This window comes from Sphingomonas radicis, assembly GCF_051400635.1.
Lineage (GTDB): Bacteria > Pseudomonadota > Alphaproteobacteria > Sphingomonadales > Sphingomonadaceae > Sphingomonas.
This window is the reverse complement of record NZ_JBLFFG010000004.1, coordinates 230,687-288,357: the sequence shown is the minus strand read 5'-3', so window position 1 is coordinate 288,357 and position 57,671 is coordinate 230,687. Positions and strand designations below refer to the sequence as shown.

The 57,671-nt window shown below is 65.5% G+C and carries 49 protein-coding genes (2 of these 49 running past the window's edge); 20 read left to right on the top strand and 29 right to left on the bottom strand.

Going from position 1 to position 57,671, the window contains the following annotated elements; translation table 11 throughout:
* The 3 genes in view from ACMGDH_RS15580 to ACMGDH_RS15570 are tightly spaced (at most 52 nt apart) and all read left to right on the top strand, a layout consistent with a single transcriptional unit that may run on beyond the window.
* A protein-coding gene (locus ACMGDH_RS15580) for a FecCD family ABC transporter permease (protein WP_436828886.1) crosses the window boundary here: on the top strand, positions 1-403 show its 3' end. It extends 632 nt beyond the left edge of the window; only the last 403 of its 1,035 coding nucleotides appear in the window; its start codon lies off the left edge, out of view; the stop codon is at positions 401-403.
* A complete protein-coding gene (locus ACMGDH_RS15575) occupies positions 403-1,188 on the top strand; it encodes an ABC transporter ATP-binding protein (protein ID WP_436828885.1) in 786 nt (261 codons plus the stop codon). The genes ACMGDH_RS15580 and ACMGDH_RS15575 overlap by 1 nt, the downstream gene beginning before the upstream one ends.
* A gap of 52 nt (positions 1,189-1,240) precedes the next feature.
* The gene (locus tag ACMGDH_RS15570) at positions 1,241-2,605 is read left to right on the top strand and encodes an alkaline phosphatase PhoX (RefSeq protein WP_436828884.1); all 1,365 of its coding nucleotides are present in this window, start codon (positions 1,241-1,243) and stop codon (positions 2,603-2,605) included.
* A gap of 36 nt (positions 2,606-2,641) precedes the next feature.
* On the opposite strand, the gene sodC is transcribed toward ACMGDH_RS15570, so the two are convergent.
* Positions 2,642-3,175, bottom strand: coding sequence for a superoxide dismutase[Cu-Zn] (gene sodC / locus ACMGDH_RS15565; protein ID WP_436828883.1), 534 nt, complete (start codon positions 3,173-3,175; stop codon positions 2,642-2,644).
* Between the two features lie 64 nt (positions 3,176-3,239).
* Positions 3,240-4,538 (bottom strand): helix-turn-helix transcriptional regulator, encoded by a 1,299-nt coding sequence (locus ACMGDH_RS15560; protein WP_436828882.1) that lies wholly within the window; start codon positions 4,536-4,538, stop codon positions 3,240-3,242.
* A 147-nt stretch (positions 4,539-4,685) separates the two neighbouring features.
* Here ACMGDH_RS15560 and ACMGDH_RS15555 point away from each other — a divergent pair, with 147 nt between their 5' ends.
* Both ACMGDH_RS15555 and ACMGDH_RS15550 read left to right on the top strand, forming a co-directional pair.
* Positions 4,686-5,462 (top strand): winged helix-turn-helix domain-containing protein, encoded by a 777-nt coding sequence (locus ACMGDH_RS15555; RefSeq protein WP_436828881.1) that lies wholly within the window; start codon positions 4,686-4,688, stop codon positions 5,460-5,462.
* Between the two features lie 234 nt (positions 5,463-5,696).
* Entirely contained in the window at positions 5,697-6,311 is a 615-nt protein-coding gene (locus ACMGDH_RS15550) for a glutathione S-transferase family protein (RefSeq protein ID WP_436828880.1), read from the top strand.
* A gap of 252 nt (positions 6,312-6,563) precedes the next feature.
* Here ACMGDH_RS15550 and ACMGDH_RS15545 read toward each other — a convergent pair whose 3' ends face one another.
* The 3 genes from ACMGDH_RS15545 to ACMGDH_RS15535 form a co-directional block, all read right to left on the bottom strand.
* A complete protein-coding gene (locus tag ACMGDH_RS15545) occupies positions 6,564-7,049 on the bottom strand; it encodes a Ros/MucR family transcriptional regulator (protein ID WP_436828879.1) in 486 nt (161 codons plus the stop codon).
* Between the two features lie 228 nt (positions 7,050-7,277).
* Positions 7,278-7,811, bottom strand: a complete 534-nt coding sequence (locus ACMGDH_RS15540) for an aromatic-ring hydroxylase C-terminal domain-containing protein (RefSeq protein ID WP_436828878.1) — start codon at positions 7,809-7,811, stop codon at positions 7,278-7,280.
* Positions 7,812-7,960: 149 nt separating this feature from the next.
* Positions 7,961-8,530 (bottom strand): S1/P1 nuclease, encoded by a 570-nt coding sequence (locus ACMGDH_RS15535; protein WP_436828907.1) that lies wholly within the window; start codon positions 8,528-8,530, stop codon positions 7,961-7,963.
* Here ACMGDH_RS15535 and ACMGDH_RS15530 point away from each other — a divergent pair.
* The gene (locus ACMGDH_RS15530; RefSeq protein WP_436828877.1) at positions 8,519-8,908 is read left to right on the top strand and encodes a type 2 periplasmic-binding domain-containing protein; all 390 of its coding nucleotides are present in this window, start codon (positions 8,519-8,521) and stop codon (positions 8,906-8,908) included. The genes ACMGDH_RS15535 and ACMGDH_RS15530 overlap by 12 nt on opposite strands.
* Before the next feature lie 382 nt (positions 8,909-9,290).
* Here ACMGDH_RS15530 and ACMGDH_RS15525 read toward each other — a convergent pair whose 3' ends face one another.
* Entirely contained in the window at positions 9,291-10,154 is an 864-nt protein-coding gene (locus ACMGDH_RS15525; RefSeq protein WP_436828876.1) for a hypothetical protein, read from the bottom strand.
* An 89-nt stretch (positions 10,155-10,243) separates the two neighbouring features.
* The gene (locus tag ACMGDH_RS15520) at positions 10,244-11,524 is read right to left on the bottom strand and encodes a S8 family serine peptidase (RefSeq protein ID WP_436828875.1); all 1,281 of its coding nucleotides are present in this window, start codon (positions 11,522-11,524) and stop codon (positions 10,244-10,246) included.
* A gap of 115 nt (positions 11,525-11,639) precedes the next feature.
* Here ACMGDH_RS15520 and ACMGDH_RS15515 point away from each other — a divergent pair, with 115 nt between their 5' ends.
* From ACMGDH_RS15515 to ACMGDH_RS15505, 3 genes are read left to right on the top strand one after another with little or no spacing between them, the layout of a single operon-like run.
* Positions 11,640-12,110, top strand: coding sequence for an RNA polymerase sigma factor (locus tag ACMGDH_RS15515; RefSeq protein WP_436828906.1), 471 nt, complete (start codon positions 11,640-11,642; stop codon positions 12,108-12,110).
* Positions 12,107-12,835 (top strand): hypothetical protein, encoded by a 729-nt coding sequence (locus tag ACMGDH_RS15510; protein ID WP_436828874.1) that lies wholly within the window; start codon positions 12,107-12,109, stop codon positions 12,833-12,835. Before ACMGDH_RS15515 ends, ACMGDH_RS15510 begins: the two co-directional genes overlap by 4 nt.
* A 59-nt stretch (positions 12,836-12,894) precedes the next feature.
* Positions 12,895-13,704 carry a transporter gene (locus ACMGDH_RS15505; protein WP_436828873.1) on the top strand — a complete coding sequence of 270 codons (810 nt, stop codon included), beginning with the start codon at positions 12,895-12,897 and terminating at the stop codon, positions 13,702-13,704.
* 461 nt (positions 13,705-14,165) lie between these two features.
* Here ACMGDH_RS15505 and ACMGDH_RS15500 read toward each other — a convergent pair whose 3' ends face one another.
* Positions 14,166-14,780 carry a hypothetical protein gene (locus ACMGDH_RS15500; protein ID WP_436828872.1) on the bottom strand — a complete coding sequence of 205 codons (615 nt, stop codon included), beginning with the start codon at positions 14,778-14,780 and terminating at the stop codon, positions 14,166-14,168.
* 244 nt (positions 14,781-15,024) lie between these two features.
* On the opposite strand from ACMGDH_RS15500, the gene ACMGDH_RS15495 reads away from it, so the two are divergent.
* From ACMGDH_RS15495 to ACMGDH_RS15470, 6 genes are all read left to right on the top strand, one after another.
* Entirely contained in the window at positions 15,025-15,843 is an 819-nt protein-coding gene (locus ACMGDH_RS15495) for a hypothetical protein (protein ID WP_436828871.1), read from the top strand.
* A gap of 74 nt (positions 15,844-15,917) precedes the next feature.
* On the top strand, positions 15,918-16,367 hold the full coding sequence (locus ACMGDH_RS15490) for a hypothetical protein (protein WP_436828870.1): 450 nt from the start codon (positions 15,918-15,920) through the stop codon (positions 16,365-16,367).
* A gap of 71 nt (positions 16,368-16,438) precedes the next feature.
* Positions 16,439-18,028: a tetratricopeptide repeat-containing sulfotransferase family protein gene (locus tag ACMGDH_RS15485; RefSeq protein ID WP_436828869.1), complete on the top strand. Its 1,590-nt coding sequence runs from the start codon at positions 16,439-16,441 to the stop codon at positions 18,026-18,028.
* Positions 18,000-19,355 (top strand): HlyD family secretion protein, encoded by a 1,356-nt coding sequence (locus tag ACMGDH_RS15480; protein ID WP_436828868.1) that lies wholly within the window; start codon positions 18,000-18,002, stop codon positions 19,353-19,355. Before ACMGDH_RS15485 ends, ACMGDH_RS15480 begins: the two co-directional genes overlap by 29 nt.
* 9 nt (positions 19,356-19,364) lie before the next feature.
* Complete coding sequence (locus ACMGDH_RS15475; RefSeq protein WP_436828867.1) at positions 19,365-21,590, top strand: peptidase domain-containing ABC transporter; 2,226 nt, start codon at positions 19,365-19,367, stop codon at positions 21,588-21,590.
* 92 nt (positions 21,591-21,682) lie between these two features.
* Complete coding sequence (locus ACMGDH_RS15470; protein WP_436828866.1) at positions 21,683-22,342, top strand: Fic family protein; 660 nt, start codon at positions 21,683-21,685, stop codon at positions 22,340-22,342.
* Positions 22,343-22,440: 98 nt separating this feature from the next.
* Here the strand turns inward: ACMGDH_RS15470 and ACMGDH_RS15465 are convergent, their stop codons facing one another.
* Positions 22,441-22,953: a DUF6932 family protein gene (locus ACMGDH_RS15465; RefSeq protein ID WP_436828865.1), complete on the bottom strand. Its 513-nt coding sequence runs from the start codon at positions 22,951-22,953 to the stop codon at positions 22,441-22,443.
* A gap of 485 nt (positions 22,954-23,438) precedes the next feature.
* Here ACMGDH_RS15465 and ACMGDH_RS15460 point away from each other — a divergent pair, with 485 nt between their 5' ends.
* The gene (locus ACMGDH_RS15460) at positions 23,439-23,861 is read left to right on the top strand and encodes a VOC family protein (RefSeq protein WP_436828864.1); all 423 of its coding nucleotides are present in this window, start codon (positions 23,439-23,441) and stop codon (positions 23,859-23,861) included.
* Between the two features lie 137 nt (positions 23,862-23,998).
* Here ACMGDH_RS15460 and ACMGDH_RS15455 read toward each other — a convergent pair whose 3' ends face one another.
* From ACMGDH_RS15455 to ACMGDH_RS15440, 4 genes are all read right to left on the bottom strand, one after another.
* Positions 23,999-24,400 carry a response regulator gene (locus tag ACMGDH_RS15455; protein WP_436828863.1) on the bottom strand — a complete coding sequence of 134 codons (402 nt, stop codon included), beginning with the start codon at positions 24,398-24,400 and terminating at the stop codon, positions 23,999-24,001.
* Complete coding sequence (locus ACMGDH_RS15450; protein WP_436828862.1) at positions 24,397-25,428, bottom strand: sensor histidine kinase; 1,032 nt, start codon at positions 25,426-25,428, stop codon at positions 24,397-24,399. The genes ACMGDH_RS15455 and ACMGDH_RS15450 overlap by 4 nt, the downstream gene beginning before the upstream one ends.
* Before the next feature lie 6 nt (positions 25,429-25,434).
* Complete coding sequence (locus ACMGDH_RS15445; RefSeq protein WP_436828861.1) at positions 25,435-26,850, bottom strand: DUF7125 family protein; 1,416 nt, start codon at positions 26,848-26,850, stop codon at positions 25,435-25,437.
* Positions 26,851-27,624: 774 nt separating this feature from the next.
* On the bottom strand, positions 27,625-27,777 hold the full coding sequence (locus ACMGDH_RS15440; protein WP_436828860.1) for a hypothetical protein: 153 nt from the start codon (positions 27,775-27,777) through the stop codon (positions 27,625-27,627).
* Positions 27,778-28,114: 337 nt separating this feature from the next.
* Here ACMGDH_RS15440 and ACMGDH_RS15435 point away from each other — a divergent pair, with 337 nt between their 5' ends.
* Complete coding sequence (locus ACMGDH_RS15435; protein WP_436828859.1) at positions 28,115-31,129, top strand: TonB-dependent receptor; 3,015 nt, start codon at positions 28,115-28,117, stop codon at positions 31,127-31,129.
* A gap of 31 nt (positions 31,130-31,160) precedes the next feature.
* Here the strand turns inward: ACMGDH_RS15435 and ACMGDH_RS15430 are convergent, their stop codons facing one another.
* On the bottom strand, positions 31,161-31,328 hold the full coding sequence (locus ACMGDH_RS15430; protein WP_436828858.1) for a hypothetical protein: 168 nt from the start codon (positions 31,326-31,328) through the stop codon (positions 31,161-31,163).
* Here ACMGDH_RS15430 and ACMGDH_RS15425 point away from each other — a divergent pair.
* Together ACMGDH_RS15425 and ACMGDH_RS15420 are read left to right on the top strand one after the other, a co-directional pair.
* Entirely contained in the window at positions 31,321-31,845 is a 525-nt protein-coding gene (locus tag ACMGDH_RS15425) for a DUF6250 domain-containing protein (RefSeq protein ID WP_436828905.1), read from the top strand. The genes ACMGDH_RS15430 and ACMGDH_RS15425 overlap by 8 nt on opposite strands.
* Positions 31,846-31,859: 14 nt before the next feature.
* Entirely contained in the window at positions 31,860-34,550 is a 2,691-nt protein-coding gene (locus tag ACMGDH_RS15420) for an exo-rhamnogalacturonan lyase family protein (protein ID WP_436828857.1), read from the top strand.
* Positions 34,551-34,870: 320 nt separating this feature from the next.
* Here the strand turns inward: ACMGDH_RS15420 and ACMGDH_RS15415 are convergent, their stop codons facing one another.
* The 3 genes from ACMGDH_RS15415 to ACMGDH_RS15405 form a co-directional block, all read right to left on the bottom strand.
* Positions 34,871-35,170: a hypothetical protein gene (locus tag ACMGDH_RS15415; protein ID WP_436828856.1), complete on the bottom strand. Its 300-nt coding sequence runs from the start codon at positions 35,168-35,170 to the stop codon at positions 34,871-34,873.
* A 115-nt stretch (positions 35,171-35,285) separates the two neighbouring features.
* Positions 35,286-36,251 (bottom strand): glycoside hydrolase family protein, encoded by a 966-nt coding sequence (locus ACMGDH_RS15410; protein WP_436828855.1) that lies wholly within the window; start codon positions 36,249-36,251, stop codon positions 35,286-35,288.
* Complete coding sequence (locus tag ACMGDH_RS15405; protein ID WP_436828854.1) at positions 36,251-37,774, bottom strand: MFS transporter; 1,524 nt, start codon at positions 37,772-37,774, stop codon at positions 36,251-36,253. Before ACMGDH_RS15405 ends, ACMGDH_RS15410 begins: the two co-directional genes overlap by 1 nt.
* Positions 37,775-37,874: 100 nt before the next feature.
* Between ACMGDH_RS15405 and ACMGDH_RS15400 the strand changes: the two genes are divergently transcribed.
* The gene (locus ACMGDH_RS15400) at positions 37,875-39,182 is read left to right on the top strand and encodes an oligogalacturonate lyase family protein (protein ID WP_436828853.1); all 1,308 of its coding nucleotides are present in this window, start codon (positions 37,875-37,877) and stop codon (positions 39,180-39,182) included.
* A 168-nt stretch (positions 39,183-39,350) separates the two neighbouring features.
* Here ACMGDH_RS15400 and bglB read toward each other — a convergent pair whose 3' ends face one another.
* The 12 genes from bglB to ACMGDH_RS15340 form a co-directional block, all read right to left on the bottom strand.
* Entirely contained in the window at positions 39,351-40,463 is a 1,113-nt protein-coding gene (gene bglB / locus ACMGDH_RS15395) for a beta-galactosidase BglB (protein WP_436828852.1), read from the bottom strand.
* 35 nt (positions 40,464-40,498) lie between these two features.
* Complete coding sequence (locus tag ACMGDH_RS15390) at positions 40,499-41,701, bottom strand: glycosyl hydrolase 53 family protein (protein WP_436828851.1); 1,203 nt, start codon at positions 41,699-41,701, stop codon at positions 40,499-40,501.
* Positions 41,701-42,648, bottom strand: coding sequence for an alpha/beta hydrolase (locus ACMGDH_RS15385; protein ID WP_436828850.1), 948 nt, complete (start codon positions 42,646-42,648; stop codon positions 41,701-41,703). The genes ACMGDH_RS15390 and ACMGDH_RS15385 overlap by 1 nt, the downstream gene beginning before the upstream one ends.
* Positions 42,645-45,689: a beta-galactosidase gene (locus tag ACMGDH_RS15380; protein WP_436828849.1), complete on the bottom strand. Its 3,045-nt coding sequence runs from the start codon at positions 45,687-45,689 to the stop codon at positions 42,645-42,647. Before ACMGDH_RS15380 ends, ACMGDH_RS15385 begins: the two co-directional genes overlap by 4 nt.
* Before the next feature lie 56 nt (positions 45,690-45,745).
* Complete coding sequence (locus ACMGDH_RS15375; RefSeq protein WP_436828848.1) at positions 45,746-46,063, bottom strand: L-rhamnose mutarotase; 318 nt, start codon at positions 46,061-46,063, stop codon at positions 45,746-45,748.
* 67 nt (positions 46,064-46,130) lie between these two features.
* Positions 46,131-47,591 carry a rhamnogalacturonidase gene (locus ACMGDH_RS15370; protein ID WP_436828847.1) on the bottom strand — a complete coding sequence of 487 codons (1,461 nt, stop codon included), beginning with the start codon at positions 47,589-47,591 and terminating at the stop codon, positions 46,131-46,133.
* Positions 47,591-48,775 carry a rhamnogalacturonan acetylesterase gene (locus ACMGDH_RS15365; protein ID WP_436828846.1) on the bottom strand — a complete coding sequence of 395 codons (1,185 nt, stop codon included), beginning with the start codon at positions 48,773-48,775 and terminating at the stop codon, positions 47,591-47,593. The genes ACMGDH_RS15370 and ACMGDH_RS15365 overlap by 1 nt, the downstream gene beginning before the upstream one ends.
* 211 nt (positions 48,776-48,986) lie before the next feature.
* Positions 48,987-50,867, bottom strand: a complete 1,881-nt coding sequence (locus tag ACMGDH_RS15360; protein ID WP_436828845.1) for a rhamnogalacturonan lyase — start codon at positions 50,865-50,867, stop codon at positions 48,987-48,989.
* 268 nt (positions 50,868-51,135) lie between these two features.
* Complete coding sequence (locus ACMGDH_RS15355) at positions 51,136-52,671, bottom strand: alpha-N-arabinofuranosidase (RefSeq protein WP_436828844.1); 1,536 nt, start codon at positions 52,669-52,671, stop codon at positions 51,136-51,138.
* A 63-nt stretch (positions 52,672-52,734) separates the two neighbouring features.
* Positions 52,735-55,740, bottom strand: coding sequence for a TonB-dependent receptor (locus ACMGDH_RS15350; RefSeq protein WP_436828843.1), 3,006 nt, complete (start codon positions 55,738-55,740; stop codon positions 52,735-52,737).
* A 145-nt stretch (positions 55,741-55,885) separates the two neighbouring features.
* Entirely contained in the window at positions 55,886-56,497 is a 612-nt protein-coding gene (locus tag ACMGDH_RS15345) for a LutC/YkgG family protein (protein ID WP_436828842.1), read from the bottom strand.
* Positions 56,494-57,671: the 3' portion of a LutB/LldF family L-lactate oxidation iron-sulfur protein gene (locus tag ACMGDH_RS15340; protein WP_436828841.1), read on the bottom strand. The gene runs 214 nt beyond the window's last position; only the last 1,178 of its 1,392 coding nucleotides appear in the window; its start codon lies off the right edge, out of view; it ends in the stop codon at positions 56,494-56,496. Before ACMGDH_RS15340 ends, ACMGDH_RS15345 begins: the two co-directional genes overlap by 4 nt.

Here is a 57,671-nt window from a genome sequence, read left to right as displayed (position 1 = left end):
CGGGATTGCGCTGGCGCTGTTCAATGCCAAGCCCCTCACGACGCTCCTGCTTGGCGAGACCTATGCCAAGAGCCTCGGCACCGATGTGACCTGGCTCAGGCGCCTCACGCTCGCCGCGGTGGTGCTGCTGGTGGCGCCGGTCACCGCCTATTGCGGGCCGGTGACGTTCATCGGCCTGATCGTTCCGCATTTCGCGCGGGCGATCGCCGGCACCGCCCGCATCCTGCCGCTCCTCCCGCTCGCGGCGCTCGCCGGCGCGCTGTTGGCGCTGACTGCCGATCTAGTCGTTCATGCGCCGTGGGAGCAGCACTTCCTCCATCTGAACGCCGTGCTCGCGCTGGTGGGCGCGCCGGTGGTGATCGCGCTCTTGGTCTTCTCCAAATCGATGCGGGGACAGCGCTGATGCTGAAGCTCGACAGGCTGTCGGTCGGCTATGGCGCGCCGCGCGGGCCGGTTCTTTCAGGTCTCGATATTGCGGTGCCGCCGGGTGCCTTTGTCTGCGTTCTGGGACGTAACGGCGCCGGCAAATCGACGCTCATGCGCACCATCTCCGGCTTGCAGGACGCGCTGGCAGGCGCCGCGCTGCTCGAGGGCGATGATATCGCGCGCATGCGGCCGCAGACGCGGGCACGCCGGATCGCAGTGGTGCTCACCGAGCGGCCCGGCAGCCCCGGCCTGACGGTTGACGATGTCGTGTCGCTCGGCCGCCAGCCCTTCACCGGATGGCAGGGACATCTGACCGCGGACGACAGCGAGCGTGTGAAACAGGCGCTCGACCTTGCCGGCGCTGCCGCTTTCTCGGGGAGGCTGTTCGACGATCTGTCCGACGGCGAGCGGCAACGTGTGATGATCGCCCGCGCCATCGCACAAGCGCCCAAATTGATGATCCTCGACGAGATCACCGCATTTCTCGACTTGCCCGGCCGGGTGGAAGTCATGACACTGCTGCGCCAATATTCGCGTTCCAGCGGCGCCGTCATCCTGCTTTCGAGCCACGATCTCGATCTCTCGCTCCAGCTTGCGGACAGCGTATGGCTGCTCGATGGACAAGGCGGACTTGCGGTAGGGACGCCGGATGCACTGATCGCCGGTGGTCATATCGGCCGCGCGTTCGATACCGACGCCGTGCGCTTTTCACCGGAACGCGCCCGGTTTGAACTGGTCGAGCCGCATGCGAGAGGTACGTAACGGTGATGACCCATTGATGGGGCAACCGGCTGCAGGCAACGGAGTATGAGCAATGTTGGACCGTAGGCAGTTTGCGCTGGGGCTCACCGGCACTGCGTTCGCCGGCCTGCTCGGTGCCTGCACCGCGATGCGCCACGGCGCGACCGGCCCGGCACCACGCGCCTATGGCGCGCTCGAGCCGGATCCTGCAGGTTTTCTCGATCTGCCCCGGGGCTTCAACTACCGGGTGATCTCCTCGTTCGGCGACCGGATGGACGATGGTTTTGTCGTCCCCGACCGAGCCGACGGCATGGGCTGCTTTGCGCTGGGCGGCAACCGTGTCGCGCTTGTTCGCAATCATGAACTGCAGGCGCGTCACTTCGACACAGGGCCGATCCGCCGCGTGGCGTCCGAGCAACTCGCCGCCTATGACCGCAACGCGCGCGGGGATGCGCTGCCCGGCGGCACGACGACGATCGTGTATGATCTTGCCGCCGGCAAAATCGAACGGCAGCATCTGAGCCTTGTCGGTACGATCCGCAATTGCGCAGGCGGCATGACGCCGTGGGGAAGCTGGCTCACCTGCGAGGAAGACGTGACCCGCGCCGGGAACGGCGTGGCGCGCGACCATGGCTGGGTGTTCGAGGTGCCGGCGGGCGTGCGCGGACTCGTCGAGCCGGTGCCGCTCACCGCGATGGGCCGCTTCAACCACGAAGCGGCCGCGGTCGATCCACGCACCGGCATCGTCTATCTGACCGAGGATCGCGACGACAGCCTGCTCTACCGCTTCCTGCCCGAGGAGAAGGGTGCGCTCGCACGCGGCGGGCGACTGCAGGCGCTGGCGCTTGTCGAGCCCGCCCTCATCGACAGCCGAAACTGGAACGGTGTTGCCTTGCCCCAGGGACAGTGGGCTGCAACGCGTTGGGTCGATCTCGACGCGGTCGAAAGCCCCGATGACGACCTGCGCCAGCGCGGCGCGGCCAAGGGCGCGCTGCTGTTCGCGCGCGGCGAGGGCATCCATTATGGCGATGGCGAGCTTTATTTCTGTTGCACGTCGGGCGGTGCGGCCAAGCTCGGACAGGTGATGCGCTACCGGCCGTCACGCTTCGAGGGACAGGCGCAGGAACGAAGCGAGCCGGGCCGGCTTCAGAACTTCGTCGAGTCGGCCGATCCTTCGCACCTCAACTTCGGTGACAATCTCACCGTTGCGCCCAACGGTCATCTGATTGTCTGCGAGGACCAGTATACCGACATGGTCGATAACCATCTGCGCGGCGTGACGCCCGATGGGCAGCTCTACCCGTTCGCCCGGCTGCGCGCGCAGACCGAGCTCGCCGGCGCCTGCTTCTCGCCCGACGGCTCGACCCTGTTCGTCAATGCCTACAGCCCCGGCAAAACGCTCGCGATCACCGGTCCCTGGTCGGCCTTCGGCGCCTGAAGCAGAGGCTGTGGCGACTGATCCACGCCTTCCGTTCTAGGGAACAACTGCGCAGGCAATCCTCTCGCCGGCACCCCCGATCGGCTGGGTCTTATAGTCGTCGGGATTGGCATGGATCACCAGCGCCGAGCCATCCGCATCCCTGAGTGCTGGCCTACCGCCCTGGCCATCAGCGGAAACCAAAGTCGAATAGAGCTCGACCGTCGCGCTGCCGTCCGCGCCGACATGGATGTTGGGCAGATCGCCGGCGTCGTTCGCGTCCTCGACGAGGAAGCCGTGCACGATCGGCTTTTGCGAATGGACATGGCCGCCCGCGCCCTTGAAGGCGGTATCGCCGCAATCCGCCTTCTCATGAAAATGCATGCCGTGCCAGCCGGGCGGCAGGCCTTTGGCTTCGATGCGGAGCAGCACCCCCTTGGGCGCGTCGGTAATCGCAATCATCCCCAATTCCCGGCCTGCACCGTCGTAAAGGACGCCGGAGCGGCGTTCGGCCGCATCCACCGCAGCCGCGATCACCATCGCTGCGGTTGCCGTGGTCAGTATCAGAAGGTCGGTCATCCTGATTGCCATCACTAGCTCCTTTCGTTTGGTTGGTCTCATTGGCTGGACTGCATTGCGCATCCCCCAGCGGCCTTCACATTTTCCGGCAGTCACGCCATTGACGTGGCGCGGCACCCATTCGTCGTTGGAAAGCGGCCGCGAACTTGCTCGCATTGGCATAGCCGACCGCCAGCGCCGCTCGTGTCACAGGCTCGCCCGCCTCGAGCAGAAGCGCCGCACGCTCCATCCGTCGTGCGGTAAGGTAGGCGAAGGGCGTGGAACCGGTCGCCTGCCTGAACGCGCGCGTGAAGGCGCTGGCCTCGTAATTGGCGGCGGCCGCCATCTGCGCAATCGAGAGATCACCGGCGAGCTGCGCCTCAATGAGTTCGAAGACGCGCCCCAGCCTTGCGCGGTCGAGCTTGTGCGGTCTTCCGCGCGCCCGCGCGCCGGCCAGCGCCGCGATCCTGCCGAGGATCAATTCGACGCCATGCTCGAAGAATAGCGTCGAGCAGCCATGCAGCTCCGCCGCATGGCGCAAGCGCTCAACCGCGCAGTGCGACTGTTCTGGAGCAAGACCTACGAAGGAACTTCGATTGCCGACCTGAGGTGATGCCAGCAGGTCTCCGACCAACCAAAGCGCCGCGGCCATGCACAGGCTGATCGAGGCGCCCTCCCAGCGAAGCCACTGTGTCGGATGCGTGAACGCTCCGGGCAGCCAGGCGAACAGAACGAAGCACAAATACATCAATGCACCAAGCCGCGTCGCCGGGACCGCAAATCGATTCGCGATCAGGCCAAGGCCTACTGCAGCATGCCCTACGCCCGTCGCGACCGCCCAGAACATCTGGCCGCCAGGCATCCACTCGGGTACCATATTCGCGGTCTGCACTCGGGCAACGAAATGCGCGAGACCGAAGATGAGCGAGCAGACGCCAAAGGTAATCCGGGCGATCGTCGCTCCGGCCGGTCCGCCCCCGCGCACCCGCTGCAGGATAACCCACGCACCCACGACAACCGCCAGCTGCTCCGCGAGCCCCATCACGGCATTCGTGTTGAAGGGAGGGCCGATCAGAAGCCTCAGATAACATGCCCCGTACATGGCGAATATCAGGAGCACGAGCATCGCCGCGCGGCTGACGGTGCGTGCCATCAGCAATCCTGATCCGCCCACCACCAGCAAGCCAGCAATGAGGTAAGCGAGCGGCTGTCGCAACGGCAGGTTCTCAGGCACAGGCTGCCAGAAGTCGTGAAAATCGCCCTGCAGGAAGCACGCGATTCCGTACAGAATGGTCGCCACTCCCAGGAACGCAGTACCCAGATCGGCGTCATCCAGCCGCCGCAGCATCGTTTGCACCTGCATCGAACCTTGTCCTTTTTCGCTCGCCAGCGCCAATCCGGGCGCGGCCTGGCGCTGGATGCGCGGGACACGCAGGGGAATGCGAATAAAGAAATGCTGAATTTGTTCTAATCGGCCTGATTGGGACCTTCGACCGGGTTTCCTGCCCCGGGGCTAAAGTGCGAGGGCAGGGCGCAAAAGGACATGCGAATCCAGATGACGAGCCACCGCATAGGAGATTGGTCGTTCGACCCGGAGGCCAACGAGTTGCGCCGCGGCGATGAACGCCGCCGGCTGGAGCATCGCGCCGCGCGGACGGTCGAACTCCTCTGCAGCCGCGCGGGCGAGGTGGTCACCCCGGACGACATACTGGCGCAGGTCTGGCAAGGCCGCGCGATCAGCGCGAACAGCGTGCCGGTGGTCATCAGCGATCTGCGTCAGGCACTGGAAGACGATGCCCGGCGGCCACGCTATATCGAGACGGTCGCCAAGCGCGGCTATCGCCTTATGGTCGAGCCACCGGCCGAAGCGCCGGTTGCGTCCGGCCCGAACCGGCTTCGCCCCATGATTGTCGTACTCGCTGCGCTGGCGCTCGTGATGGCAGCGGCGCTGGCCTGGGCTATATTCGGGCGTAGCGCAGACTCACCGGCGCTCGTCGTCAGGCCCGTCCAGAATGCCACCGGCAACCCCGCCTATCAGCCGCTCGTCAATGCCAGCAGCGCCATGCTGATGGCACAGGCGGAGCAGCTTGACGGTGTCCAGATTTTCCGCGGCGCCAGCTCTCGCAAGGATGCCATCAGGCTGGAGTCATGGCTTTTCATCTGGAATGGTCGCGTGACGCTCATGATGTCTGCTCAACAGGCCGACGGCTCAATATTATGGACAGGAATAACCACCGGCGGCGAGCGGCGCATTCCGAATGACATAGCGCGTCAGATGCACAGTCTCGGCGGACGGCTTCGACACAAAACGGCAAGATAAGGCTTTGGTGCCGGGACATGGCGGGGTGATGGAGCCGCCGCCAGTATGGGCGGAGGCGGCGGAATCCCGTTCTTGTCGATGCTTGGAGAAATTCCTGCATGTTCAGTTCCTGGTGACCGGGGTCCTGGGACCACAATCGAGCGCCCATGGACCCAATGAATTCCTCCATCTGCCGACGGCGAAGCGGCTGACCGGGGCACTCACTTATATCCTTCACCATCTCGGAGCGGCCCGATGAAGCTATTGTATCAAACGCATTCCCCGTTCGCGCGCAAAACGCTCGTTTTCGCGCACGAAGCCGGACTCGCGGATCGTATCGAGGTTGAACATCACGAAACCAGTCCTGTTCAGCCTAACCTGCTGGTATTCGCCGAAAACCCGCTGGGAAAAGTGCCGGTGCTGCTGCGAGAAGGCCTCCCGCCGATCTTCGATTCCAACGTCATCTGTGCCTATCTTGACGGCCTGCATTCGGGTCCGAAATTGATCCCGGCGGATGGGGAGGAGCGATGGCGTGCGCTTCGCCTCGAGGCGGCCGCGCACGGCATTGCCGAAGCCGGCATCGCCATTCGTTGGGAAAGCGTCCGGCGCCCGGCCGAGCTTCGCTATCCAAAGCTCCGGGAAGGCTATGCGCGCAAGCTGCTGACGGCCTATGCCTGGCTGGAGCAAGAGGTCCAACCAGGGGCGCCGGTGACAGTCGGCACCATTGCGCTCGCGACGGCCCTCGACTGGATCGAGTTTCGGGATTTGCCGTCGTTCCGCGGGCACTCGCGACTGTCCTCTTGGCTCGACGCCTTTGCCGAAAGGCCGTCCATGCGCGCCACGCCGTTATCGGGGGACACGCGCGACTAGGGGTGTTCGCTGTTGCGTTCTGATCCGCGCGCTGGCGGTTGAATTAGACGGGCTTTGGAGAACCATTTCTGACCGGGCTGCTCCACGGATATACGGTCTGACGATCCGGGGCACGACGCGTTCAGGGAGTCGGGCGCATGGCTGGAGCGGCTTCGCGGTTGCTCAACCTTGGCCGTCCCATTGCGCTGAGCAGAGCGCCAGAACCATGTCCGCGGCGCTGCCTGCCTCGCTAGGGGGGTGCAATGCGGCACTTCAGATCGATCGCCAGGGCGGGTGCGACCGGTAGGCGCCATTCATCAAGCAGCGCCTCGCGCGCTTCAGCCGCCCGCCGCGCCGGTCGGGCTTTCGGCGGAAGCCGGACGATAAAGCGCAACCACCTCCGCCGCGCGGCGAGCAACCTCGTCGCGCAGGGCCAAGGGCTCGATTACTTTGATTGGCGCGGTACTGTTCCGGCGTCATCTGAAAATGCGTTCTCAGGTAACGCTTCAACATTTTCAGCTTTTTGCCGTCTTCCAGGCAAATGATATAATCGGGTTTCACCGAAGCACGTATAGAGACCGCCGGCCGTAGCTTGACCGGTTCTTCCTGAGACGAGGTGTCGAGGGCGGACAAGGCGCTGTGGACCTGTCCGATGAGCGACGGCATGTCCGAAACCGGGACATTGTTGTTGGTGACATGTGCTGCAACGATGTCGACGGTGAGCGCTACGAGCATCTGCTTTGCATCCGTATCGGCCATGGGCCTTCCTTTGTGATTAAGCGGGATCCGTGCGCACGAACGCATTTATCAAGGTCTATCATCGATCTCCGTCCTTACTGGCGGCTGAACCAGGTTGCTCGTGCCCGAGACACGAGGTTGGAACCCCGGGGCAGTGCTTGCCCGCTCATATGTCGAACCCATCCTTCACAGCGAAACGGGGCCTGCGCTGCGCAGCACCTGTCGCCGATGCTTCTGACCGCTACCGGGTCAGCACAGATGGAGCGTGTGAGGTCCGCGTGCGACACTAAGGGCTGCGCCCTGCCGCCCCGAGCATTCGCGGAGGGAAGAACTCTCGCGAGATAAGCGCCCAGATCGGGGCGCTCCACGGAAGGTTGCGCCGACATAGCCGTCTGGCCGGATGAGAAGCGCATCGCCCTCGAGCATGCCGAGCTGATCTTCGGTGTCGCGCAGCTCGGCATCGATGCCGATCGTGACTATGCGAACGCCGTCATACGCCGCAGAGCCGGGCAGATAGGATGGCTTGGACACTAGCAAGGTCCAGTGCGGACCAGCGAAGAGGTCGAACAGGCGCCGGGGCTGACCGGCTGCACCGGTGAGGAGAGCGTCAGGCATCCTGTCGCCCGCGAGGGGCCCGGTCGCTCGGCCCGTCGCATTGTGCGACAAGGACGATCTCCGGTAGCCGATATCGAGCTGGTGCGTGTCGCGGCCGCGCCGCATGGCGCCCTGCTTTCCGTGGCCCGCAAGCAGGCGGGTCGAAAGCCCCAGCACCTCCTGCGCCACCGGTCGCCGCTCCTCCTCATAGGTGTCGAGGAGCGCATCCGGCGCACCGGCGAGGATGCCTTGTCGGCTCGTACGGCAAGCCGCGCAGGTCACTCCTTCATAATGCGCGCCAGCAAATCGCTCAGCCTGTATCCCGAAAGGGCCAGCCGTTATGTAACGGCCTGCTCGAGCTCGGTGCGATAGGCTGGAGGCGCAACCAGCGCAGCATCGGGCCTGGTGGCGCGGGGAGCGTCCGGGCGATAGGCGAGCGTCTGCGCGAGCGCAGCATAGCTTTCCTCGAGCCAGCTTCGCGCATCGTCGGCCTTCAGATATCTTTCGAACCTGGCCCGCGGATAGCTTGAAGCCAGAGCCTTCGCCCGAGCGAAAGCCGCCTCCGGTGCGCCGTTGCGGCTTACGGCGTCGTCCCACAGCCAGTGAAGCGATATCGGCTCGCTGCCTTCTGTCTCCCGCACGAACACCTTGCTGCCTGCCTGGTCGCCCTGCGGCCAGTCGGGTCCGAACCGCTCGGCAGCGTGCAGCGGCTGGTGGAGGTCGGCTGCGATGTGCAGGATCCAGGCCACGGCCGTGGCGCGCTCCGCCGGCACGGCGCGCGGATCGCCCGCCACCCGGATCGCCAGGGCCAGCGCTTCCAGGCCTGCGCCGCTCTCGCCTTGGGGCACAGGGAAGCCGCCCTCGGCGATTGGCTTGAGACGATAGTGCCAGGTCGGATGATCGTGCAGCGTGCCGCGCGCGTTGCCGGGCAGGATCGCCTATGGCACGATTTCCTGCGTGGGGCGGGCTTCGCGGGCGAGCTGCCGCCGATCGTGAGCTTCGAGACCAATCAGCTCGCTTATGAAGCGGCAGTTTCCGGGCTTGGCGTCACCTTGGCAACGCCCGTGCTCAGCGACCGTTGCCTGTCCGACGGCCGGCTGGTCGCCTGTTTGCCGATCCGCCGTGAAACCGGCTTCGGCTATGTCCTGCGTGCGGAAGCGTCGCGCGCTCGAAGCCGCTCGGCGGTGCGCGACTTCATCGCCTGGTTCAAGCCGGAGGTTGCGCGCTCGGTGGTGCAATTCGACGGCTGGCACGCCGCGATCGACTGTCGGATTGGTGAAACTTGAGAGATCGGGGCCTGCGGAAACTGGCAGCCTCGACCTGCCGCTTGCGCCACGTGCCATGCAACGTCTGAGGTCGTCCGCCAGGACTTCAGCAGGTCAACCAATCGACCTCAAACCGCCCTGTTTGTCGACCGAGCGCTCGCGAAATCGGGAAGCGCTGCTCCTGCCTGCGGCTCAACACCCGTTTCTTTCGTTCAACGAAGCTGGTGTGGCACCCGAGAAGCCGTCGTTGGCTCAACTGATACCCACCCATGGGAAGCGCAAAAAGATCACGAAATCGGTGACCATTCGACCTGCTGTCGTTCAAAATGTCGGGCAACTGAAAAGGAGGCTCCTGGTCGAGTGCCTTCCCAAAGGAAAGCACTCGAACCAACGGCGGCCCGGATCAGCCGCCCGGCTGATCCTCGGCGATCTCCCTGATCTCACCCTTTGACGCTGCAGAGACCAGCACATCGCCGGACCCGCTGAAGTTGGCTGCAGGGACAGTCGCGGTCCGCCTGCCGATCTCCATCCGCACTGCCTGCACGCGGCCGCGCGCGTCGGTGACGACGTTGCGAACGGTTCCGATCGTACGGCCCTTCAGGTCGGTCACGTTCATGCCGGGCGCGACGGCGAAGCTGCCGAGCGCATTGGCTGCGGCGGTGCCGTCCAGCGCCAGAACGCCATTGCCGATCGCGCCGTCCGCGGTTCCGCCTGCTGAGCCGCCACCGCTTGCGGAGCCTGTGGCGCCGCCGAGACCGCCGACGGCGCTCGTCGCAGAATCGCGGGTGCCTGCCGCCAGCTCGCGCGTCCGACCCGCCGCGCCGCGTACGGTATTCGCCGCGCTTCCGGCCACGCTGCGCACATCGTCGGTGCCGATCAGATCCGCGGTCGCGCTGCCGGAAGCGGAGCCGGACGCGGTGCCATTGCCATCCAGCCCTGTCGCGCCGGGCGTCCCGTCGAGCATAGTGCTCACGTCCGTTGCCGCCGAGCCGTCTGCGCCGACGCGGCCGCTGCGGCGATCGACATGCGAGCCGGCTCGGGCGCTTCCGTCCGTGCGCGTCGTCGTGGTCGCGGGCTCGCGGACGCGTTCGAGCGCGCTGCCCAGTGTCCCGGCGCCGCTACCGCCGATCGTGCCGCCAAGGCCGTCGAGCGAACCACCGCCGCCGAGCGCGCCACCCAAGCCGCCGTTTCCGCCGAGAATCTGTGCCGAAGCTGGCGCCGCGGAAAAGGCGAGTACGGCCGCCGTGGCGAGAAACAAGGTTTTCATCGGGCTTTCCTTTCGCATTGTGGGGCGCGCACGATCGGCGCGCTCCCATCGAGAACGGATGCCCCGGGCGGCTTAATCCTGGTGCGCGATCAATTTTTTAGGGTCCGGCAGTCGCCGCAGACAAGACCGCGGCCATAGACGGGATCGCTCCCTCGCTTGCCGAGGTCGTGCGCTTCCCGATCGAGCGCGCGCAGCGCGCCGGCGATCGCGGCGGCGTCGGGCGTGCCATAAACGCGTGCGAGCCGGGCAGCGACGAAGGGCACTGCGAAGGACGTCCCCCGCACGGTCACGGTGCGCCCGCCGAGGCCCGCGGCGAGCATGTCTGCACCGGGCGCGGCATAATCGAGATGGCGCGCGCGGCCGGCCTCGATGAGCGCCCGGTTTCGTGCATCGACGCCGGTCACGGCGAGCGCTTCGGGGTAGGAGGCAGGGTAGGCGGGCGACGCGGCCGGACCGTCGTTGCCGACCGCGGCCACGATCACCGTGCCTCGCGCTCGTGCCGCCGCGACCACGCGCGCGAGCAAGGAATTGGGAGGGCCGACGAGGCTCACCGCGACCACGGGCACGCGTTGCCGCACCATCCACCCGATCGCACGCGCGATCGAAGTCGCGCTGCCCCCCGCCGGGTCTCGGCCATAGACATCGGCGACGAGCAGCCGCGCTTGCGGCGCAGCGCCGCGGACCGTCGGCGCGCCCTGGATCAGCGAGGCAAGCGCTGTCGCGTGCGCATTGGGGGCGGGTCCGCCTGGCGCAAATGCTTGCTGCACCATCGGTCCCCCGATCGCCTGCTCGTCGACGCCGCCGTCGATGATGCCGATCGACGCGGTCGCCGCCGCCGTAGAAGGCCGCGCGCGGGTGGGGCCCGCGACCGGCGCGACGCCGCCGCTCGCAAAGTGCAGCGGATCGGTCGAGACGCCGCGGTCTTGGGCGATCGTGCGCATGCGCTTCAGCGCGGCGTGCAGCGACACGCCGGTCGGCACCCTAAGGCGTGCATAGCCGATCGCCAGGTCCTCGATCATCTGCTGTTCGATCAGGGTGAAGCCTGCAGCCTGCGCCCGCGCGAGTAGCGCCGCATCTGGGTCCTCGACCAGGATTTCCCCTGCGCGAACTGGGTTGCCGTCGCTATCCAGCTCAACGGCATCCGGATGCAGCCTGGCAATATTCTGGAGCCGGTCGAGCCGGTCGCGCGCGAGCGTCCGGGCGGTACGCTCGAGCTGCTGCACGAGCGGATTCTGCGTGACGGAGCTGCCGAGGTCGCGCACCAGCCCGCCGACCGGCGGCGGCAAGGAGGGAACCCTGACGATCTGGGCGCCTGCCGCGGACGGCGCCATCAGCAGCGCGACGACAAGCATCCATGAGCGTCGGTTCATCGGTTCCAGTTTAGCGCGAGCGAAGATTCGTGTCATGCAGGGATGAAACGGGGCGCCCCGCTCGTTTCATCCGGCAAAGGCGAGGAAATTCGCGAGAGTGACGTTCGAGGACGAGATGGTGGCGCTTCTGCCGCGGCTGCGGCGGTTTGCGCATGCGCTCGCCCGGTCACCGGCGGATGCCGACGATTTGTGCCAGGCGGCAGTCGAGCGCGCGATCAAGGCACGCGCATCGTGGCAGCCCGGAACGCGACTGGACAGCTGGATGTATCGCATCATGCGCAACCAATGGATCGACACCGCCCGAGCCGCCAACCGGCGCGGAGAGACCTTCGCGCCGGCTGAGCAGGGCGAAGCCGTAGGCGACGGCGGCGATCGGGCGATCGAGGCGAGTGTCGAGCTCGGTCATGTCATGCGCGCGATGGATGCGCTTCCCGAGGAGCAGCGCGAGGTGATCGCGCTCGTCCTGATCGAGGGATTCGCCTACAAGGAAGCCGCCGAGATGCTGGAGATACCCATGGGAACGCTGACCTCGCGCCTCGTGCGGGGACGCGCGGCGCTGATGGCGCAGCTGGGGGAAGCGGCATGAGCATCGATCCCGAAACGCTCGCGGCCTATATCGACGGCGAGCTCGACCCCATTGCAGCCAAGCGGGTCGAGCGCGCTGCCGAAGCGGACGCGACGCTCGCCGAGGAGATCGTGCGGCAGCGCCGGCTGCGAGAGCGGCTGCGCTCCGCTTTCGCGCCCATCGCGAACACGCCGCCGCCCGGCCCGCTGGTGGTGGTGCTTCGGGAGTCGGGAGGAGTGCGCGACATCGCCGAGGCGCGCGAAAAGCGCGGGGCCCGTGCCTTGCCGTGGTGGTTGCCGGCAGGCGGCGCCGTCGCCGCCGCGCTCCTGCTGGGGTTGGTGCTCGGTCGCGGGCTGCCGCATGCCGAAGGTCCGTTCGCGCTGCAGGGCGGATCGTTGGTGGCGCGCGGCGAGACGGCGAGAGCGCTCGATGCGCAACTCGCCTCCGCGCAGCCACAGGGAGGATCCGTCCGCATCCTGGTGACCTTCCAGCGTCCGGATGGCAGCTATTGCCGCGCTTTCGAGACCGGAAGCCAGGCGGCGATCGCCTGCCGCAGCGCGCAGGAATGGCGGGTGCAATCGCTTCGGGCAGTCGATGGGCGCGCGACCACCGAGTACCGCCAGGCCGGGTCGGCCAGTGCCGCGCTGATGGCCGAAGCCCAGGAGATGATGTCCGGAGAACCTCTGGACGATGCCGGGGAGCGCGCGGCGATCGCGTCGCGCTGGTCTTCGCCCACGATGCGGTGAAACTCCGCGCCCGGGATTAAACCGGCGGCGGCTCTCGTTCTCGTGCGGAAGCATCGAGAATGGAGAATGCCATGCACGCCTTTACGGCCGCCGCCGCCCTGCCGCTCCTTGCGTCTCCGGCCCTGGCGCAGCAAGCTCCCGAGCCGGTATCGCGCGCGCCGCGCGCCAACGGTGAGCTGACTGCGGGCATCCAGTACCAGACGGGCGAATATGGAACCGGAGAACGCGTCGAAACCACCTCGGCGGTAGCTGGAGGGCGCGTGGTTGCCGGTCGCGTGATCCTGTCCGCCTCGCTGCCCTACATGCGCATCGATGCGCCGGGTAATGTGGTGCCGGGCGGGGGAATCCTTGGCCTGCCGATCATCGTCGACCCGAGCCGCCCCGCCACTCGCGTCCGCCGCCAAGGGCTGGGCGACGTGCGGCTGGGCGCCGCATGGGTGCTCCCCCTCAAGGGGCTAGACCTCGCCGTCTATGGACAGGTGAAGCTCCCCACGGCCCGCAGCGGGCTCGGCACCGGAAAGACCGACTATGCCGTGGGTGCTGAGGCATCCAGGAGACTCGGTCACGTCGCGCCGTTCGCCAACGTCACCTACACGATGCCGAGCCGCCCTGAAGGCTATCGTCTGCGCGACACATGGGCAGGCCAGGCCGGGCTGAATGCCGCGCTGGGCGCGCGTTTGTCCGGACAAATCGCCTATGGTTATGCGCAAAGCCCAAGCGCATCGATCGCCGATGAGCAACAGCTGTCGGCGCGCTTGAGTGCGGACGTCTCTTCCAAGCTGTCGCTGTCGCTGCACGGCGGAGCGGGCTTGTCGGAAAGCGCTCCTGAAGCGGCTGCGGCCGTGCAGCTTGGTTTGCGCCTGTTCTGACCTGGCCGGGCAACTCGCCTCCCGATGCTTTCTGAGAGATTTGGGACATGAGCGGGCTGGCGCGCCAAAACGAAAATATCGCCTGAGCGCTGCTCGATCGAGGGGCCCTTGATGCCAGCACTTTTCGCACCCGGCTGCGGTCGAACTCGGCCGGATGATATCAGATCATGGCGGTCAAGCGTGATTTTCGATCGGGTAAAGCCCCGACGCAAGGCCCGTGACCAGTCACGGACGGGGACGTGCCGCTGCAGCCGGAGCCAATCTCATACAAGTCAGTGCGAAGTCTGTTTAAGGACCCACGGCTCAATAATGCCCTCGGGCTGCTCCGCCGACCGGCTACAATGCGGAGAGGGACGATCGGTTATCCGATCGGATCGCGCGTGATCCAGCTTCGTGATCGGCGCTGGTAGGATTCACCATGATATCGCCGGACGCTGGCGAGATAAGGAAAAAATACGGCGTTAGTTGTGCTCCAATTGCAGTCCGAACTCCCGAACAAGCCATTCATAATAACGCGGCATGCGCAGGAGCACGTTGCGCCGCGTACGGGGGGGGCGCATCACCTGGCCGTGCAGGACGGCACTTGCGGTCATCGCGAAGAACTCTCCGCCACCTGACATGACATAGCTGTTTACGGGCCAATATTTCTGCTCTGCAGCGCGAGTATAGGCGGCCTCCACCGTTCCGTTATTCATACTTCCTGGAAGGCGACGTGCGTGATAAAGATGCAGTAACTCATGCAGGAGGACAGGCCCTTGCCACTGCCGATCCGGTACCCGCAGGATCACGCCTTCCGGGCCACTGGCACCATGCTGGCGGATGGTTCGAGACAGGCGGATTGGCTGCGATCTGAAGAATTCAGCGATTTCAGGCTTAATCTTGAGCCGCGACACCATATGGACTTGATCCGTGACCATCTGGATCTGCGCCGGAGTAAGGCCCTCCGCGCCAGTAAGATGGAAGCCGTCGATCTGCAATGTTCCGGAGGCTTGTAGGAAGGAAACGCGCGCGGCGGCGGCTCCGATCACGCAACCCGCCACCACGATGACCACGATGCCGGTAATCGTTCGTCGCATGATTCTTCCGCCTGTGCCGTACACTCCTCGACCCCCGGGGAAGCCTCTTGTCAAGCGGCATCTATAGAATATTTCGATATTGCTCGAGGATCTACGCCCTTGCTCGATGCCGTTCAACTTTACCCCAATCTCAGCCGGAAACGGGACAATACTTTGACTTGACGTCTTTGACGCGCCGCAGGATCATTGCGTTTGTTCGTGAGTCGCTGTCGTTTAATGTCACAATTCCGCAACGGGAGGAATTATGAGACTACTTCAGCCTGAGGAGTTCGAACTGATCGCCGGGGGATCCTGGACCGATCATGGCGGCTACGGCGGTTATGGCGGCTACGGTGGTTATGGCGGCTACGGTGGTTATGGCGGCTACGGTGGTTATGGCGGCTACGGTGGTTATGGCGGCTACGGCGGTTATGGCGGCTACGGCGGTTATGGCGGCTACGGCGGTTATGGCGGCTACGGCGGCTACGGCGGTTATGGCGGCTACGGCGGTGGCGGCTATGGCGGCTATGGCGGTTACTATGGAGCAGGCTCCTACGCTTACTACGGCTACGACTATTATTCGTATTATGGCTATGACGCGTACGGCTTCTACGGGGGCGGTCAGGAACTGGATGCTCCTGCAGGTGTCCCGTACAGCGAGGATGCCGTGGATCAATTGGCGCGCGAGATTCGTGACGAGATCGTCGGCAAGTCAGATGACCATCGTCGCGAATATGGCGCGATAATCTATCGGGATTCGAGCGGTAATCTCCATCGCACCGACCTTGTCCGCGGCGAAAATGGTCAAGCTCGACTACCGGCTCCTCCTGCTGGTACCACGATCGTTGGCGTGGTGCATAACCACCCTGACGCCGGTTTCAGTGACACGGAAGATCGCCTGAACCGCGCGCCCTCCTGGAACGGCAATGACCCGAGCGACTGGCGTACGGCGGACAATTTGGTGAGCAATGGACGCGCCGATGCCGACGATCTGAGCCTGTACATCATCGATTATCGATCGGTTATGCGTGAATACGAATACTCGGACGGACGCACTACGACACCGACTGATCCAATGCGCTAATGCAGCCGTCGGGAGCCGTCATGAACAGCAGGAGAGATGAAGTGGCAAATCCAAAATATTGCTTGGGAAGTGCCATGGGAGCCAGCACGCCGCGGTGGTTCCGCCCGTTGGCTTTCGTGCTGTTCGTGGCGGGCTCGGTTGCCCCGGCCTTTGCTTCGCAAGAGGGCGAACTACCGGTCAGCGCGAGCCTGCAGGCCGGGTTCAACTGCGCGCGCGGTTCCGTTCAACTGGCCGTGCAGCATCAAGGAGAGAGCGTGCGACTGTCGAGCCTCAGCCTCGACGGCAAGCCCGCTAGCCAGGCGGCGTCGGATGGCGTCAAAAAGGCAATGAAGGGGTTCACGCGGGTGACCGGAATGAGCGCGAGGTGCGGCCGGGAAACGCCGAGCATCGTTCTGCTTCTCGAAGGTCATGCGTCAACACAAGCCGCTCGAGCCGCCAATGGTCTAGACGATGATGATGTCGGCATGCGTCTCATCTTCCAAGGCGGAGCCCTCAGGTCCGCGGACGCTTTCCCGCTCGACTGACTGCCGGAAGCGCCATCGCCATGAGTTCTAAGCCAGATGAAGACCAAGTCGTACCGGCGCAGGAGCCGGTAATGTGGAGGCGTCGGCGTGGCGGCCCCGCCCAGATTGTCTCGGAGGTGCGAAGCAAAAAGGAACTGATCGGGGCGGCCGAAGCTGCGTATCACCACCGAAATCTGGATCGAGCATGGGCCCTTGCGGAGCGCGCCGCCTCAATGGCGGACGACCCCTCCGACCATCCGCGTCTGCTCGCGTTGCGGGCGCGGCTCGCGCGGCACGAGGGGCAGGCCCTCGAGGCGTCTGCGCTCGTGGCTGCACTGGCGGAATGCGCGAGAACGGATGTTCGTGCTGCCTTTTCGTTGGCCGAGCTCGCCAACGAGCAGAACGCGAACGTCGAAGCGCTCGGGTGGCTTGAGAATGCGCTCAAGCTCAATCCAAGCCATGAGCCGAGCTTGCTTATGGCCACCCGCATCCTGCGCCAGCTCGATAAGCAGGAACGTGCCTACAAATTGTTGGAGCAGGCTTGTGCCGCCGACGCGCACTCGTTTCCGCCCCGCCTCGTGCTAGCTGAGATGCTACAGGAAGACGGCCGATTTGACGAAGCGGCGACGATGTATCGAGGGGTGCTGGCGGTCAGTCCCAGTCATCCCGCCGCACTTGCGGGCCTCTTCGCCACCCGCCGGGCCGATGATGAGGAAGACCTCCTCGCGCGCGCCCAGTTGGTCGCGGAGTCAGTTGACATCCCACCGGGACCGCGTGCCACGCTCAACTACGCCCTGGCAAAGACCTTCGACCGGAGGCGCAACTATGAGCAGGCCTTCATCCACGCTGAGGCGGCTAACGCGCTTATCCGCCGGAACCGGCCCCATGATGCCGGCGAGGACGAAAGGCGCTTGGCCTGCCTGATGGCGAATTTGCGGAAATTCGCGGATGTAGAACTCAGCCTTGAGGAAACCGCCGGCGCGCGGCCTTTGTTCATCGTCGGCATGCCGCGCTCGGGCACGACTTTGGTCGAGCAGATCCTCTCAGGCCATTCTGAGGTGACTGGCCTTGGCGAGCTTCCCTTCTGGCCGGCTGTGGCGGGGAGGTGGAAGCTGTCCGAAGACGGCTTTGACATGCCTGAAGTGGACCGCGCCAACGTGGCCGCGCAGCGTTATCGTGACTTGCTCGCTGCGCGGGGCGCCACCGAAGGCTGGGTCATCGACAAGCTTCCCGACAATTACCGGTTCGTCAGCCTGATCGCTTCTTTGCTCCCGGACGCACGTTTCATTCACTGCGTCCGCGACCCCCGCGACAATCTCGTGTCGATCTTCTTCGAACACTTCGCGCCTCATCAAACCTACACCACTGGCATCGACAGCATTGTCGCGCGCCGCCTAAACCATGACCGCATCACGGCAGAATGGCGCACTCTGTACTCCGACAAGTTTTTGACGCTCGAGTATGAGGCACTCGCCAGGGAAGGCGAGCCCGTGGTACGTCGCGTCGTCGAGTGGCTCGGCTTGTCTTGGGAGGATGCTCTGATGGACTATCAAGGGCGCGTCCGAAGCGTCCGCACACCCTCTCGCCATCAAGTCCGCGAGCCGCTCTACGACAGCTCGATCAGGCGCTGGAAGAACTACGAGCCGTGGATGCATGAAGCATTCGATGCGCTCCAATCTTGATCCGACCTGGCCAGAAGCCGTCATGCGGGATGAGCAGCAGCAAGGCGAGATCGCGCTCCCGCTTTTCCGTCCCGAAGCGATCCGGACCCCTCAGCCAGCCTATGGGCACGCCGCGCCGCTGACGCCGCCATCATGGCGCTGGATCACCTTGGGGCTGGCGATCGTGGTCATCGCGTTCATCGCGATTCTCATGTCCGCGAGCTTTGCGCGAAAGGAGACAGTCTCGGGGCGGCTGCGGCCGGCCGAAGGCGAGTTCCGGGTCATGCCGAACCGAAGCGGCACCGTCAGGAATCTATTCGTCAAAGAGGGGGCAATCGTCCACCGCGGACAACCGCTCTTCAGTATCTCCACGGAAACGATGCTGGGCAGCGGAGCGACCACTAATGCCCGACTGATGAGCGCGATTGAACTGGAGCGTGCGGCGCTTAGCGAGCGGACCCTCAATTCGAAACAGGCCGCCGAACTGAAGGTGAAGGAAAGCAGCCTCACCGAGCAGAGCCTGCGCGCCAAGGCCACGGCCCTTGGTGAACAGCGCGAAAAGGTTGAACGTCGGCTGAGGCTAGCGACGGAGTATCTCGCGGCGATTCAGCAGCTGAGCGCGAAGGGCTTCGCTCGCTTGGGAGAACTGAAGGCGAGGGAGGATGCCAAGCTCACGATCGAGCAAAGCCTAATGCAGATCGATGCGGATCGCGCCGAGTTGCTCAGTAAAGCCGATCAAGCTGCCGCTGCGGCGAAGCGCGCTTTGTGGGAAGCCCGCTCCGAGCAGAATGCGCTCCAGGAAGCTGTGAGCGCACTTTCGCAGCGGCAGGTAGAGGCTGAGCTTCAGGACAGCGTCGTCATCCGCGCTGCGCGTTCCGGGCGCATAACGGCGATCCGGGCCACTGCGGGCAAGGCCGTAGAGGCCAACCGACCGGCCATGACCATTCTCGCCTCGGCTGAGGGGCCGGGTCACGAGGGGCGAGGCGCGGACTTGGTCGCGGACCTCTATGTGCCACCCCGTGCAATCGGCTTTATCGAGCCGGGCCAGCCGGTCCGGATCATGCTAGATGCATTTCCATACCAGCAGTTTGGGACGGTCGCGGGGCGTGTCGCAGCGGTGCCGGAGGCGGCGCTCGCGCCCGAGGAATTGGATGCCATCGAAGGGAATAGTCAAGACGCGGTTTATCTCGTGACCATCGTGATCCCGGCCGATTCCATTGCGGCCTATGGCAAGCGTCATGATCTGCGCGCCGGCATGACGCTGATGGCCGACATCATCCTGGAGGAGCGCACCCTCTTCGAATGGATATTCGGACCCTTGCTGGCGGGTGGCCGGCGGCTTCTCTAAGGTACGAGAATGGCGAGTTTCGGTGAGGTTTGGCGGCTTCCGCGGAGCCAGGCACTGCCTCTGATCCTTCAGGTCGAACCTGCGGAGTGCGGCCTTGCATGCGTTTGCATGGTCGCCGGCTTCCATGGGCATGAAACCAGTCTCGCCGCCGCGCGGGTGAGCAATGCCACCACATTGCGTGGCTCGACCTTGCAGGATTTGGTGGACATCGCAGCCTCTTACCGGCTGGGCGCCCGCGCCATTCGTTGCGAAGCCGATGAACTCCACCAGCTCCAGATGCCCGCCATCCTTCACTGGGAGATGAAGCATTTCGTCGTTTTGAAGGAAGTGACCCCAAAGGGCATCATCATCCACGATCCTGCCAATGGAGCGCGGCTCGCCGACCGTAGCGAGGTCAGTCGGAGCTTCACCGGCGTGGCTCTGGAACTCACACCAACGGGCGAATTCGCCCCAGCACGCGACACCAAACGCCTTCGCCTTGGCAGCCTCGTACGGCTCGATCAAGGCGTCAAGTCCGCGTTCGGTCAGGCGGCAATCCTGTCGGCAACGATCGAATTCTTCGTCATTGCGACGCCCTTTTTCATGCAACTCGTGATCGATGAGGTCATCCTTAAAGGCGATCTAGGCCTGCTCACGATCCTAGGCCTCGCCTTCCTGCTGATCACAATGTTTCGGGCGATTGCCACCCTAATCCGGAGTCTTACCTTTCAATATATTTCGAATGCGCTGGCCTACGACATGCGCGCGCGCCTCTTCCGGCGCCTGGTGCGGCTTCCCGCCGCCTTCCTGCAGCGTCGGAACGTTGGCGATGTCCAGCAGCGTTTCGCCGCCCTTGATCCGATAAAACAGTTCCTTGGGGGCGGTGCGCTGCTCGCGATGTTTGACGGACTGTTCTCAATCGTCGTCGGTATCCTCATGATGGTCTATGCGACCGATCTGGCGCTGATCGTGTTCGGAGCGACTGTCCTCTACACAATGATCCGCCTCCTGGCGGTTCGCATCTCCCGACGGCGCGCGGGAGATGCGATGCGCGCCAAGGCGCGCGAACAGTCGAAGTTCCTTGAGACGCTGCGCGCGTTCGGAACGATCAAGAGCTTGGGGATCGAGCCACGCCGCGAGATGCTCTACCGTAACGTCGCTGGAGAAACGCTGAGCGCCGAAGCACGGCTTGGAAACATCACTTTCGGGATGCAGGCTCTGAATCAAGCCATCTTCGGCGGCGTGGGCGTCCTCGTCGTATTGATAGCCGCGCCGCAGGTCATGAGCGGGGAAATGACCGTCGGTGTGCTCACCGCATTCATCGCCTACATGACGTTGTTCACACAACGTATCGGGACTCTTATCGAACAGATCGTGGCGTATCGTCTGCTCGATGTGCAGCTCGACTTCGTCAGTGACATTGCCCTGGCCGACGAGGAAGAAGGCCTGGACGATAGCCCGCCTGTTGCCGAGCTCAGGGGAGCGGTCACTCTGCGCAATGCCCGCTTCCGCTATGCGCGACGCGATCGTGAGATCCTGGCCGGAGCCTCACTTGCGATCGAGCCGGGGGAGTTCGTCGCGATCGCGGGCGCGTCGGGCGCGGGCAAGTCGACGGTCCTCAGAATTCTGGCCGGACTCCAGGAGCTCAACTCCGGTGAGGTACGCATCGACGACATTCCGCTGCACAAGTGGGGAAAACGGGCGTTGAGGCGTCAGATCGGTGTCGTCATGCAGGACGATCAACTGCTCACCGGCTCCATCGCGGAAAATATCGCGCTGTTCGACGCCGAGTACCGCTACGAAGACCTGCTGCGTGCGGCGCAGCTGGCTTGCGTGGACGAGGATATACTTGGACTGCCGATGGGCTTTCACAGCCTTGTGGGCGATCTCGGGAGCACCTTGTCCGGCGGACAGAAGCAACGCATCATGCTGGCGCGCGCACTCTACAACAAGCCGCGGATCCTTATTCTCGATGAGGGCACCAGCCACGTCGACGTGGCGACCGAACGGCGCATCAACACCATGCTCCGGGACTTATCGATCACGCGCATCGTGGCGGCGCACCGGCCTGAGACACTGGCCGCGGCTGATCGAATCCTTCTGATCGCCAAAGGCCAGCTTCGCCCGCAGAGCGCGATCATGAATGCCGGCGAGCTCGGCGCTCGCTCTGGGGCGGGGCAGGTGGCGGCGGGATCAAGCATAATTTCCACACCGCGCGGTTGGCGCAAGCGAGACGCTCCGGGGCGCGCGAGTTGAGGTCCACGCATCCTCGCGTCGGACTGCGGCTCAAACGCCGCCCCCTCGATCCGCCCGATTTGGGTAGCCTCTCGGCCGCTCTTCGAGCGAGGTTGCAGCGTGCGGACGCGCAGCTTGATCAACTGCGGCCGCCTCCGGCCAAAACGATTCTGACAGCTCCTCAGGCGTATTTTGCCGCGCTCGAGCACGCACTTTCAGACAACTATCGAATGTTGAATCCGCGAAAGCGGACCCAACTGCGATCCCCTGTTGAACATATGGTGCTGGCCCGACATTTCGGTGCGCTGCGTGGGCAGGCACCGTTTGTGCCAACGCTGATAGGGATCGCCTCTGAAGCGACGTCGAGCGAAGCTACGGTTCGAACCGGGCCACAATGGCTTGGCGGCGACTGCCTCGGTAACCGTATTCAGCTCCCGGATAGCGACATGATCGCCCAGCAGCTCGACAAATGCGACAAGCTCGTACGTGAGACGGCTTCGGTCAGCCCGCTCTTTGCAGCAATAGTGACGCTTGCCTTGCTGGTCAATTGTCACCCTTTCATCGACGGCAACGGGCGTGTCGGACGCATCTTGTTCAATGCGTGTCTGCGCATAGGCGGCCTTGGCGTCGACGAATATATCCCCTTCTACGAGGCGGCGGAGCGGTCGCGGGGAGGATATGAGATTTCGCTGCGCACTGCCGAGATTAGAGGGGAGTGGGAGCCACTTTTCGATTGGGGCGCATCTCTGATCGAATTGTGCGCCGGATGGTAGCTCTGCCGCTACGCGTCTGCGGTAGGTTCACGCTCATATCGAGTGAGCTGAGATATTCTGTCGCGGTTGTTCGGCAGCCTCGCGTTCCGACGGTCTCCTTACTCGTCCCGACAATCTAGAAGAACCAATCCACGCACGATGCGGTCGTCGCCCGCGTTCTTGGCATACAGTGCTGAAAAGAAGGATACAGCCTTGATGAACAGCACAGGGTCCCCGTCTGCCGGGATGAGCCGCAGATCCAGACCATGGCTCTTGAAATGGCGTTGAAAGGCGCCAAAACCGCGCGCTTGGTCCTTCTGCTCGGGCAACTCGTAGAAGATCACGCAGTCAAGGTCCGACGGATCGGGCTTTGGCCCTATGGCGCTGCCGCCGAGAAGGGCGGCGATCGGCTGGACCGAGCTCGCCCGCAGATCATCCACCGCCGCAATCAATTGCCTCAAGAGCGCTGAGCGCTTCAACAGAATCGCCCCTTCGCGCACCTGTCGAATGTGAGCTACGTAAGGCGTGGCATTGAGAGGTGTACTTTCGCGTTCGGGACCGACGAACATAGGAAATTGCAGGTTCTCCGCCCGTAAATACCATTCTCGTAACTGGGCTTCGACTTCCAGCATTTGATCGCTCCTTCCCGTAATCGCCTACATTGATCGCGGCCGAAACAAGGCCGTTGCTAGCTGCTCCTTACAGGTAGTACAAAAAAGCATCGAAAACACGCCACTACGGTCGTAAAGTAAATGATTTTAAGTTCGTATGTCGCGGGGTGCCCCCTGTCGCGCCCGGGCCCTCGGCATGCCCTGCTGGGCTAGCGGCGCTGGGCGGGCTTTCGCTTTTCTCGCCGTGCACCTCTCCGGCGACGATAGCGTGGGCCGTCGCGAGGGCTGGGAGGGCATGCTCGGCGCGCTCCGCGGCTACCTTGCTGGCCCGCCAAGGGCCCCAGAGGATGAGAAGGTTGTCTCATAATTGGAGTGCCGCAGCGAGCCAGGTCGCGCCGGGCCCGCAAGCCTCGGTCCGTCTGCCTGCGTCTCATTACCAGCCAGGTAATTGCCTGGCCTTCACCGATTGTGATGTTCACCCAGCAGTCGATCCCAAGGAGAAAACGGTGAGAACGACAAGCTTCTATCCGGTCATCATGACGAAAGACGTGGCCGGGACGGCGGCCTTTTACGTCCACCACTTCGGTTTCCGCCCGCTGTTCGAGGTTGATTGGTATGTCCATCTCGAAGGCCCAGACGAGAGCGTGAATCTCGCCATCCTCGATGGCACTCATGAAACCATCCCGGAACAAGGGCGCGGCTGGGTCTCGGGACTGCTGCTCAACTTCGAAGTTGAAGACGTGGATGCCGAGTTTGCGCGCTTGTCGTCAGCCGGTCTGCCGATCCTGCTGGGGTTGCGCGACGAGGCGTTCGGCCAGCGACATTTCATAACCGCCGATCCCAACGGCGTTCTCATCGACATCATCAAGCCGATTCCTCCGTCGGACGACTTCGCCTCAAGCTATGACAAGTCCGCGCTCGCGGTCTGATGCTTGCAGTGGTCTTTGGGAGTCAACGGCCACTTCGGCCACCTGGTGCCAATATTCCAACTTTGGTTCGCACACAACGGGTTCAGTTCCTTGCGCGGTGTCCTGTGTCCGACGAGCAGCTGTGCCGCGATCTAGTTCTATGCTCCGCAGCTTCGGAACAGTTCCAGCTTCTCCGCGAGGTCCGGAATCATGACAGGCTTTTTGACGAGCGCCAGCGCGGTCGAGGGAAAATCGGCGGCGATCAGCTCCTGTCCCGTAACGAAGAGAGTAGGGATTCCCTGATCGCGGAGCCATGCCGCGGCGGCGGGGCCGGTACGCCCATCGGCCAGATCGATGTCCACAAGCACTCCATCGACTTGCAGCGCCCCTATCGTTTCGACCAGTTCGGAGAAACTGCTCGCGGAGCCCACGAAGATGTGCCCCAGGTCTGCGATCATGGTCTCGACGTGGAAGACAATGAGCGGATTGTCCTCGAGATAGAAGACCCGCAGGGGTGCCGGATTCAAAACCATGCCTCTTGAACGCCCCTGCCGCTTCACCGTTTCAGCGATACGCGGGAAAGCGGGCCCGAAATCGCGAAGCGCAGCCCTTCCGGATGATAGAGGATTGTCGGCGGAGAGCCGAACACGGTCCGCAGCGCAGAACGAAGATAACTAGTCCCGTACCCGCTTCTCGACGGCTCCTTCACCGGCGGGCCTCCGCGTTCGATCCACTGGATGGTGAGGACCATATCCTTCGACACGGCCCACTCCAGCCGCACGCGGCCGCCCGGATGGGCCAGAGCACCATATTTGAGCGCGTTGGTGGCGAGTTCGTGGAAACAGAGCGCGAGCGTGGTCGCCGCTTCCCTCCGCAAGGTGACCGGCGGCCCCTCGACGATGACGCGATCCTCATCTTCCGCCCTGTAAGGCTTCAAGGTGAGATCAGCGACCTGCGCGAGTTCCACGACTTCCCCGTCGGCCTGAAACGCGACGGAGTGGATGTTGGCCAGCGCCATCAGACGGCCGGCAAAATCCTCCGAGAAGCGCTCGAGCGAATCGGCGCCCCGGCGCGTCATCGAAAATATCGAGGAGACGCTCGCGAGGATGTTCTTCACGCGATGGTTGAGCTCGTGCCGAAGCTCGATCTCGCGCTCGATATGGTCCCGTACATCACGCTGGCGCAGGCGTGCCAGCAGCGCCGATTGGACACCGCTAACGAGCTCCAGCGTTGTCACCGGCCGCTGGTAGTATAGCTGGCGCGAGCCCGGCCAGGCCGCGCTCAGCTCAGCGCGGATGCGCGCATGTGGCGCCGCCCTGTCCAGCAGAATGACGATTGGCATCTCGGACCAGTCCGGCTGATCGAGGAGATGCGAGCGGACGAGCTCCAATACCTCCGGGTTGAGCGCCTCGTGAGTCGCCACCAAAACGCCGGGCGATTGCGCCAGCCATGCGGCGAGCTCTTCCAGCCCCGTCGCACGCTCGATCGGCAGCCCGTGCTGGGCCAGCAGCGTTTCGAGATAATCGGCGTCTCGACGATAGGGCGCGAGCGCCAATACCCAGTCGAGAGGGCCGTCGTTCCCGGACACGTATGATCACGCTTCGGGAAGTGGGTTGTAAGCGACGACGCTGACGCCCGAACTCTGGATGAAGAGTTCGCGTACGTCCAGGTCGTGCGGGCCATGGCGCTTCTTCACGACCGTAATGCTGCGCCGCAACCGCCCCTCATGCTCGGTGATCCGCAGCAGCAGCACGGTGTCGCCGAGGAAGCTGACGTCCACGTCGGTGCCCAGGTCCTGCCCGAGCAGACCGTGCTGCGCGACGATCAGGATCGTGAGCACGCCCGCGCGGGCGAGATATTTGAGGAGCGACTGAATGTCCCGAACGGCCTTGTCGCGATGCGGCAGCGAATTGACGTATCCGGTGAAGCTGTCGATCACCACGACGCGCACCTTCTCGCTGCTCACCGCCTCCTGCACGATCTGACCGAACTCGCCAGGCGAAATTTCGTTCGGGTTGAAGTCGCGGATGATCAATTGCCCGTCCTCATGGAACTGGCGCAGATCCATGCCGAGCCCTTCCGAGCGCCGGAAAAAAGTCTCGAGCCGCTCTTCGAACAGGAAGAGGGCCACGCTTTCGCCGCGCTTGAGCGCAGCGGTCGCGTAGAGCGACGCCATGGTGGATTTACCGGTGCCGGCCTGACCGATCACGAGCGTCGTGGTTCCCGCTTCCTGACCTCCGCCGAACATCTCGTCGAGCGTGTCGACGCCGGACTTTATCAGATGCGGCTTGTCGCTTCCGATGGCGGAGCCCGGAATGATACGGGGAAAGACGACTACGCCTTCGCCCTCGCGGATCGCCATGTCGTGATAGCCGTCGGCAACGGGGACGCCGCGCATCTTGCAGACTTCGATCCGGCGCCGGATCGAGCCATATTCCTCGAGCGACTTGTCTAGGCGGATCACGCCATGGGCGATGCCGTCCACTTCCTCGCCGGACCTGCCCGTCTCCTGCGTTTGCGTGTCAAGCAGCAACGCCACCACGTTGCGCCGGGCGAGGAACGCCTTGAACGCGATCAGTTCGCGGCGGAAGCGCGGCGAATCCCCGGTGATCAGCCGGATCTCGAGCAACGAATCGTAGACGAGGCGACTCGGTTGATGCTCGTCGATCGCGCTTTCGATCGCCTTCCTCGTCTCGTCCAGGCGCAACTCGGCGGTCTGGAAGATGGTCTGGTCGGCTGCGCCGTTGACCGAGTCCGACGCAGACAGCTCCTCGACCCGGATTCCGTCGAGCGTCCACCCATGCGATTGTGCAATTGCTTCCAGCTCGACCCTGGTCTGCGACAGGCTCACATAGATACAGCGCTCACCCAGTGCGACGCCGGCGCGAAGAAACTGCAGGGCTGCAGTCGTCTTGCCCGATCCTGGGGCACCTTGGAGAATGTAGAGGTTGGATGCGGGCAATCCGCCGCGGAGGACTTCATCGAGCCCGTCAATTCCAGAGCTCGCCACTGGTTGCGTCCTGTATTCAGCCACACTCACCTCAGCAATTGTTTCGTTTCAGCTTCGGAACGCATGGTGTCGACGATTGTGCCTTCTTCGTTGAAGAAGCGACCAATGGCGCAGACTTCTTGGCGAGTGCCCGGGAGAAAGCTTCGATTGCGGAGCTTGCAGAAGCGGAGCGGGTCTGCTTTGCGCTGAATTCCCTCGTTTGGGCAAATGGGTTGCTCCCGAAAACCGTCGTTCAATTGCGCAAAGTTCGTCCGGCACATGGGCCAGAGAGGTAGCGGATGGCGGAGCAGCCCTAAGGGCCGGCGTGGGCGGTGCAAGACATCGCTACCAAAACCATTCCGGGCACGTAGCTGAACTTGCCTCGGCTTTGGCCCTTATCTCTCAATTGTGCCTGCCGAGGAGCCCAACAACGCGGATCTGCCGTGGGGTGAAAGTCGGACTATGCGATGACGAAGGTTGGCGCATCTGCGAAGCTCGCGCGAGGAGATGTTATCAGAAGGTGAGCTTCAACCTTAAACCATGCATGTACACTCCTGGCGCAATCTCACATCCAAGGTTTGATCAAGGAAATTCATGCCTCTTATATCTCGGGCGACGGCATTAGTTGGTAAGCATCGCCGCGGATCCTCGGCAAACGACCATTCCGTCGATAGTCCTCGGGCATGGTCTAGAGCGGCCAACCGCCCATCCCCGGCTCCCAGATGCCGGCGAGGTAGAAGAAATTGCTAGCTCGCCATCGCTTGAGACGCGCAGTGCCTCGCCCGGCGGTCAACCTCAAGTCGTCAGCAGATCCTCGGCGATCGATGCGTGATGTGCCAGTTGTGCGGCGGACCAGCACTCGAACTCCGCGACGAAGGCGGGGTCCATCTCGAGAGCGCGGCCACGGCCATCGGTCGTGAACCAGCGCTCACCTCTGGCGACCGCCAACAGGTTCCCTACGTGCGAGCGCGACACCCGCAAGTTTGCGGCGAGCGCACGGCAGGACAGCGGCGGAGCCGGACGATCCTCCAGTGCGGCATAAATCGCCGACATTATCGCGGTCAGAATGAGATAGGCACGCGGGCCCGACCGCGTGCGCGCTCGCGAGCACCCGTACTTCGCAACCCGGCCTCGTGCCTTACCAATAATCTCAACATATGGCACGATAACTCATATTGTGCAGTTTATGCTTTGAATCCTACTTCGACCTGTTATTCGTCGGCCGGTTTCAGGGTCGAATGCCACCCAGCTTAGGGTCGGGCATCGGAAGGGTCAGGAGAGGTTCGTGAGGTTTCGTAAGGGTAGCGTAGAGCGTCGTGGCGTCTCGGTGATCGCCATGGCGGCAGCGGCCGCATTGCATGTTCCTGCAGTCGCGCAGGAGGCCCCACAGGAGCCCGCCGCGCAGGAAGTCGAACAGGCGGCACCGGCAGACCAGGTCGCCGAGGACGTTCCGCAGGCGGACGAAGTCGTCGTCACCGGCATCCGCGCCAGCCTCCAGTCCGCGATCTCGCGCAAGAAGAACGCCGGCACCACGGTCGATTCGATCGTCGCCGAGGACGTGGGCCGCTTCCCCGACCGCAACGTGGGCGAGGCGCTGTCGCGCATCACCGGCGTGCAGATGACGCGCGAGATGGGCGAGGGCGTCCAGGTCTCGATCCGCGGCGCCGAGCCGGATCTCAACCGCGTTGAAATCAACGGCGCGTCGCTGCTCTCGTCGGGCGGCGGCCGCTCGGGCGACTTCCGCGAGCTCGCGGCCGAGCTGATCAAGTCGGTCGACGTCTACAAGGGCTATCAGGTCGATCTCACCGAAGGCGGCGTCGGGGGCACGGTGAGCATCCAGACGCGCCGCCCGCTCGAGCTGACCAAGCCGCTGCTCTCGGTCAACGGTGCGCTTCAGAACGTCGATACCTTCGGCAAGAAGTGGCAGCCGCGCGGCTCGATCGCTGCGGGCACCAAGTTCCTCGACAATCGTGTCGGCGTGATCTTCAACGGTACCTACGACCGCAACGACACGCGTGGCGACTTCATCCGCAACACCGAATGGGTCCGCCTTGCCGACCTCAACGGCGATGGGCGCAAGAACACCGAGAACCCGAATTTCGGCGACATCACGACGATAGCGGGCTGCGACGCGGTGCCCACCACCGCCGACGATGCGCAGGCGACGCGCGCGGCGTGCCAGACCCAGTTCTATGATTTCAACCCGCGTACCCCGCGCTTCGGCCTGTGGACGCGCGAGGACGAGCGCCTCTCGCTCGACGCCCAGATCCAGGCTGAGGTCACCGACAACCTCCGCGTCTTCGCCGGTTATCAGTATAACCGGATGGATCGCCACATGTCCGACTATAACCTCGGGTTCGATCTGAGCTCTGTGGGGCGGATGGTCACGGGATCGTCGGTCACGGTGGACGACAACGGCAACGTCATCGGCGTCACCACCGCGCCCCCGGCGGCGACCGGCGGCTCGGTGGTCGGCCCGTCGAAGCGCGACTTCCAGTTCCAGCAGCACACCGAATACCTCACGGCGGGCTTCACCTGGGACAAGGGCCCGCTCAAGGTCGACGGCCTGATGGTGCTCTCCTCGGGTGGCAACGAGAACCAGACCAACAATATCAGCCTCGGCGCCAATCCCAACGGCGTGCGCATCGAGCTCGATCCGGAAACCGGCACGCCGCGCTTCCTCTTCCCGTCGGACTTCGATCCGGCCGATCCGAACAGCTACCTCTATCAGGGCGCGGGCCGCGTCACCGCGGGCGTCCAGTGGCGCCCGGCCATCGCCGAGCAGAGCGAGGACCAGTATCGGCTGGACTTCGACCTCGAGACCAACGCTCCGTTCCTGAGCAGCATCGAGTTCGGCGGCCAGTATCGCCGCCTGACTTCGGTCCGCTATGCGGGCGGCGGCTACACGCTGCTCAACGCCGACGGATCGACCGTGGTGGTGCCGAGCGCCAACATCACGATCGACCGCGTGGTCAACGGCCAGGCGGCGAACGAAGCGGCGGGCATCTGGTCGCCGGACACGCTGGCAGGCTTCCTGCAAGGCTCGACCGAAGTCACGCCGGGCACCTTCTTCAATCGGCCGGGCTATAGCCGCGACAACATCATCGACGGCTGGATCTCGCCGAACTTCGCGGCGGCGGGCGACTATTTCGACCTGTCTGGCTTCAACATGGACTGCGTCCGCGAGTGCAACGGCTATGCGCAGCTGCCTTCGTTCGACATCGACGAGAAGATCGCCGCCGGCTATTTCAAGGTCAACATCGACACGACGGTCTTCGGCATGGAGCTGCGCGGCAACGCGGGCCTTCGCGTGGTGCAGACTCGGGACTCGGCGACCGGTAGCAACATCATCCGCGAGCGGCGCCCCGCCAACAACGCAGTGGGCTATGAGGATGTCGAGGTCGGCCGGCAGCTCATCTCGCTCGACAACGAGTATACCGATTGGCTGCCCGGCATTAACCTGGCGCTGTTCGTCTCGCCGAACCTGATCGTGCGTGCCGACTGGTCGCGCGTGCTCGCGCGGCCGAAGTTCGAAGACATGGCGCCGAGCGCGAACTGCCTGTTCGACCTCACGCCGGGCGGCATCGTCGACCCGACGCTCGACGGCTGCACAGCGGGCAATCCGTACCTCGATCCGTACCGCGCCAGCCAGTTCAATATCGGCGCCGAATGGTATCCGACGCGCGACACGCTGCTCTCGGTCACCTATTACCAGAAGAACATCGACAGCTTCGTCGTGGGACGCACGCTGGTCCGCGACTTCGATTTCTTCGGCGACGGCCGCCGCTTCGACGTGACGATGCCGGTCAACGGCCAGGGCGCGACCCAGCGGGGCGTAGAGGTCACGGCGCAGACGGCGTTCACCTTCCTGCCTTCGCCGTTCGATGGTCTCGGCATCAGCGCCAATTACACCTATGCCACCGCGCAGAACGTCGATCTCTACAACCAGCTGACCGGCGAGCAGCTGCCCTATCCGTCGCTCTCCGAGCACACCGCCAACATCAAGCCCTATTACGAGAAGTATGGCTTCAGCCTCGCGGTGCCGATCCAGTACCGCAGCAACTATCTTTGGCAGGCGGCGGACCGTACCGGCAACCCGGTGTTCCGCGACGGTACCTTCTACGTCGACGCCCGCATCGGCTATGAGTTCAAGCTGGGCCCGGTGGACCGGTTCGAGATCTTCGCCGAGGCGAAGAACCTGACCGGCGAAGTCGAGCGGATGACCGCGGGAGACATTCGCGAAACCGAAATCTCCTACTCCGGCCGCCGCTATTTCGTGGGCTTCCGGGCCAACTTCTGACGGAGACCGAGATTCACATTTCTCTCCTACCTCACGCCCAGCCTTCGCTTCGACGGCTGGGCTTTTCTTTTCTGGCGCTCGCTCTGGCCGGCGCCTGCGCCGCGACGCCGGAGCGCATCGAAACCTCCGCCGCCGAATGGAAGGTCGAGGCCGAGGATCCGTCGGCGACTGTCGCCTTCACAGGCGGCACGATCGACATCGATACGTCCAAGGGCCTGTCGCTCTGGTATCGCACGCCGCTTTCCGGTCCGGTCGCGATCGAGTTCGAAGCGATGGCCGTCGCCGCCGGCGGGCCCAACGACCATGTCAGCGATCTCAACGCCTTCTGGATGGCGACCGACCCTATCGCGGCGGACGGCTCGGTGTTCGAGCGTGGCCGCACCGGTGCCTTCGCCGAATATGACGGGCTCACCACCTACTATGTCGGCATCGGCGGCAACCGGAACACGACGACGCGCTTCCGCCGCTACATCGGCCGCGCGGGCGATCGGCCGATCCTGCCCGAGCACGATCTTCAGACGCTCGAGCACATGCTCGTCCCCAATCGCTGGACGCGCATCCGCCTGATAGCCGACGGCCGCACGGTCGCGGTCGAACGTGACGGTCGCCGCATCTTCACGCTCGACGATCCACAACCATACGCGCGCGGCTGGTTCGCGCTCAGGACGACCAAAAGCCACCTGCGGGTGCGCGGCGTGCGCATCGGTAGGCCATAAGGGGGAGGAAAGACATGCGCCTAACGCGACGGACGCTGATGCGGGGAAGCCTGCTCACCGCTTCGGCCATGCCGATGCTGCGAACAGCCGAAGCAAAGCCGCGGCTGCAGGACGCGCCGATCCGCTGGATCGACGGCGCCCCGCCCGCCACGCACGGCGGCCAGACCTTCGGCGTCGCCTGGCCCCAGGGCGCGCTTTCGAAGCGCCAGCGGCTCGCGGTGCACGCGGGCGATGCGGCGGTGCCGTCGCAGAGCTGGCCCACTGCCTATTGGCCCGACGGATCGGTCAAATGGACCGCGCATGCCATTCCCGCCGAGGCGGGTCGGGCGGAGCGGCTCACCGTGGCGCCGGGGCGTGAAACGGCGCCACCCGCTGCGGTTTCGGTCGAGGAGCGCCCAGACGCGATCGTGATCCGCTCGGGCACGCGCAGCTGGGAGATCGGCCGCAGCGGCGCCGCGCTCGTCCGCAGCGCGCGCAACGGCGATCGGGTGCTGGTCGAGAATGCGACGCTCGTCGGCGAAGTGCGCGCAGGCGCCGCGGACGGCGAGCGCCAGCCGCTCGGCTGCCGCATCGATCGCGCCGTGGTCGAGCAACGGGGCCCGGTCCGCGCGGTGGTCCGCGTCGAGGGTACGCATGTTGCCGGTGGGCGCGCGATCCTCCCCTTCACCATCCGCCTCTACGCCTATGCAGGATCGGAGGGGCTGCGCCTCGTCCACAGCTTCGTCTACGATATCGATCCCGCCGCATTCTTCCTCTCCGGCCTCGGCATCGCGGTCGGCGTACCGATGCGCGGGCCGCTTCACGACCGCCACATCCGCCTCGCCACCGGCGCGGACCGGATGTTCGTCGAGGCCGTCCGCCCGCTCACCGGCCTCAGGCGCGATCCCGGCCAGGCGATCCGCGACGCCCAGATCGCCGGCCGCGCGGTCGGCCCGGTGGCGGATATGCGCGCGCCGGTCGGCCAGTTGCTCGAACGCATCCCGAGCTGGTCGGACTTCAGCCTCGCGCAGCTCTCGGCCAATGGCTTCACCCTCACCAAGCGCACCAGGGACGGGCAGGGCTGGATCGATGCCGACGAGGGCCGCCGCGCCCCCGGCCTCGGCTATGTCGGCTCGCCCGAGGGCGGCGCGGCGATCGCGATGCGCTATTTCTGGGAGCGCCACCCGACCCAGCTCGACATCCGTGGCGCCGCTGCCGACAAGGCCACGCTCACGGCCTGGCTCTGGTCGCCGGAGGCGCGGCCGATGGACCTGCGGCCCTATCACGATGCGATGGGGATGGAGGGCTATGACGCGCAGAACCAGGGCCTCGACATCACCTATGAGGATTACGAGCCGGGCTGGGACACACCGACGGGCATCGCGCGCACCAGCGAGCTGACGCTCTGGGCGTTCGACGCCACGCCCGCGACCACGCGGCTCCAGGCGCTGGCGCAGGCGACCGCGACGCCGCCGCAGCTGATGGTCTATCCCGCGCACGCGCACGCTGCGGGGGTGTTCGGGGACTGGGGGCTCCCCGATCGCTCGACGCCGAAGCGCGCCGCGATCGAGGACCAGCTCGCCAATCTGATCGATTTCTATGCCGACGAAGTCGACCAGCGCAGCTGGTACGGCTTCTGGGATCATGGAGACGTTATGCACACCTATGATGCCGATCGGCATCAGTGGCGCTACGACATCGGGGGCTTCGCCTGGGCGAACAGCGAACTCTCGCCCGATCTGTGGCTCTGGTATGCGGCGCTCCGCTCGGGCGATGCCCGGACTTTCCGCCTCGCTGAGGCGATGACGCGTCACACCGGTGAAGTCGACGTCTACCACCTCGGCAGGTTCAAGGGGCTCGGCACGCGCCACGGCGTGCAGCATTTCAGCGACAGCTCGAAGCAGCCGCGTGTCAGCAACGCCGCGTACCGGCGCATCTTCTACTATCTCACCGCCGACGAGCGCGTGGGCGATCTGCTGCGCGATCTGGCTACTTCCGAAGAAGCGCTGCGCACGGTGGAAATCGGCCGCAAGGTGCCGGGCGCCGAGCGCAAGCCGCTTCCTCCCGGCGTCATCGAGATGAGCTTCGGCACCGTCTGGTGCTCGGTCGCCGCTGCCTGGCTCACCGAATGGGAACGCACCGGTTCCGCCAAGTGGCGCGACCGGATCGTCGCCGGAATGGACAGCATCGGGCGGCTGCCGCTGGGCTGGTTCCACGGCGGCGCGCCCTATGATCTCGCGAGCGGCCGCTTCATCGACGATGGCGGGAAGCGCAGCTTCTCGCACCTCAACGCGGTGTTCGGCGCGGCCGAGGTCAATTCGGAGCTGCTGAGCCTGTTCGACGTGCCGCGCTACCGCGCCACCTGGCTCGAATATTGCCGCTGGTACAATGCGCCGCGCGAGGAGTTTCTGGCAAAGTTCGGCGAGCCCTTTGGTCCGCGCAACCTAGCCGAGGGGCATTCGCGGCTCACTGCCTATGCCGCGCGTGCCGGGAAGGACGAATCGCTCGCGCGGCGCGCGGCCGCTGAATTCTACGCGGGTACGGCAGGGCTCGGCATGGCCGATGGCGATCCGCGCATCACCCTGCCCAACGGGCTGGTCGAATGGCCGGGCGTCTCGACCAACGCCGCATCGCAATGGGGCCTGGCCGCGATCCAGAACCTTGCAATGATCCCCGAAGCGCTCGACGCGGTCGACCGTCCGCCCCCGCGGCGGCGGAGAGGCTGAGGCGGCTGCTGGCCTGCCAGCGGGCCTTGCACGGCAAGCGGGCGCCCAGCGGCCTCAGGCGGCCAGCGGCAATTCGACGGGAGCGTGAACCGGCTCGCTGGCGACCGGCGCCACGGCGGGGGCCGCTTCCTGCTTGCGGGCGGCGAGAATGAGCGAAATCAGAGAAAACATCGAAACCTCACATGCATATTGCTGCACTGCAACATCATAGGCGCATGTGGGGCTGGAGGTCGGTTGCAGCAATTGCAATCATCTCACGCCCGATTGCAGAAACCGGCGATGGGTCGAGAGCGGCGGGAACACCGCTCTCGATCCGGTACTTATCGGCGGCAGACCCGAACCGGGCCGCCCCAGCGATACTCGGTCCAGCAGCGCTGATTGCGCCATCCGTGGTGCCCGCGGTTCCATCCGTAGCGGCGCCGGTCGTAGTGCCGGCGATCCCAGTGGCGCCGGTCGCGATAATCGCGGTGTCGATAGTCTCTCCGGTCATAGTCACGGTAGCCGCGGTAATCGCGGTCATAGCCACGATAATCGCGATAGTGCTGGGCTTCGGCCGGGGCGGCCGCAACGGCGCTGGCCATGAAAATGCCGGCGGCCGTCAGAAGGTGGATGATCTTCATGGCAGATCCTCTCCTCAGTCTGTCTTCCCCTGAATGCCGGAAAGATAACTGCTGTATCGAGGCTCCCGCCTGAACGCGCTTGTAGGCTGAGGTACAGGTTTTGCGGGCCGCTGCTCTAGTCGCCGAGATCCATCTTCACCTGCGCTTCGCGATCGACCGAAATCACGCCGTCCTTCTCGCCAAGCTCGGCGATCTGGAGCACGCTGCGGCGGCCCCAGCTCGGGTTGCGGGCGGCTTCGGGTTCGCCCGACTGGTGGACGAAATAGATGAGGTACGCGCGTTCGCCCGTAACGATCACATCGGGGTGCTGCGCCTTGGCGCGATCGGTGGGGCGGGTGCCCGGCTCGCCGAGCAAATGTCCGGGCTGCGCGGTCCAATGCTCGCCGTCGTCCGAGCGGTTGACCAGCAGCCCCTTCCACGCGTCGCTGATCAGCCACCAGCGCCCGCGCCAGCGAAACGCCTTGGGGCCTTCGCCCGGCGTTGAGACCACGGTACCGCGGACGGTCCAGTGGGTCAGATCGGCGCTGTCGGCATATTTGATTGCCTTGCCCGAGCGCTCGTCGTTGAACCACAGCCGATACCCGCCGCCGGGGAGCGCGAGCACGCTGGCGTCGATGATCCGGTCCGATCCGAGCTCAACGCGCTCGCCGCATTCCCAGCGCGTCAGGTCCTTGCTGGTCAGATGGACCAGGAAGCGCGGCGCGTTCCAGTCGCGGAACACGCCCGGTACCACGGTGATCCACATGTGCCATGTGTCGCCGAAGCGCTGGACCTCGGGCGCCCAGAGCGTTGCGCCGGTGCAGCGCTCGGGGATCGCGGCTGTGCCGGCGTAGCGCCAGGCCGCACCATCCTTCGATCGCGCGACGCCGATTGCAGTGCCGTGCACCCAGCTGACGTCCTTGGGGTCGGCCAGCTTCAGGTCGGCGCGGCGATTGGTGTAGAACATCACCCATTCGCCGCTTGCGGTATCGTGCACGACCGACGGATCGGCGGCGCCGTCGTGCACCGGGTCGCGGAACAGCGGGACGGGTGCGACCGGGTCTGCCGCCTGGACGAGCAGCGCCAGCGCGGCGGGCAGCATTAGCGGCGGATTCCCGCGACCGGGTTGTTCCCCCAGAGCTGCTCGTACTTCCAGCCCGAAAGATCCTCTACGATCGCCTTGGCCTCCGGCGTGGGCGGCGCGGGATCGCCGCTCTTGAGCCGGTCGATCTCGGCCATCAGCACGTCATGTGTTGCCGAATTGAGCTTGAAGCGGAGCGAAACCATAATTCCGCACGCGAGCACCGCGATCGTGCCGATGCCGAGCACCATAGCCAGCGTGAGGATCGCTTCGTCGCTCTGGACCTTTGCGCCCGATACGAAGCCGCCCCAGCTCATGATCGTGGTGACGCCAAACACCGCGGCCGACTGAGTCATTTTCCGCACGAAGGTCATCACGCCCGCAAAGGCACCCTCGCGGCGCCGGCCGGTGACGATCTCGTCGACGTCGGCCATGTAATTATAGGTCGCCCACGGGATGTAGTTGAGCGCGCCGCGGCCGAGCCCGGCGAGGACGATCGGCACCCAGATCAGCGCGTCGGTCGAGCGGACGCCGGCGTTCCACAGCACCAGCAGCGCGACCACGCCGATCGCGAAGCTGATCGCCGCGAGCTGATAGGCCCGCGACGGCGATTTGCGCAGCGCCACATAGCTGGCGAGCGCCACCGCGACGAACTGGACGATGTACATCGTGCCGAGCAGCGACGAGGCGACGGTGATCGATCCGGCCAGCGCGAACACCACGAAGAAGGTGAAGGCTGCGTTGAACACGTCCTGGCTGATATAGCCCCCCAGGTACATGCCGAGGTGGAGGCGGAAGGCGCGGATGCGGAAGGTGGAGAAGAGATTGCGGTAGAGCGCCTTGATCGCCGATCCGACGCTCGGTCGCTGGTCGCCCGCGGGGCGCAGCGCCGCGACCTCGGAGGGCGCCCGCTCCCAGCTGAAGAGGTAGAGCAGGCCGGCTGCGAGCATGAACAGCGCGGTGAACAGCAGCCCCATGTAGAGGAAGGTGTCCGCACTGTCCTTGCCCAGCGCCTCGATCAGCCAGCCGGGGAGGAAGCCCGCCAGGATCGCGCTCGCCTGCGCGAAGAGGATGCGCGTGGTGGCGAACTTGGCCTTGGTCTTGAAGTCCTTGCCCATCTCCGCGGCGAGCGTCTCGTACGGGATGATCTCCATCGCGTAGACCAGCTCGAACAGCACGTAGGTGACGAGATAATACCAAAAGCCCATCCCCGAGACCCACATGATCGCGAAGCTGGGGAGCAGCGGAATGGCGGCGAGGATGAAGAAGCGCCGGCGACCGAAGCGGCGGCCGAGCGGAGTCTCGCCCATGTTGTCCGAGATGTGCCCGATGATCGGCGAGGCGATCGCGTCGAGCACGCGCGCGACGAGGAAGATCAGCCCCGCCTGCCACGCGTCGAGCCCGCAGAAGGTGGTGTAGAAGAACAGCACCCAGCCCGAGATCACCGCCATCGAGCCCGCGCCGAGCACGTCGTTCGAGCCGTAAGCGAGATAGTTGATCAGGCGGACGGGGCGGGGGGCAGAAGCGGCGGCGCTGGTGGCCATCAAGGTTCCTCTCGGCGACAGGCCAGGCCTGTTCTTTACTCCATATTTTGAACCGCTATCATGATATGTGGAACGACATCAAGTCGGCGGGAGAGAGAGGATGCGGCGCGGATGGGCGATTGGCCAGGGAATTGCGGCGGTGGCGCTGCTGCTAGCCGCCAGCGGCGCGGCGGCCGATCCGGCGGCGGAGTGGATCGACCCGCTGACAGGACACAAGGTGGTGCGGATCAGCCGCGAGGCGGGGAGCGCGAGCCTCTATTTCCACCAGAACAGCTACACGCCGCAGGGCGACAAGATGGTGATTTCGGTCCCCGGCGGGATCTCGGTGGTCGATCTCAAGAGCTGGGAAGTGACGCCGCTGGTCAGGGGCAAGGGGCTGGTTCTGCTCTTCACCGGGCGCAAGACGCGCACCGCCTATTATCAGACGCGCGAGCGCGAAGGCGCGCCCTGGACGATCTTCGCCGCCGATATCGACAGCGGCAAGACGCGCAAGATCGCCGAGATCAAGGAAGGCTTCATCGGCTCGATCAACGCCGACGAGACGCTGCTGCTCGGCCAATGGGCCGAGACCGCCCGCCCGCTCCAGCCCGGCGCCAAGCCGGGGGACAACAAGCGCTTCGACCAGGCGCAATATGCCGCCAACTGGCCGGACGGTCGCCCGATGACCTATGCCGAGGCCAAGGAAGTGCGCCTCAACGAGCGGCTAGAAGCGAAAATTCCGATGGAGATCTTCACGATCGACGTGAAGACCGGGGCGCGCAAGGTGGTCACGGCCTCGACCGATTGGCTCAACCACATCCAGTTCTCGCCCACCGACCCGCAGCAGATCATGTATTGCCATGAGGGACCGTGGCACAAGGTCGACCGGATCTGGACGATCCGCGCCGACGGCACGGGCAAGAAGCTCGTCCATCAGCGCACGATGAACATGGAGATCGCGGGGCACGAGTTCTTCTCCCCCGACGGCAAGACGATCTGGTACGACCTCCAGACCCCGCGCGGCGAAGTCTTCTGGCTCGCCGGCTACGACCTCGCGAGCGGCAAGCGGCGCTGGTACAATGTCGAGCGCAACGAATGGTCGGTGCACTATTACCAGTCGCCCGACGGCAAGCTTTTCTCGGGCGACGGTGGCGACAGCGAGATGGTCGCGCACGCGCCCGACGGGAAATATCTCTACCTGTTCACGCCCAGGGACATCCCGGACGTAGCGGGCATCCACGCCCCGGACGCCGAGAACCTGATCGCCCCCGGCACGCTCGACTCCGAGAAGCTGGTCGACATGCGCAAGCAGGATTACCGGCTCGAGCCCAACATGACCTTCACGCCCGACGGCAAATGGATCGTGTTCCGCGCCAATTTCGAGGGCGCCAACCATGTCTATGCCGTGGAGCTGGCGAAGGCGAAGTAGCCGCGGGGCGTGCATCCTCTATCCTCCCCCGCCAGGGGGAGGTGGGAGGGGAGGAATCACCGATGCAGCGGTGTGCTTCCTCCCCCTCGTCATGCTTCGCATGCCACCTCCCCCTGGCGGGGGAGGATTTAGGGGCGGCGCGTCCGAGGAAACACGCCGCCCGCAGCATCAGATATACGTCCGCAGGAACTCGCCGAGCGCGCAGATCGCGAGGCTCTGGCCATAGGGCATCGAGGTCAGGCGGATGTCCTTGTAGAATTGCAGCGTGTCGCCCATCGCAGTGCCGAAGCTCACCTGCTGGAGCTCGCCGCTCGCGTCGATGTTCGCCAGCACGCCGCGCACGGCCTTAATGCCGACGGCCTCGTAATGGCGCGGCAGATAGCCCTTCCGCACTGCCTTGAGGATGCCATAGGCGAAGCCCGCGGTTGCCGAAGCCTCGAGATACGAGGTCGGGTCCATCACCAGCGTGTGCCACAGCCCGCTCTCGTCCTGCGTCGCGGCGAGCGTCTTCACTTGCACGGCGAGCGTGTCGATCAGGAAGGTACGGAAGGCGTCGCCCTCGGGCAGATCCAGGATCTCGATGATCTCGGGGATCGCGATCGTCACCCAGCAATTGCCGCGCGCCCACAGCGCCTCGGCGAAATTGTGCCGGCCGTTGAAGTCCCAGCCGTGGAACCAGAGCCCGGTCTTCTTGTCGAAGAGATATTTGATGTGGACGAGGAACTGGCGCTTGGCCTCCTCGACATAATGCGGCCGACCCAGCAGCAGGCCGATCTTGGCGAGCGGCAGCACCGACATCATCAGCGTGTCGTCCCACATCTCGCCGGGATTCTCGTCGTTGTAGACGATGTGCTGGAAGCCGCCTTCCTCGGTCTTGGGAAGGCCGTCATCGGCCATCAGCCATTCGGCCCAGGTATCGAGATAGGGGATGTAGCGCGGATCGGGCTCCTGCTCGTACAGGTACGCCAGCGTGATGAACGGTGCGACGGTGTTGATGTTCTTGGTCGGCGTGCCTTCGGCGAAGCGGTCCTCGAACCACTGTTTGATGATGTGCAGCGCCTTGTCGTCGCCGGTCTGCTCATAATAGCGCCACATGCCGAACAGGCCCACGCCGTGCGTCCATTCCCAGCCGGCCCAACCCTTGGTGTCGATGATGCGGCCGTCCTCGAGATGGAGCAGGAACTCGCCGGTCTCGTCCTTGATGTTGACGAGATTGTCCATGAGCAGATCGATCTTCGACGTGATCTCGCTGCGCGGAACGTCGTGCGTGAGGGCGGCCACTTAATATCTCCTGGTGTCGGTGGGGTAGGGGCGAGTCACTGGGTGACTCCATAATCCTTCGCCATCTGTTGGTAGAGGCGAATGAAATTCGGATCGGCGTCGTAGCGGCCGCCGTGGTTGCGGGGCTTGCGCGGGCCCGGCGGTGTGGGCGCGGCGCCCGGCGCTTCGGCGCTGTTGATGCCCTGCGAGAGCAGGTTCGGCCGGGGGCCTTCGCCGGCGCTGACGCCGTCCTTCAGGAAGATCGCTTCCTGGTGCCGGGTCGGCTCCCAGATATAGCTGCCCCAGCCATTGGCGTGCGCGTGGACGAGGTCGTTCACATAGCGTTTGCGCGAGGAGTATTCGATCGCGAAGAAACCCTTGTCGGGATAGCGCCTGACGAACTCGGCGAAGCTGCGCTCCCAATCGCCCTCGGCCGCCTGCTGATAGCAGGAGAAACCGAGCGCATCGAAATCGACGCCGCGCTCGATCAGGCTGTCGGTCCAGTGGCGAACGATGGGCCAGTGCCGGCCGAGATGGTTGTGCAGCGCCAGCGGAACGCCGGGCAGCGTCTCGCGCGTCGCCGAGACGGCCGCCTTGAGCAGCGCAGCAAACCGGTCGTAACCGCCCACTCCGGTAGCGTTCATATGGACCTTGTCGGTCTGCGGATTTCCGGTGGGGATCGTCAGCGGAACGCGGCCTTCGGGCCAGAGCATGCCGAACGTCGTCTCGTTGCCCAGGATCGCGAGATCGGGCGCAGCGCCGGCAGCCTTGAGTGCGGCGAAGGTGTCGGCAGTGTAGCGGTGCACGGCCTCGACCAGCTTCGCGAAAGGCAGCTCGGCCCAGGCGGCCGGCTTCTCCTGATGCTGCGGATCGGCCCAGGTGTCCGAATAATGGAGCGTGGTCGAAAGGTGGAAGCCCGCCGCCTTGATCCGTCGGGAAAAGTCGATGGTCTGTTCGAGCCCGCACCACGGGCCGCCGGGCTTGCCCTTCGAATAGCCATTCTCGGGATTCACGAAGAGCCGGAGCTTGAGCGCGTTGAACCCGGCTTCGCGGAAGATCGCGAGCGGGTCCTTCTGCACCCCGTCCAGATAATAGGTCGCGCCTGCGGCCTCGTCCTCGGGCACCCATGAGATGTCGGCGCCGATCAGATAGGGCCAGGGCCGCGCGCTCTTCGCCGCATGCGCCGGGCCCACGAGCGCGGCAGCGCACAGGCCGCCCATGCCCAGGCCGAGCTCCCGGCGGGAAATGCCTCTATGCATCACAGCCCGTGGCGGCGCGCGAAGCGCTCGAATAGGCCGGGCCAGGGATGCTCGTTTCCGCCTTCGGCCAGCGGCAGGCCGTGCCCACCCTTTTCGAAGATGTGCAGCTCGGACGGGATCTTGGCGGCCTGGAGCGCGTCGAACATCAACAGGCTGTTGGCCCGCTTCACCACCGGATCGTCGGCGGCGTGCGCGACGAAGGTCGGCGGCATGTCGGCAGGCAGGTCGCTTTCGGCAGAGAAACGCGTGATCCGCTCGGGGCTCGCATCCTTGCCCAGTAGCTCGCGGCGGGACTGGCCGTGGGCGTTGGGATCGCTCAGCGTGATCACCGGGAAGAACAGCCCGGCGACGGCGGGGCGTGCGGCGCCGGTGTCGATAGCATCGACGGGCTTGTAGGTCTCCAGCGCGAAACGGCTTGCCAGTCGCGCCGCCAGGTGCCCGCCGGCGGAAAAGCCGATCGCGGCGACCCGCGCGGGATCGATGCCCCGGCGTGCCGCCTGCGCGCGGATCAGCCGCATCGCGCGCTGGGCATCCTGCAGCGGAGCGTCAGGGCCCGCGGCCCAGCCGTCGTGCGGCAGCCGGTAGAGCAGCTCGAACACTGTGTACCCACGCGCGGCGAAGACACGCGAAATCGACGATCCCTCACAGCCGAGCGCGACCCGTGCATAGCCGCCGCCGGGGATCATCAGGATCGCGGCGCCGTTGGGTTTCACCGCGGGAACGACGTTCAGCATCGGCGTCGCGACATGCGGCCAGGCGATGTCGTCCGCAGGTCCATTCGGCGAACGCTTCACCACTTCGTCGCGCACGCTTAGCCCCCCGCCACCGGGAGGCGAGCCCGGCCAGATCGGGAAACGCTCGATCGGCGCCGCGGCGGCAGGCCGCGCGATCACAGCCGCCGCGGTCGCGGCAGCAGCCCCGGCGAGCAGCGCGCGGCGAGCGATCACTTGAGGTCCTCAGGCTTGGCTGGCGCTTCCACCATGCGCACGGGCAGCCCGCCTTTGACGTTGCGCAGCGTGACGAGCTTCACATCCTCGATCGCGTTGCCCGGCGCGCCGTCCGAAGTGACGGCCAATGCGATGCTGTTGTGGCCGCGGTGGTTTAGGATGCCTTCCGGCACCGGGAAGATGCGCTGCGGGCCGACATGCGCGATGAACTGGCCCATGTTCCAGCCGTTGACGAAGATCAGCACGCGATAGGCATTGGGCGAGCGCGGCTTGCTCGTGTCGCCGAAGGCGATGCCGATCGTCGCATCCTGCTCCTTGGGCACGGCCAGGTCGAAGCTGGTGCGATACCAGCTGGTGCCGGGTGCTGCCTGCGTGGCGGGAATGCTCGCAGGCTTCCAGCCGCTGTCGTCGAAGCCCGGCAGGTGCCAGCCCGTGCGCTCTCCGAACAGCCCGCCGTTGTTGGACACGCCGCGCACCGGGTCGGCAAGGTCCTCGCCGCCTTTGCGGCCCTGGATCTTCCACGTCACCGGCACCGAGAAGCTGGGCCCCGCAACGGGCTCGACCGAAGCCGAAACCAGCCCGCGCGCCTCCTTGTGGAAGTCGTCGGCGTCGAGGTCCCAATTGTGCCCGTTGTTGCGGACCATCACCGACAGGACATGCTCGCCCGGTGTGCGCGCGGCGTCGGGCAGCGCGAAGCTCGGGGCGCCGGTGGTGATCGGGCGCGGGAGGCCGGCAGGAATCTCGTCCTGGCCCACCAGCTTTCCGTCGAGGAACACCTGCACCAGCCCCGATCCGCCCGCGCCGTAATGGAGCTTGAGCCGCTGCGCATCCGGCGTGCCCGCGAAGCGCCCGCGATACCACACATCGCCTTCGTGGAAGCCATAGGCATCCATCAGCATGTTGGGCTGGCCGTCGGGCCGCGCGGTGATGCTGGCATAGGCGCGGTTGTCGATCGTCTGCCAGCCGCTGTCGTCGAAGCCGGGTTGGGTTTCGGGCGAGCCCTTGGCCATCCGCCAGCTGGTGAGCGCGGGAAGCGTCACTTCGGCGGGGCCGGGCAGGGGCTTTGCCGCCACCAGGCTGCCGCTCGGCGAGCGCGATGCCGCCACCCTGGCGCCGTTCCAGCTCACCGTGCGCGCCGTGGTCCACACCTCGAGCGGCGTCGCTTCGCGCGTGTCGCCGGTGAGCGCGAACGTGCCGCCCTTGGCATCGGCGGTGCGCACCAGTGCCGGGCCGCGCACCAGCGTGTCGCCCATGTGCCAGAACTTCGCGCCCTCGGCTTCGTCGCCGATCAGCAGCAGCAGGTCCGGCCGCCCGCCGCCGCTGATGCGAACGCGGGTCAGGCCTTGGTGCGAGTAGCTGAGCTTGAGGTCGCCCTTCGCATCGAAAGTCGAGGTCGCACTGCCTTCGAGCACGGTCACCTTGGGTTCGCTGGCATAGCGCAGCACCGTCTCGCCTGCCTCGCCGGCGCGGCCGTAGACCAGCATCAGATCCCGCTCGTCCTGCTTCAGTGCCGTCTGCACCTCCGAGGTCGAATAGACCAGCCGCTGCCCGCCGAGGTTGACCCCCGCGACCAGCCACTTGGCGTCGAAGCCGTTGAGCTCCAGCGGCAGCGTGTAGCGCCCGTCGGGCAGGTTGGCGGTCACGGTGAAGCGGTCGTTGGTCTGGCCGTTGGAGGGCTTGTGCGTGACGAGCAGGAAGCGCGCGTCCGTTTCCGGGCTCTTGTTGTGGTAGACCTGAATATTCTCGGAGGAGATCTCCACCGGCCCCGCGGGGATCATCCCGGCCAGATCGGGCACTGCGGCGATCAGCCCACCGAGCTGCTTGAGCTCCTCGGCCTTGGGCCGTACCTCGCGCGTCTCGGAAAAGGCGGCGCCATAGTCGTAGCTGGTGAACACCACCGGCGCCGGCAGCCACCCCCAGCTCGTCCCGCCGAAGCCCATGTAGAAGCTCTGGATGCTGATGCCGTTGGCCAGGTTGGTGCCGTAGAACACGCGCTGGAAGCGCTTGCCGCGCTGCACCGCGTTGCACTCGTAGCCGCCGTTCGAGCCCCAATAATCGAACCAGCCGCCGCCGAACTCCGCCGCGAAGCCGGGCGTGTTGGGCGAGGCGGAGGCCCCGCCCTTGGCGCCGCCTGGGCCGTAATAGCCCCAGTCGGGTGCCGCCGAGCCGCGCGTCGGCTTGCCGGTGACGGTGCAGGTGCCGCCCGGATAGCCGTCGAACGCATACAGGTCGTTCGGGCCTTCGACGGTCTTCTCCACGCCCGAGCCTTCGGGCACCCAATAGCCGTTGCGGCCCTGGTCGTTGTGGAAGATCGGTACGTTGATGCCGTCGGCGCGCGCTTTCTTGTAGAGGTGGTCCATGTAGCGGCGCTGCGACGGGGTGGTCAGCGCCAGCTCGTTCTCGATCTGGTGGAGGATGACGTTGCCGCGGTTGCCCCTGCCGTCGCCGTTGATCTGGTGGCGCGCGATGATCGCGTTGACCTGGGTCAGCCACTCATCGGCCGCCGCCAGATACTCGGGATCGTCGGTGCGTGCCCGCGCGCGCTGGTTGACCAGCCAGCCGGGGAAGCCGCCGCGGGTGAGCTCGGCGTTCACATAGGGGCCCGCCCGCGTCATGACGTAGAGCCCTTCCTCCTCCGCCATCGTCAGCAGCCGGTCGATGTCGCGGATGCCGCTGAAGTCGTACACGCCCTTCTTAGGGCTGTGGAAGCCCCAGTCGAAATAGAAGGCCACGGTGTTGAACCCGCTCGCCTTCATCTTCTGCAGCACGTCGCGCCACAGGTCGGGCGAGGGCAGGCGGAACGCGTGCATCTCGCTCGACCAGATGATCGTGCGCTTGCCGTCGATCATCAGCGAGCGCGCGTCATACGAGACGCGGCCGAAGCTCTTCACCGGTGCGTTGGAGTTGGCGGTCGGCCTGGCTTCCTGCGCGGCAGCGGGAAGCGCTACCAGCGCAGTCGCGGCAAGCAGCGCAGCACGGATCACATCCCATCCGTTCGCCCTGAGCATGTCGAAGGGCGCCATGCCGCGGGCGGCCGGCATTGAGCGTGCTTCGACAAGCTCAGCACGAACGGGTTTGGGGGAGGGGATGGCGCGCATCACGGCAGGTAGAACAAGGGCTTGAGCGGCCATTCGCGCGGCTTGTTGCCCGGCTCGACCTCCATTAGCGGCGCCATATAGTCCCACCATTTCTGCATGACCGGGTGACCGGGAAGCGCATCGCGCCGGTTGTCGTCGGTGAGCTTGAGCACCGCGAACAGCGACAGCGTCTCCTCGTCGAGGAAGATCGAATAGTCGCGGATGCCGTGATCGTGGAGCAGCTCGGCCAGCTCGGGCCAGATCGCATCGTGCCGCGCCTTGTACTCGTCGACGACGCCAGCCTTGAGCTGCATCCTGAATGCGTGGGTAGTCGTCATGCCCCTCTCCAAATCCCAATTTATGGGATGACCATGCATTATCTGGTAGTATAATGCGGGCTTCGCGTCAAACCTCGCGTGGCCAATAATCCGCGTCTTCCACCCGCGCCACCTGCGCGTCGTCGAGCAGCACCGGCGGGCGCGGATCGGCGCCGGGGCGTGACAGCCGCAGCCGCTTGACCTCCAGCCCGGTGACGTGCCGCGCCCACAGGCCCCAGGCCGGCGTGGAGCCGAACATGCTCGGCTCGGGATAGGCGTCGGCAAGCTCGGCCGGGCTCGCGGGCACCGGTTCGGCGAACCCGCCCTCGAACGCCAGCGCGATGTCGCGAAGCTGGACGCATTCGATCCGATGCCCCGGCAGCCCCGCCAGGATCGCGGCGAAGCGCGGATCGATCCCCCGCGCGCTGAGCCCGCGCACCTCGACGCCCTGCATCGCGCCCACGCTGGTCCCCTCGGGCCCCCGCAGCCGCGCGCCCAGCCGCAGGAACAGCGGCGCAGTGGTCACTTCCTCCATCGCGATATTCTCGGCGAGAACGTCCTCGATCGTCCCGCCGTCGACGGTCTCGATCGCCAGCCCGCGGCTGCGCTCGAAGCGGCAGTCCTGGATGCGGATGCGGCGGAAGTCGCCGTTGCTCTCGGTGCCGAGCTTGATCCGTCCGGTCACGCGGTCGCGGTCCGGCGCGAGCTGCTGGCTGCGCTGGAGAGTCCCGTCGAGCATCGTGCCGAGATCATAGCCGGTGACGGTGCAGCCGCGGATCGTGATGTCCTCGCACGACGCGCGCCGCCCGAGCCCAAGGCTGGTCTTGAACACGATCGCATCGTCGTTGGGCGAATTGACCCGGCAGCGCTCGACCCGCGCCCGCCGCACGCAATCGAGATCGAGCCCGTCGCGATTGGTGTCGATCGTCAGATCGATCACGTCGAGATCGTCGACTTCGCTTGCGAGCAGCGCGAAATGGCCGCCCTTGAACAGAGTGAAGCCTTCCAGCCGGACGCGCCGGCAATGCGCGAGCGCGATCGCCTTGTTGCCCATGCCCAGCATCGCCTTGCGGCTCTGCTCCAGCTTCGCCACGTCCTGCACCGGCATCGCCGCCATCGACAGCGGCCGCTCGCCCGCCTGTTTGCTCCACGGCGTGCCGGGGCCGTTGCGGGTGAGGCCCAGCCCGTCGATCCGCCCCTTGCCGATGATCGCGATGTCCTCGGCACCCTCGGCCCAGATCAGGCTGTTGTGCCAATGGCTATGGCCGAAATCCTGATAGAGCTGGGGGCCGCGCTCCTCGGGCAGGTCATAGGCACCGAGCGGTCCCTTCTCGGCGGCGACCAGCACCGCGCCTTGCTCGATCGCCAGCGTGACGCGGCTTTTCAGCCGCAGCGAGAAGCTCAGGTAGCGGCCCGGCGGCAATACCACCACGCCGCCGCCCGCCTTCTCCGCGGCCAGGATTGCCGCGTTGATTGCAGGGCTGTCGAGCGCAACGCCGTCGCCCTTCGCGCCGTGATCGCGAACGTCGAAGACTTCGCCGGTGCGCATCAACTCCCCGCCGGCCGCACGTCACTCTCCGCGAGGCTCGGCGCGATCGCGCCCTCTTCCAGCTTCGGATGCGCCGGATCGAACGAACGCGCCTCCGGCTTCAGATGCGCCGCCAGCCCGGGCACCTGCGCCGCGATCTCCGCCGCCACTGCGCGGGCCAGGAACCATGCCCCGGCATTGTTGTGGTGCGTGCGATCGGCGCCGCCTTCATTGAACAGCCTGGCCGCCTCGGTTTCGCCCAGTGCCTCGTACAGCGTCACGGTCCGCTCCTGCAGATCGAGTAGCGGGAGCTTCTCCTCGCGTGCGACTTTCCGCACCGCTTCGCCATATTCCGCGAGCGTGCGGCGCACCTTCCCGTGGGGCTCGTAGTTGCGCCGTTCGGGCGAAGTGACCAGCACCGGATGGGCCCCGCGGCGCCGCGCCTCGGCGATATAGGTGCGCAGCCACGCGGGATAGGTGATCTGCGGATCGGCATAGGTCTGCGGCCAGTTGGCCTTCTGGTCGTTGTGGCCGAACTGGATCAGCAGCCAGTCGCCCGGCTTGATCTGTGACAGCAGCTTGTCGAATCGCAGCTCGGTGACGAACGACTTGAGCGTCTCGCCCGATTCCGCATGATTGGCGATGGCGACGCTGGGCTCGAACAGCGCCGTCAGCATCTGTCCCCAGCTCGCCGCAGGCTCCGATCGCTGGTCGGTCACCGTCGAATCGCCCGCCAGGAACACCGTCGGCACCGCCACGGGCTCGATGTCGATCGAGGCGACGCGCGGATCGCCCAGGAATTCCAGCGTCAGCTTGTCGTCCCAAGTGTAGCTGCCCATTTCGCGGCTCTTGAGCTTCACCTGGCTTCCCCCCGGCGCGTTGGCGGGCGGCGGGGTTAGCTGCGCATTGCGGACGTTCACGATGAAGCTGGCAGTGACGTACTGGCCGGGCCTGGTGGCGATGTCGCGCAGCATCAGCCGCCGCGATTCAGCCTTCAGCGTCGCCCGCCCGCTCAGCCGCACGGTCACCCGGTAATTCCCCTCGGGCACCGCGGCGGAGAAGAGGAACTCGTCACCTCGCCGTTCCGGCTCATAGCCATAGCCGCCGGGCTCGTAGCGCTTTCCGGGCGCCACGATGATCCTGCCGGTGGCCGTGGCGGGCTCCAGACTGAACCGACATTCGAACCCGGGGCTGCGTTCACCCACTTCCGTCACCCCGGCCTTGTGCCGGGGTCCACCAGGCCCCACCGGCTGACTGTTGTTCTCGATCCCGTGGCTCGCCTCCCGGTGGACCCCGGCACAAGGCCGGGGTGACGGTGATGGAGATCCACTGTCCATCGATCTCTCCTGGGATTCCGGGTCGAACCGCAGCTCCGGCGCGGCCATTGACGTCAACAGCACCGCCGCCAACAGCATCTCACCTCGTCCCCGGCGAATAGGAGAGGTGCGGGGGCTGGTTGTACGCCGTGTTCTGCCACGCCACGCCCAGCCGATAGACCGGATCGTGCATCAGGGTGACGATCCGCTCCTGCGTCGGGATCGGAGTGGCGTAGATGCGCAGCTCGCGGCTGTCGCTGGTCGGCACCACCAGCTCCTCGCGCCAATCGCCCAGCAAGTCGGCCGAAAGCGCCGGGTTCTGCTTGGTGCCATTGTTCGAGACCGTGCCCTCTGGATCGAGCAGCAGGTCCTCGCGCGCCGCTTCCCAATTCCATTTGGTGATGCGCTTGCCGTCGAGCAGCTCGCGCAACCGGTCGCCGTCCCACCAGATCGCGAAATTCGCCGCGCGCGGATGCCCGCCCGGAATGACATTGCCCTTCACGTCGTAGAGCTCGCGCGAGTTGGACGCCCAGGCTTCGGCGCCGGGATGGCGCGGATCGATGTCGATCGCGAGCCCGCGACCGGTGTCCTCGTCCGCAGGCGTCGACCAGAGGATTTCGCCGGTCTTCGCGTCGAGCATCGCCGCGCCGCGGTTGCCGCTCATCCGCATATTCTCGTGGATGCCGAACTTCTCGAGGCCCGGCCGGCCGGGATCGAGGTCGGAGACATGCATCGCATCGCCATGGCCCAGGCCCGCGGACCAGAGCCCCTTGCCGTCGTCGTCGACCACCATCGATCCGTAGAAAACTTCGTCGCGGCCGTCGCCGTCGACATCGGCAGTCGAGAGCTGGTGGTTGCCCTGGCCGCCGAACTTCTCGTTGCCGGGCACGGCGCTATCGAACAGCCAGCGCTGCGTCAGCTTGCCGCCGCGATAGTCCCATGCCGCGATCGTCGATCGGGCGTAATAGCCGCGGCCGAAGACCAGGCTCGGCCGCTTGCCGTCGAGATAGGCGACGCCCGCGAGATAGCGTTCGGATCGGTTGCCGTATCCGTCGCCCCAGCTCGCGGTCATCTGCTCGGGTGTCGGCCGCTGGGTGGTGGGATCGAGCGGCGGGGCATAGGGCGCGGTCGCCAGCGCCTTGCCGGTGCGGCCGTCGAATACGGTCAGGAATTCGGGGCCGGCGAGGATCCGGCCCTTGGTCTGCGCGACGCGCCGGCCGTCGGCAGTGGTGGTGGAGCCGGTGCGGTCCTGCGACGCGATCTCGCCGCCGCTGCTGCGCCAGTCGGCCTGCGCGTCGCCGATCGCCTTGCCGGTGCCGTCGATCGTTCCATCGGCGGTCTTCATCGCGATCTCGGCGCGGCCGTCGCCGTCCAGGTCATAGACCATGAACTGGGTATAGTGTGCGCCCGATCGGATGTTGCGGCCCAGGTCTATCCGCCACAGCCTTTTGCCGTCCAGCGTATAGGCGTCGATCAGCGTCTCGCCCGAATAGCCCGCGAAGGCATTGTCCTTGGCGATGCTGGGATACCATTTGACGATCAGCTCATAGCGGCCGTCGCCGTCGAGGTCGCCCGCCGAAGCGTCATTGGCGGTGTAGCTATAGGTCTCGCCGTCGGGCGTGGTGCGGTCGGCGGGTCTGTCGAGCGGGATCGAGAGGTAGCCGCCCGCCCAGACGGTAGCCGCCGCGCCCGGCCGCCCCTTACCCACGGCGAGGGTATAGCGCGAAGCCGCGGTGCCGGCCTCGTCGAGAAAGCTCGCCGCGCCGCTGCCGTTCACGCGCGCGATGGCCTTGCCGTCGCGGTAGAGAGTGAAGCTCGTGCTCTTGGGATCAGTGGCGAGCAGCCGCCATGAGACATGGTTGCCGCCGCCCGCCGCTGGCACCGCCACCAGGGCGCGATCGAGCCGCTCGACTTGCCTGCCGGCGACGACGGGAGCCGCCTGCGCCGCCACAGCCGCGGTGATGATGAATGCCCCGAGCATATGCCTCTCCCCTGTATCGTTTCGCGCAATGCTGCTCCCGCAGCCCGCGCGAGTCAATCGTATCCCAATTAATGATACGTCGAGTTACATTTCGGGAATATGTCGCGCGTGCTCTGGAGTCCTCTGGAGTCTGCCTCGTCAAGTCGAAGCACCCCCGTTCGCCCTGAGCTTGTCGAAGGGCGAACGGGGGCTTCCCCAAGGTCCAAAAAGAACGCGGGCCGCAATCTCGCGATCGCGGCCCGCACCCTTTGTCCCTTGCGGGATCAGGTCACTTGAGCGTCAGCACCACCACCGATGCTGCGGGCAGCGTCGCGGTCAGGTTCCCGCCGGAGACGCTCGCTGCGCTGAACGGTGCCGGCTTCACTGCCTCGGGCGCGTCGAAGCTGTTGTGCGCCTGGACCGTGCCGGTGAGCACCTGGCCTGCGACCGTGCTCGCGGTAACGCCCTGGAGCGCCGCAGTGACGGTGGCCGGCCGGTTCGGATCGGCGTTGACCAGCGCGACGTGCACCAGCCCGTCGGTGCCGCGCGCCGCGGTGGCGCTCACCGCAGGCACCACCCACTGATCCTTGTTGTACCACGGCGACTTGACCTCGACGGGCAGCAGAGTCGCGTCCTGGAACGGCAGGTACATGTGGAAGACGTGGTAGGTGGGCGTCAGCACCATCTTCGACCCGTCGGTCAGGATCATCGCCTGGAGGACGTTCACCATCTGCGCGATGTTGGTCATCCGCACGCGATCGGCGTGGCGGGTGAAGATGTTGATGTTGAGCGCGGCGACGATCGCGTCGCGCATCGTGTTCTGCTGATAGAGGAAGCCCGGGTTGGTGCCCGGCTCGACATCGTACCAGGTGCCCCATTCGTCCACGGCCAGGTTCACGCGCTTGTCGGGATCATATTTGTCCATGATCGCCGAATGCTTGGTGACCAGCTCTTCCATCTTGAGCGTCTTGGAGATGGTGCGGGCGTACTCCTCCTCGTCGAACTGAGTCGCCGATCCCTTCTTCTGCCAGCTGCCGGGGACGGTGTAGTAGTGGACACCGACGCCGTCGACGTGGCGGCCGGCCTCGCGCATCATCACTTCGGTCCAGTTATAGTCGTCGCTGTTGGCGCCGCTGGCGATCTTGGCGGGGCGGTTGTCCTGCGGCGCCTTGATGAACGTGCCGTAGCGGCGCGTCAGGTCCGCGGCATATTCGGGGCGCATGCTGCCGCCGCAGCCCCACAGCTCGTTGCCGATCCCGAAGAAGGGGAGCTTCCACGGCTGCTTGCGGCCGTTCTTGGCGCGCAGGTCGGCGAGCGCGCCCGCGGGTGCGGTCATATATTCCACCCACTCGGCCATTTCCTGCGGGGTGCCGTTGCCGACATTGCCCGAGACATAGGCCTCGGCGCCGATCAGTTCGGCGAAGTCCATGAACTCGTGGGTGCCGAACGCATTGTCCTCGGTCACGCCGCCCCAATGGGTGTTGACCTTCACCGGGCGCTGCTTGCGCGGGCCGATGCCTTCACGCCAGTGATATTCGTCGGCGAAGCAGCCGCCGGGCCAGCGCACCACCGGCACCTTGAGCGCCTTCAATGCCGCGACCACGTCGTTGCGATAGCCGCGGGTGTTGGGGATCTTGGAATCGGTGCCCACCCAGATGCCGCCGTAGATGCCGGTGCCCAGATGCTCGGCGAACTGGCTGAAGATGCGCCGGTCGATCTTGGGGCCGGGCGCATCGGCCCGGATCGTCGCGGTCGCGGTCTGCTGGGCCTGCGCGGGCAGGATCGCAGATGTGGCCAGTGCAGCGGCGAGGAAAAGGGTGCGCATGGTGCTCCTTGTGCAAAAAGAACGGGCCGCCGGGATGGAAAGCGGCCCGCGTAGGAAGGCGGATCAGAACTGGAAGTTGACCCCGAAATTAAACGTCCGCCCAATCCGCGTCTGAAACAACGTGTCCTTGCGCTCGCTGTCAATGTATAGATTGTTGCGCTCGTCGGTGAGATTCTGCGCTTCCAGGATCACCTTGATGTTGTCGGTCACCGCATAGGAGGCGGAGGCATCGACGAACATGTTCGGCGAATTGCCCTGCAGGTCGCTGCCCGGCGAGGCCGGGATGCCGCGGATGTAGCGGTCGCGGTAGCTCGCAGTGCCGCGGATGCTGAACTTGCTGTCCTCGTAGAAGAGCGTGCCGCTCGCGGTGTTCTTGGACAGGCCGATCAGGTCCGCGGTGGTGGTCACCGTCGGCACGCCGTTCACGCTTGCCAGGACATATTCGATGGTCGAGGTGACGTGGGTGTAGTTCGCCAGCACGCCGAAATTGCCGAGGAAGCTCGGCAGGAAGTCGAGCTGGATCTGGGCATTGACCTCGATGCCCTCGAGCGGGCCGCCTGGGGTGTTCACCGGCTGGCCGATCGTGAAAATCTCGGTCGGCGCGGTATTGGTGCCGGTGAGCAGTTCCACCGGAAGCCCGAGCTGGTTGAACGGTACCTGGCTGGTGACGCGCTGGACGAAGCTCTTGATGTCCTTCTTGAAGTAGGCGACCGACAGCAGCGATCCCGGCTTGAAGTACCATTCGATCGCGGCGTCGAAGGTGTCGGCGCGGATCGGGTCGAGATAGGGGTTGTTGATGTTGCCGGTGCGCGTGGTCGCGGTGATGCCGCTGGTTGGCGCGAGCTGGCCGAGCTCGGGCCGCGCCATGACCTTGGCGGCGGACAGGCGGATGATGAGGTCGTCCATCGGCTCGATCGCCACGTTGCCCGAAGGCAGCCAGTCGTCATAGCCGCGGAGCACCTGGGCATATTGCCCGCGCAGGTTGGTCGGTGTCGAGCCGGCCGGCGCCGAGACCGAGATATAGCCCGCCGCCAGCATGTCGGTACGCACGTACCGCACGCCGATGTCGCCACGCAGCCGCACCGGGAGCGCATCCTCGGTGTTGAAGGTGGTCATCACATAGGCGCTCTTGATCTCCTCGCGAATCCGCGAGGCCCCGGCGCCGCATTCGGTGCGGCAGAAGCGCACCGAATCATAGTCGTACACTTCGTCCCATTTGTCCGGATCGATCGCCGCCCAGCTCGCAGGCGCGCCGCTGCCGAACAGCTCGTCGAGCCCGCTGATCTGGCGCGTGATGCTGGCCAGGCTGGTGCCCGCCGGCAGCGGCCGCACGATCGTGTCGGCTGTGTAGGGGTTGGAGTTGTACGCGTTATAGTCGCTGCGGCGGAACTGGCCGCCGATCTTGAGCTTGAGGCCCTGATCGATGTCCCAGTCGGTGTTGATCTCCGCGGTGAGATTGTCGGTCTGGTTCTTGGACGGCTTGCCCTGGAAGCTGAACCCGCCGAGCACGGTGCCGTCGGCAAGGGCAGGGGCATAGCTGAAGTTGGCCGGATCGGAGACATCGAAGCCGAATCCGATGATCGGCGTCGCCTCGCCATCGCGGAAATCGACCGAGAAATTGTCGGTGTCGATCGCATCCATGAAGGTCTGGAAGCGCTTCGGGCCCCACCAGACCGACTGGTTGATGCCGAAGAACATGCTCAACTCGAAGCTGTCGGTGAAGCGGTGGCGGAAGTTGACGTTGCCCTGCTTGAAGTCCGAGATCCAGTGATCGACCAGCCCTTCGGAGCGCACGTCGACGCCGTCGAACAGGCCGTAGACCAGCGAGCCGTTCTCGTCGAACTCGATGTCGCGCACCGAGGTCATCGGCTGGCCATTGTTGGTCACGCTGCGGCCGAACGAGAGCCCCAGGATATAGTTGTCGCGGCGCTCGACCTCGTAGCGCGAATAAAGTGCATCGATGCTGATGTCGGTGTCTTCGTCGGGCGAGAACTGCAGCGTCAGTGTGCCGCCGACGCGCTCGGTGTCCTGCTCCGAGTTCACGTAGCGCGGCAGGCGCGGCAGGAAGGCGCCGCTGCCCGGCGTGTTCGGCAGGTCCGCTCGACGCAGACCCGCGACGGTATTATAGGCGTCGAGCGTGCTCGTCCGCGGATTGTTGGTGCTGCACATCGTCGCCGTGGCGCCCTTGGTGCCGACTGCGGGGCTCAACGGCGTATAGCCGATCGGGGTGCAGAAGGGCTGGATGGCCGCAGGCCCGTTGCCGTCGGGGTCGAGCCCGTTGGTATTGGCCGACAGGATGTCTACCGCCGAATAGCCGACTTCGCGGATGTTGCGCTTCTGGTACGCGACCGAGGCGAGCACGCCGAAGGTGCCGTCGGCGAACTGCTTGGAGACGAGCAGCGAGGCGCGCGGATCGATCTTCTTGCTGATCGTATTGTAGACGCCGCGCGCAGTCGCCGAGAGGACGAAGTCCTTGTCGTAATCGAGCGGCTTGGGCGCCTTGAGGTCCACCGTCGCACCGAGCGAGCCTTCCTCGACGTCCGCGGACGTGGTCTTGCGCACCTGGAGCTCGGAGAAGATCTCGGTCGGGAAGACGTTGAAGTCGAAGCTGCGGCCCGAGTTGCCGGCGCCGTAGATGTCGGACGAGCCCGTCTGCGACGTGCCCTCCATCCCGTTGATGCGAACGCGCGTGAAGCCGGCGCCCAGGCCGCGGACCGAGATGTTGCGGCCCTCGCCGCCGTCGCCGCGCGAGAGTGCCACGCCGGGCACCCGCTGCATCGATTCGGCCAGGTTACTGTCCGGGAACTTGCCGATGTCCTCGGCGACGATGCTGTCGATCGCCGCGGTCTCGTTGCGCTTCTGGTTGAGCGCGCTGTTGAGCGAGGCGCGGAATCCCTGGACGAGGATTTCCTCCTCCGGTTCCTGCGGGTTGGCGGTGGTGGCCGGATCGGGCGCGGACGCATCCTGCGCTAGCGCCGGGGCGCTCCATGCGAGCGCGACGGCGAGCGCCGTCCCCGAGATCCCGATCTGCTGCGAAAAGCCGATACGCGAATAGCTACGACGCTTCATCGTTTCCCCTCCACTGATTTGCCCGAGCCACGCTCGAACGTGGTTCTCATTTTTTGTTATCTTATCCCAACATGTATGACTCAAACACGCGCCAGCAACAATGGGCTTTTTAGAATTAGTACGACTAATCGAAAGCGGCTGGCGGTCAGCCGATCAGCAAGACGTGGAGGAAGCGGGGGCCGTGCGCGCCGCGGACATATTGGCCCTCGATGTCGGTCGTGCCGGAAACACCGGTGATCCAGTATCGCGCGCGTGGCCAGGCAGCGGGACCGAGGATGTCCTCGAGGTAAGCGACGATCGTTTCGCGCCGAACCAGCACGATGTGGTGAAGCGCGAGGAAGTTCGGGAGCATCGGTGCCGCGGGCGCCGTGTCGAGGACGAGCGTGCCCGTTTCGGCCACCGCGGCAGTCGCGACTGCCAGCGCCGCGCCGCCGTCGATCGGGCAGTCCGTGGCGATTGCCGTGCCGCCCCAGTCGAGGCCGGCGAGCAGTGGATCGGGCGGCAGGTACAGCCCGGCGGACCCCGTTCCGGCCTCCAGATACCTGCGCACTGCGTCGGGCACTGCGTCGATCCGGTCGATCCGGTCGAGCGTGGCCGCGACGCTGGGCCCGGCGAGCGCGGCCGCGAAGGTCTCGATCAGGGCGTCGGGATCGACTTGCGGCCGCTCGGGCGCGCGGAGCAGCGCCTGCGCTTCGGCGCCGATGCCGGCGCTCGGCGTACCCGCAAGCCGCGCCAATATCCGGTCGCGCGCGCTCATGCCCGCTTGCCCTTGCGGTGAAGCTCCATGAAGGTCTTGCCCTGCGGGGCGGGAAGATCGCGGTGGCGCGTCCAGCCGCCGGCGAGCGGCAGCGAGGCGATCCAGCCGCGGCCGAACAGCCGCATCGCACGCACGGCGACCGCGCTTCCCAGTCGATAGAGCCGCGGATGCTGCGCGCCCCATGCCCATAGCCGCACCGCGCTGCGTGTGCCCGCGGGCTCCAGTCCCTCGCGCCAGCTCCGGTCGCGCCAGCCGCGCAGCAGCGTGGGGAGCGGGATCTTGACCGGGCAGACTTCCTGGCACTTGCCGTTCATCGTGCAGGCGTTGGGCAGGTCGCGGTTTGCGGCGAGCCCGTCGAGCGCTGGCGTGAGCACGGCCCCCATCGGTCCCGGATAGGTGCTGCCATAGGCGTGCCCGCCGATCTGGCGGAACACGACGCAATGGTTCATGCACGCGCCACAGCGGATGCAGCGCAGCATTTCGGCCAGTCCGTCGGCGCGCATCTTGGTGCGGCCGTTGTCGACCAGCACGATGTGCATCTCCTCCGGCCCGTCGAGATCGCCCGCGCGCTTGGGGCCGGTGTAGAAGCTGGTATATTGGGTGAGCGTCGCGCCGGTCGCCGAGCGGGCGAGCATCCGCAGCATGTGGACCGCGTGGTCCATCGTGGGGACCAGCTTCTCGATCCCCGCGGTGACAATATGCAGGCGCGGCGGCACGACCGAAAGCTCGGCATTGCCTTCGTTGGTGACGGTGCAGACAGCGCCGCTGTCGGCGATCAGGAAATTGGCGCCCGAGATGCCGACATCGGCGCTCAGCATTCCCGCGCGCAGGTGGCGCCGCGCGCTCTCCGCCATCGCAGCGATCGTCTCTTCGACGTGCGGCTCGGCGTGGCGCGCGCGGAACAGCGCGGAGACCTGCTCGCGCGTCTTGTGCATCGCGGGCCAGACGATGTGCGAGGGGCGCTCGTCGGCGAGCTGGATGATGTGCTCGGCAAGGTCGGTCTCGACCCGCTCGATCCCGGCCTCGGCGAGCGCATGCGGAAGCCCGACCTCCTCGCCGAGCATCGACTTGGAGCGCGCGACCGACTTCGCACCCGCGCGGCGGCAAATGTCGACGACGATGCGGCACGCCTCGTCGGCGGTCTCGGCCCAATGGACCTGCGCGCCCGCGGCGA

Excerpts from the sequence above, each read along its gene's own strand:
- ACMGDH_RS15575 (WP_436828885.1), top strand. The coding sequence starts at position 403 with ATGCTGAAGCTCGACAGGCTGTCGGTCGGCTATGGCGCGCCGCGCGGG.
- ACMGDH_RS15570 (WP_436828884.1), top strand. The coding sequence starts at position 1,241 with ATGTTGGACCGTAGGCAGTTTGCGCTGGGGCTCACCGGCACTGCGTTC.
- sodC (WP_436828883.1), bottom strand. The coding sequence starts at position 3,175 with ATGGCAATCAGGATGACCGACCTTCTGATACTGACCACGGCAACCGCA.
- ACMGDH_RS15555 (WP_436828881.1), top strand. The coding sequence starts at position 4,686 with ATGCGAATCCAGATGACGAGCCACCGCATAGGAGATTGGTCGTTCGAC.
- ACMGDH_RS15550 (WP_436828880.1), top strand. The coding sequence starts at position 5,697 with ATGAAGCTATTGTATCAAACGCATTCCCCGTTCGCGCGCAAAACGCTC.
- ACMGDH_RS15545 (WP_436828879.1), bottom strand. The coding sequence starts at position 7,049 with ATGGCCGATACGGATGCAAAGCAGATGCTCGTAGCGCTCACCGTCGAC.
- ACMGDH_RS15530 (WP_436828877.1), top strand. The coding sequence starts at position 8,519 with ATGATCGTGCAGCGTGCCGCGCGCGTTGCCGGGCAGGATCGCCTATGG.
- ACMGDH_RS15525 (WP_436828876.1), bottom strand. The coding sequence starts at position 10,154 with ATGAAAACCTTGTTTCTCGCCACGGCGGCCGTACTCGCCTTTTCCGCG.
- ACMGDH_RS15520 (WP_436828875.1), bottom strand. The coding sequence starts at position 11,524 with ATGAACCGACGCTCATGGATGCTTGTCGTCGCGCTGCTGATGGCGCCG.
- ACMGDH_RS15515 (WP_436828906.1), top strand. The coding sequence starts at position 11,640 with ATGGTGGCGCTTCTGCCGCGGCTGCGGCGGTTTGCGCATGCGCTCGCC.
- ACMGDH_RS15510 (WP_436828874.1), top strand. The coding sequence starts at position 12,107 with ATGAGCATCGATCCCGAAACGCTCGCGGCCTATATCGACGGCGAGCTC.
- ACMGDH_RS15505 (WP_436828873.1), top strand. The coding sequence starts at position 12,895 with ATGGAGAATGCCATGCACGCCTTTACGGCCGCCGCCGCCCTGCCGCTC.
- ACMGDH_RS15500 (WP_436828872.1), bottom strand. The coding sequence starts at position 14,780 with ATGCGACGAACGATTACCGGCATCGTGGTCATCGTGGTGGCGGGTTGC.
- ACMGDH_RS15495 (WP_436828871.1), top strand. The coding sequence starts at position 15,025 with ATGAGACTACTTCAGCCTGAGGAGTTCGAACTGATCGCCGGGGGATCC.
- ACMGDH_RS15490 (WP_436828870.1), top strand. The coding sequence starts at position 15,918 with ATGGGAGCCAGCACGCCGCGGTGGTTCCGCCCGTTGGCTTTCGTGCTG.
- ACMGDH_RS15485 (WP_436828869.1), top strand. The coding sequence starts at position 16,439 with ATGTGGAGGCGTCGGCGTGGCGGCCCCGCCCAGATTGTCTCGGAGGTG.
- ACMGDH_RS15480 (WP_436828868.1), top strand. The coding sequence starts at position 18,000 with ATGAAGCATTCGATGCGCTCCAATCTTGATCCGACCTGGCCAGAAGCC.
- ACMGDH_RS15475 (WP_436828867.1), top strand. The coding sequence starts at position 19,365 with ATGGCGAGTTTCGGTGAGGTTTGGCGGCTTCCGCGGAGCCAGGCACTG.
- ACMGDH_RS15465 (WP_436828865.1), bottom strand. The coding sequence starts at position 22,953 with ATGCTGGAAGTCGAAGCCCAGTTACGAGAATGGTATTTACGGGCGGAG.
- ACMGDH_RS15430 (WP_436828858.1), bottom strand. The coding sequence starts at position 31,328 with ATGTCGATCGTGCCGCCTGTGAAGGCGACAGTCGCCGACGGATCCTCG.
- ACMGDH_RS15420 (WP_436828857.1), top strand. The coding sequence starts at position 31,860 with ATGCGCCTAACGCGACGGACGCTGATGCGGGGAAGCCTGCTCACCGCT.
- ACMGDH_RS15415 (WP_436828856.1), bottom strand. The coding sequence starts at position 35,170 with ATGAAGATCATCCACCTTCTGACGGCCGCCGGCATTTTCATGGCCAGC.
- ACMGDH_RS15410 (WP_436828855.1), bottom strand. The coding sequence starts at position 36,251 with ATGCTGCCCGCCGCGCTGGCGCTGCTCGTCCAGGCGGCAGACCCGGTC.
- ACMGDH_RS15405 (WP_436828854.1), bottom strand. The coding sequence starts at position 37,774 with ATGGCCACCAGCGCCGCCGCTTCTGCCCCCCGCCCCGTCCGCCTGATC.
- ACMGDH_RS15400 (WP_436828853.1), top strand. The coding sequence starts at position 37,875 with ATGCGGCGCGGATGGGCGATTGGCCAGGGAATTGCGGCGGTGGCGCTG.
- ACMGDH_RS15390 (WP_436828851.1), bottom strand. The coding sequence starts at position 41,701 with ATGCATAGAGGCATTTCCCGCCGGGAGCTCGGCCTGGGCATGGGCGGC.
- ACMGDH_RS15380 (WP_436828849.1), bottom strand. The coding sequence starts at position 45,689 with ATGCCGGCCGCCCGCGGCATGGCGCCCTTCGACATGCTCAGGGCGAAC.
- ACMGDH_RS15375 (WP_436828848.1), bottom strand. The coding sequence starts at position 46,063 with ATGACGACTACCCACGCATTCAGGATGCAGCTCAAGGCTGGCGTCGTC.
- ACMGDH_RS15370 (WP_436828847.1), bottom strand. The coding sequence starts at position 47,591 with ATGCGCACCGGCGAAGTCTTCGACGTTCGCGATCACGGCGCGAAGGGC.
- ACMGDH_RS15360 (WP_436828845.1), bottom strand. The coding sequence starts at position 50,867 with ATGCTCGGGGCATTCATCATCACCGCGGCTGTGGCGGCGCAGGCGGCT.
- ACMGDH_RS15355 (WP_436828844.1), bottom strand. The coding sequence starts at position 52,671 with ATGCGCACCCTTTTCCTCGCCGCTGCACTGGCCACATCTGCGATCCTG.
- ACMGDH_RS15350 (WP_436828843.1), bottom strand. The coding sequence starts at position 55,740 with ATGAAGCGTCGTAGCTATTCGCGTATCGGCTTTTCGCAGCAGATCGGG.
- ACMGDH_RS15345 (WP_436828842.1), bottom strand. The coding sequence starts at position 56,497 with ATGAGCGCGCGCGACCGGATATTGGCGCGGCTTGCGGGTACGCCGAGC.